At 45.1% G+C, this 57,671-nt stretch carries 47 protein-coding genes, 2 tRNA genes and 1 pseudogene (2 of these 50 cut by a window edge); 23 read left to right on the top strand and 27 right to left on the bottom strand.

Annotated features, from left to right (window positions below):
- Together eno and kdsA are read right to left on the bottom strand one after the other, a co-directional pair.
- Window positions 1–733: the 5' portion of a phosphopyruvate hydratase gene (gene eno, locus M3080_RS04530; protein WP_022473043.1), read on the bottom strand. The gene continues 560 nt to the left of window position 1, outside the view; 733 of the gene's 1,293 nt are visible here — the first part of the coding sequence; its start codon is at window positions 731–733; the stop codon falls past the left edge of the window.
- A gap of 131 nt (window positions 734–864) precedes the next feature.
- The gene (kdsA, locus tag M3080_RS04525) at window positions 865–1,716 is read right to left on the bottom strand and encodes a 3-deoxy-8-phosphooctulonate synthase (RefSeq protein ID WP_249092083.1); all 852 of its coding nucleotides are present in this window, start codon (window positions 1,714–1,716) and stop codon (window positions 865–867) included.
- A 217-nt stretch (window positions 1,717–1,933) separates the two neighbouring features.
- Between kdsA and M3080_RS04520 the strand changes: the two genes are divergently transcribed.
- The gene (locus M3080_RS04520) at window positions 1,934–3,418 is read left to right on the top strand and encodes a DUF1846 domain-containing protein (RefSeq protein WP_249092082.1); all 1,485 of its coding nucleotides are present in this window, start codon (window positions 1,934–1,936) and stop codon (window positions 3,416–3,418) included.
- A 108-nt stretch (window positions 3,419–3,526) separates the two neighbouring features.
- On the opposite strand, the gene M3080_RS04515 is transcribed toward M3080_RS04520, so the two are convergent.
- Window positions 3,527–4,495 carry a cation diffusion facilitator family transporter gene (locus tag M3080_RS04515; RefSeq protein ID WP_249092081.1) on the bottom strand — a complete coding sequence of 323 codons (969 nt, stop codon included), beginning with the start codon at window positions 4,493–4,495 and terminating at the stop codon, window positions 3,527–3,529.
- A gap of 178 nt (window positions 4,496–4,673) precedes the next feature.
- Here M3080_RS04515 and M3080_RS04510 point away from each other — a divergent pair, with 178 nt between their 5' ends.
- The 7 genes from M3080_RS04510 (at window position 4,674) to M3080_RS04480 (ending at window position 10,354) form a co-directional block, all read left to right on the top strand.
- Complete coding sequence (locus tag M3080_RS04510) at window positions 4,674–5,741, top strand: hypothetical protein (protein ID WP_249092080.1); 1,068 nt, start codon at window positions 4,674–4,676, stop codon at window positions 5,739–5,741.
- Window positions 5,738–7,426, top strand: a complete 1,689-nt coding sequence (recJ, locus tag M3080_RS04505) for a single-stranded-DNA-specific exonuclease RecJ (protein WP_249092079.1) — start codon at window positions 5,738–5,740, stop codon at window positions 7,424–7,426. The genes M3080_RS04510 and recJ overlap by 4 nt, the downstream gene beginning before the upstream one ends.
- 69 nt (window positions 7,427–7,495) lie before the next feature.
- On the top strand, window positions 7,496–8,260 hold the full coding sequence (gene tpiA / locus M3080_RS04500; RefSeq protein ID WP_022473049.1) for a triose-phosphate isomerase: 765 nt from the start codon (window positions 7,496–7,498) through the stop codon (window positions 8,258–8,260).
- Window positions 8,261–8,307: 47 nt separating this feature from the next.
- The gene (secG, locus tag M3080_RS04495; protein WP_022473050.1) at window positions 8,308–8,679 is read left to right on the top strand and encodes a preprotein translocase subunit SecG; all 372 of its coding nucleotides are present in this window, start codon (window positions 8,308–8,310) and stop codon (window positions 8,677–8,679) included.
- A 48-nt stretch (window positions 8,680–8,727) separates the two neighbouring features.
- Window positions 8,728–8,812 (top strand) — tRNA-Leu (locus M3080_RS04490).
- A 146-nt stretch (window positions 8,813–8,958) separates the two neighbouring features.
- The gene (locus M3080_RS04485) at window positions 8,959–9,810 is read left to right on the top strand and encodes a DMT family transporter (RefSeq protein WP_249092078.1); all 852 of its coding nucleotides are present in this window, start codon (window positions 8,959–8,961) and stop codon (window positions 9,808–9,810) included.
- Window positions 9,811–9,868: 58 nt separating this feature from the next.
- Window positions 9,869–10,354: a thermonuclease family protein gene (locus M3080_RS04480; RefSeq protein WP_249092077.1), complete on the top strand. Its 486-nt coding sequence runs from the start codon at window positions 9,869–9,871 to the stop codon at window positions 10,352–10,354.
- A gap of 242 nt (window positions 10,355–10,596) precedes the next feature.
- Here M3080_RS04480 and M3080_RS04475 read toward each other — a convergent pair whose 3' ends face one another.
- A complete protein-coding gene (locus tag M3080_RS04475) occupies window positions 10,597–10,824 on the bottom strand; it encodes a hypothetical protein (RefSeq protein WP_249092076.1) in 228 nt (75 codons plus the stop codon).
- Between M3080_RS04475 and M3080_RS04470 the strand changes: the two genes are divergently transcribed.
- Window positions 10,741–12,486, top strand: a complete 1,746-nt coding sequence (locus M3080_RS04470; protein ID WP_346429231.1) for a C69 family dipeptidase — start codon at window positions 10,741–10,743, stop codon at window positions 12,484–12,486. The two genes, M3080_RS04475 and M3080_RS04470, sit on opposite strands and share 84 nt — an antisense overlap.
- 157 nt (window positions 12,487–12,643) lie before the next feature.
- Here M3080_RS04470 and M3080_RS04465 read toward each other — a convergent pair whose 3' ends face one another.
- The 3 genes from M3080_RS04465 to M3080_RS04455 form a co-directional block, all read right to left on the bottom strand.
- Window positions 12,644–13,780: a hypothetical protein gene (locus tag M3080_RS04465; protein ID WP_249092075.1), complete on the bottom strand. Its 1,137-nt coding sequence runs from the start codon at window positions 13,778–13,780 to the stop codon at window positions 12,644–12,646.
- A gap of 267 nt (window positions 13,781–14,047) precedes the next feature.
- Window positions 14,048–14,797 (bottom strand): hypothetical protein, encoded by a 750-nt coding sequence (locus M3080_RS04460; RefSeq protein ID WP_249092074.1) that lies wholly within the window; start codon window positions 14,795–14,797, stop codon window positions 14,048–14,050.
- Window position 14,798: 1 nt separating this feature from the next.
- A complete protein-coding gene (locus M3080_RS04455; RefSeq protein ID WP_249092073.1) occupies window positions 14,799–15,527 on the bottom strand; it encodes a hypothetical protein in 729 nt (242 codons plus the stop codon).
- Between the two features lie 626 nt (window positions 15,528–16,153).
- Here M3080_RS04455 and M3080_RS04450 point away from each other — a divergent pair.
- On the top strand, window positions 16,154–17,740 hold the full coding sequence (locus tag M3080_RS04450) for an Eco57I restriction-modification methylase domain-containing protein (RefSeq protein WP_283162541.1): 1,587 nt from the start codon (window positions 16,154–16,156) through the stop codon (window positions 17,738–17,740).
- A 427-nt stretch (window positions 17,741–18,167) separates the two neighbouring features.
- Here the strand turns inward: M3080_RS04450 and M3080_RS04445 are convergent, their stop codons facing one another.
- The 3 genes from M3080_RS04445 to M3080_RS04435 form a co-directional block, all read right to left on the bottom strand.
- Window positions 18,168–19,064, bottom strand: a complete 897-nt coding sequence (locus tag M3080_RS04445; protein ID WP_249092071.1) for a hypothetical protein — start codon at window positions 19,062–19,064, stop codon at window positions 18,168–18,170.
- Between the two features lie 171 nt (window positions 19,065–19,235).
- Window positions 19,236–21,719, bottom strand: a complete 2,484-nt coding sequence (locus M3080_RS04440; RefSeq protein ID WP_249092070.1) for a DUF262 domain-containing protein — start codon at window positions 21,717–21,719, stop codon at window positions 19,236–19,238.
- A complete protein-coding gene (locus tag M3080_RS04435; RefSeq protein WP_249092069.1) occupies window positions 21,716–23,713 on the bottom strand; it encodes a DUF262 domain-containing protein in 1,998 nt (665 codons plus the stop codon). Before M3080_RS04435 ends, M3080_RS04440 begins: the two co-directional genes overlap by 4 nt.
- 464 nt (window positions 23,714–24,177) lie before the next feature.
- Here M3080_RS04435 and M3080_RS04430 point away from each other — a divergent pair, with 464 nt between their 5' ends.
- Complete coding sequence (locus M3080_RS04430) at window positions 24,178–24,999, top strand: hypothetical protein (RefSeq protein ID WP_249092068.1); 822 nt, start codon at window positions 24,178–24,180, stop codon at window positions 24,997–24,999.
- Window positions 25,000–25,063: 64 nt separating this feature from the next.
- Window positions 25,064–26,044 carry a helix-turn-helix transcriptional regulator gene (locus M3080_RS04425; RefSeq protein ID WP_249092067.1) on the top strand — a complete coding sequence of 327 codons (981 nt, stop codon included), beginning with the start codon at window positions 25,064–25,066 and terminating at the stop codon, window positions 26,042–26,044.
- Between the two features lie 41 nt (window positions 26,045–26,085).
- Here M3080_RS04425 and M3080_RS04420 read toward each other — a convergent pair whose 3' ends face one another.
- Together M3080_RS04420 and M3080_RS04415 are read right to left on the bottom strand one after the other, a co-directional pair.
- Window positions 26,086–27,708 (bottom strand): NERD domain-containing protein, encoded by a 1,623-nt coding sequence (locus tag M3080_RS04420; protein ID WP_249092066.1) that lies wholly within the window; start codon window positions 27,706–27,708, stop codon window positions 26,086–26,088.
- A 49-nt stretch (window positions 27,709–27,757) separates the two neighbouring features.
- Window positions 27,758–29,077: an ATP-binding protein gene (locus tag M3080_RS04415; RefSeq protein WP_249092065.1), complete on the bottom strand. Its 1,320-nt coding sequence runs from the start codon at window positions 29,075–29,077 to the stop codon at window positions 27,758–27,760.
- 448 nt (window positions 29,078–29,525) lie between these two features.
- Here M3080_RS04415 and M3080_RS04410 point away from each other — a divergent pair, with 448 nt between their 5' ends.
- From M3080_RS04410 to M3080_RS04390, 5 genes are all read left to right on the top strand, one after another.
- Window positions 29,526–29,885: a hypothetical protein gene (locus M3080_RS04410; protein ID WP_249092064.1), complete on the top strand. Its 360-nt coding sequence runs from the start codon at window positions 29,526–29,528 to the stop codon at window positions 29,883–29,885.
- 160 nt (window positions 29,886–30,045) lie between these two features.
- Window positions 30,046–31,197 carry a hypothetical protein gene (locus M3080_RS04405; protein WP_249092063.1) on the top strand — a complete coding sequence of 384 codons (1,152 nt, stop codon included), beginning with the start codon at window positions 30,046–30,048 and terminating at the stop codon, window positions 31,195–31,197.
- A gap of 148 nt (window positions 31,198–31,345) precedes the next feature.
- Entirely contained in the window at window positions 31,346–32,518 is a 1,173-nt protein-coding gene (locus tag M3080_RS04400) for a hypothetical protein (protein ID WP_249092062.1), read from the top strand.
- A gap of 3 nt (window positions 32,519–32,521) precedes the next feature.
- Window positions 32,522–33,574: a hypothetical protein gene (locus M3080_RS04395; protein ID WP_249092061.1), complete on the top strand. Its 1,053-nt coding sequence runs from the start codon at window positions 32,522–32,524 to the stop codon at window positions 33,572–33,574.
- On the top strand, window positions 33,571–34,755 hold the full coding sequence (locus M3080_RS04390; RefSeq protein ID WP_249092060.1) for a vWA domain-containing protein: 1,185 nt from the start codon (window positions 33,571–33,573) through the stop codon (window positions 34,753–34,755). Before M3080_RS04395 ends, M3080_RS04390 begins: the two co-directional genes overlap by 4 nt.
- 79 nt (window positions 34,756–34,834) lie before the next feature.
- On the opposite strand, the gene M3080_RS04385 is transcribed toward M3080_RS04390, so the two are convergent.
- Complete coding sequence (locus M3080_RS04385; RefSeq protein WP_249092059.1) at window positions 34,835–35,617, bottom strand: Sir2 family NAD-dependent protein deacetylase; 783 nt, start codon at window positions 35,615–35,617, stop codon at window positions 34,835–34,837.
- A 13-nt stretch (window positions 35,618–35,630) separates the two neighbouring features.
- Window positions 35,631–36,605, bottom strand: coding sequence for a hypothetical protein (locus tag M3080_RS04380; protein ID WP_249092058.1), 975 nt, complete (start codon window positions 36,603–36,605; stop codon window positions 35,631–35,633).
- Between the two features lie 143 nt (window positions 36,606–36,748).
- Between M3080_RS04380 and M3080_RS04375 the strand changes: the two genes are divergently transcribed.
- Complete coding sequence (locus M3080_RS04375) at window positions 36,749–37,525, top strand: ADP-ribosylglycohydrolase family protein (RefSeq protein ID WP_249092057.1); 777 nt, start codon at window positions 36,749–36,751, stop codon at window positions 37,523–37,525.
- Between the two features lie 56 nt (window positions 37,526–37,581).
- Here M3080_RS04375 and M3080_RS04370 read toward each other — a convergent pair whose 3' ends face one another.
- From M3080_RS04370 to M3080_RS04355, 4 genes and pseudogenes are all read right to left on the bottom strand, one after another.
- Complete coding sequence (locus M3080_RS04370; RefSeq protein ID WP_249092056.1) at window positions 37,582–38,382, bottom strand: hypothetical protein; 801 nt, start codon at window positions 38,380–38,382, stop codon at window positions 37,582–37,584.
- A gap of 58 nt (window positions 38,383–38,440) precedes the next feature.
- A pseudogene (locus tag M3080_RS04365) lies at window positions 38,441–39,241 on the bottom strand (ADP-ribosylglycohydrolase family protein); the annotation flags it as partial.
- Between the two features lie 55 nt (window positions 39,242–39,296).
- Window positions 39,297–39,695: a hypothetical protein gene (locus M3080_RS04360; protein ID WP_022473084.1), complete on the bottom strand. Its 399-nt coding sequence runs from the start codon at window positions 39,693–39,695 to the stop codon at window positions 39,297–39,299.
- Between the two features lie 82 nt (window positions 39,696–39,777).
- A complete protein-coding gene (locus tag M3080_RS04355) occupies window positions 39,778–40,533 on the bottom strand; it encodes a GntR family transcriptional regulator (RefSeq protein ID WP_249092054.1) in 756 nt (251 codons plus the stop codon).
- Window positions 40,534–40,647: 114 nt separating this feature from the next.
- On the opposite strand from M3080_RS04355, the gene M3080_RS04350 reads away from it, so the two are divergent.
- The 4 genes from M3080_RS04350 (at window position 40,648) to M3080_RS04335 (ending at window position 45,860) form a co-directional block, all read left to right on the top strand.
- Complete coding sequence (locus M3080_RS04350; RefSeq protein WP_249092053.1) at window positions 40,648–41,910, top strand: M20/M25/M40 family metallo-hydrolase; 1,263 nt, start codon at window positions 40,648–40,650, stop codon at window positions 41,908–41,910.
- A gap of 44 nt (window positions 41,911–41,954) precedes the next feature.
- Entirely contained in the window at window positions 41,955–43,334 is a 1,380-nt protein-coding gene (gene dcuC, locus M3080_RS04345) for a C4-dicarboxylate transporter DcuC (protein ID WP_249092052.1), read from the top strand.
- A 137-nt stretch (window positions 43,335–43,471) separates the two neighbouring features.
- A complete protein-coding gene (locus M3080_RS04340; RefSeq protein WP_249092051.1) occupies window positions 43,472–45,634 on the top strand; it encodes an AAA family ATPase in 2,163 nt (720 codons plus the stop codon).
- A 151-nt stretch (window positions 45,635–45,785) separates the two neighbouring features.
- Window positions 45,786–45,860 (top strand) — tRNA-Glu (locus M3080_RS04335).
- A 44-nt stretch (window positions 45,861–45,904) separates the two neighbouring features.
- On the opposite strand, the gene M3080_RS04330 is transcribed toward M3080_RS04335, so the two are convergent.
- From M3080_RS04330 to M3080_RS04305, 6 genes are all read right to left on the bottom strand, one after another.
- Window positions 45,905–47,101, bottom strand: coding sequence for an RtcB family protein (locus M3080_RS04330; RefSeq protein ID WP_249092050.1), 1,197 nt, complete (start codon window positions 47,099–47,101; stop codon window positions 45,905–45,907).
- Between the two features lie 365 nt (window positions 47,102–47,466).
- Window positions 47,467–48,570 carry a metal-dependent phosphohydrolase gene (locus M3080_RS04325; protein ID WP_249092049.1) on the bottom strand — a complete coding sequence of 368 codons (1,104 nt, stop codon included), beginning with the start codon at window positions 48,568–48,570 and terminating at the stop codon, window positions 47,467–47,469.
- Window positions 48,571–48,676: 106 nt separating this feature from the next.
- Window positions 48,677–49,894, bottom strand: coding sequence for an ABC transporter permease family protein (locus tag M3080_RS04320; protein ID WP_249092048.1), 1,218 nt, complete (start codon window positions 49,892–49,894; stop codon window positions 48,677–48,679).
- Window positions 49,891–50,580, bottom strand: coding sequence for an ABC transporter ATP-binding protein (locus M3080_RS04315; RefSeq protein ID WP_249092047.1), 690 nt, complete (start codon window positions 50,578–50,580; stop codon window positions 49,891–49,893). Before M3080_RS04315 ends, M3080_RS04320 begins: the two co-directional genes overlap by 4 nt.
- Window positions 50,577–51,023, bottom strand: coding sequence for a hypothetical protein (locus tag M3080_RS04310; RefSeq protein WP_249092046.1), 447 nt, complete (start codon window positions 51,021–51,023; stop codon window positions 50,577–50,579). The genes M3080_RS04315 and M3080_RS04310 overlap by 4 nt, the downstream gene beginning before the upstream one ends.
- Before the next feature lie 80 nt (window positions 51,024–51,103).
- Window positions 51,104–52,846 carry an alkaline phosphatase gene (locus M3080_RS04305; RefSeq protein WP_249092045.1) on the bottom strand — a complete coding sequence of 581 codons (1,743 nt, stop codon included), beginning with the start codon at window positions 52,844–52,846 and terminating at the stop codon, window positions 51,104–51,106.
- Between the two features lie 303 nt (window positions 52,847–53,149).
- On the opposite strand from M3080_RS04305, the gene dcuC (M3080_RS04300) reads away from it, so the two are divergent.
- A complete protein-coding gene (gene dcuC / locus M3080_RS04300; RefSeq protein WP_249092044.1) occupies window positions 53,150–54,418 on the top strand; it encodes a C4-dicarboxylate transporter DcuC in 1,269 nt (422 codons plus the stop codon).
- 115 nt (window positions 54,419–54,533) lie between these two features.
- On the opposite strand, the gene M3080_RS04295 is transcribed toward dcuC (M3080_RS04300), so the two are convergent.
- From M3080_RS04295 to prfB, 3 genes are all read right to left on the bottom strand, one after another.
- A complete protein-coding gene (locus M3080_RS04295; protein ID WP_022473098.1) occupies window positions 54,534–55,391 on the bottom strand; it encodes an NUDIX domain-containing protein in 858 nt (285 codons plus the stop codon).
- Between the two features lie 27 nt (window positions 55,392–55,418).
- Entirely contained in the window at window positions 55,419–56,936 is a 1,518-nt protein-coding gene (gene lysS, locus M3080_RS04290) for a lysine--tRNA ligase (protein WP_022473099.1), read from the bottom strand.
- 30 nt (window positions 56,937–56,966) lie between these two features.
- Window positions 56,967–57,671 (bottom strand): peptide chain release factor 2 gene (gene prfB, locus M3080_RS04285; protein WP_249092043.1) (it continues 400 nt past the right edge of the window). Within the gene, window positions 56,967–57,671 belong to an annotated coding region that runs on past the window's edge; the region does not span the whole gene.

Below are 57,671 nucleotides of genomic sequence, written 5' to 3'. Positions count from 1 at the left end.
TGGCGGCGCAGTCCAAACCGATGGCAATATCCTTACCCGGTTCGTAGCCTGCGGCTTTGATGGCTTCAATGATTAATTCGATGGCTTCTTCATGGCTATCGATATTGGGGGCGAAACCGCCTTCATCACCCACAGCGGTGCTCATGCCACGGCCGTTAATGATCTTCTTTAAAGCATGGAACGTTTCCGCACCGTAGCGCACGGCTTCATGAAAGCTCGGAGCACCGATCGGAATAATCATGAATTCTTGTAAATCCAAGTTATTGTTAGCGTGAGCGCCGCCGTTGATCACGTTCATCATCGGCACAGGCATTTGCACAGCACCCATGCCGCCCAAATAGCGGTAAAGGGGCAAGCCGACATAGTTGGCAGCCGCACGGGCGCAAGCCATGGAAACACCCAAAATGGCGTTGGCACCGAAATTGCTCTTATTTTCCGTACCGTCGTCTTCAATCATTTGAGCATCAATGGAAGCTTGCTGCGTCACATCAAACCCGATCAATGCGGGTTGAATCTTGGCATGGATGTTTTCCACAGCCTTCATGACACCCTTGCCGCCGTAACGAGCGTCCTTGTCACGCAATTCAAGCGCTTCACGGATACCGGTGGAGGCGCCGGACGGAACAGCTGCGCGGCCCATCACACCGCTGTCAAGATAGACGTCGCATTCCACCGTGGGGTTGCCGCGGCTATCCAAAATTTCACGAGCGACGATGGCATTGATCGTAGACATATCGGAAGTTCCTCAAAAATAGATTTCGGTGGTCGCGACCCCGCGGCCACCTTGCTTCAAAAATATAACGAAATCGGCTTATGCTGATTCTCGGTCGCTATTGTACCGTACAGGCACAGCAGTCGCGACGGTTAAAGCGTGTTTTCCAACAAGGGCAAACCCTTGACCACACGGTCAATGGCAACCAAACTGCTCAAAAGTTCACGCATACGTGAAAGCGGGACCATATTCGGGCCATCACTCTTGGCGCATTGCGGATCAGGGTGCGTCTCCATGAAAAGGCCAGAAACACCAACAGCGACCGCGGCGCGCGAGAGCACCGGCACGAAAGCGCGGTTGCCGCCTGAACTCTTGCCGTTGCCACCCGGCAGTTGCACCGAATGCGTTGCGTCAAAAACAACCGGCGCGCCTGTTTCGCGCATAATCGCCAAGCTTCGCATGTCGCTCACAAGGTTTCCATAACCAAATGAAGCGCCGCGTTCACAGCACATGAAATTATCTTCATTGACTCCGGCTTCACGAGCGGCCGCGCGGGCCTTTTCAATCACATTGATCATGTCGTGAGGAGCCAAGAACTGGCCTTTTTTAATGTTGACTGGCTTACCCGTTCGAGCACAGGCGCAAATAAAGTCCGTCTGGCGGCATAAAAAGGCCGGAGTTTGTAGGACATCCACGTACTTGGCAACGAGGGGAACCTCCGCCTCGGTATGCACGTCGGTGACCACCGGCACGCCCACTGTCTCACGCACACGCGCCAAGATTTCCAAACCTTTTTCAATACCGGGGCCGCGGAAACTCGAAACCGATGTGCGATTGGCTTTATCGTAACTAGCTTTAAAAATGTAAGGGATGCCAAGGTCGTCGCAAATTGCCTTCATTTCCCGGGCAATTTCCATCACCATTTCTTCGCTTTCGATCACACAGGGACCGGCCATGAGAAAAAACGGTTTATCCAAACCGACATCAAAACCGCAAAGTTTCATTTAAAAATGCCCTTCTTAAAAATTATTTCATCAGAAAGATTTTTCTGTTAATAGCGCGCAAACCCCCGCTTGCCTTATTAAATAAAGCCAAGCGGCCGGCCACTCCTTAGTAACGAAACCTATTTCTTTGCAAAAATATCTTTTAGGCTCTCGTCATTTCTTTCGTTTTGATTATACTGGCAAGCTGTTGATTTTCAGAAAGGAAGGAACACTAAAAATGACGGCGATTGGTTTTGATAATCAAAAGTATCTCACGACGCAATCCGAACAGATTCGTCATCGAATCGCCCAATTCGGAGGCAAGCTCTACCTTGAGTTTGGAGGCAAGCTTTTTGATGATTATCACGCCTCCCGCGTCCTCCCCGGTTTTAAGCCCGACAGCAAGATCCGGATGCTGCAGCAGCTCAAAAATGATGTCGAAATCGTCATCGCCATCAACGCCGCCGATATTGAATCCAATAAAATCCGCGGTGACCTGGGCATCACCTACGATGAAGATGTTTTGCGCTTAATCGATACCTTCCGCGAAATGGGTTTGTATGTGGGTAGCGTCGTGCTGACTCAATACACGGGGCAAAAATCCGCCCAAGCCTTTTTAAAGCGCTTGGAAACATTAGGGGTTCCGCATTATCGCCATTTCCCCATCCCGGGCTATCCTTCCGATGTTGATTTCATCGTCAGTGAAGAAGGACTGGGACAAAACGAATACATTGAAACGACCCGTTCGTTGATCGTTGTGACCGCGCCCGGTCCCGGAAGCGGAAAAATGGCCACTTGCTTGAGCCAGCTCTACCACGATCACAAACACGGAATCGAAGCTGGTTACGCCAAGTTTGAAACCTTCCCGGTTTGGAATCTGCCCTTAAAGCATCCCGTTAACTTGGCCTACGAAGCGGCCACGGCTGACTTAAATGACGTCAACATGATTGACCCCTTCCATTTGGAAGCCTATGGGAAAACGGCCATTAATTACAACCGCGACGTTGAGATTTTCCCGGTTTTAAATGCGATTTTCGAACGCATTCAGGGAGTGTCACCCTATAAGTCCCCGACGGACATGGGTGTCAACATGGCCGGCAACTGCATCGTCGACGATGGTGTCTGCCGCAAGGCTTCCCGCATGGAAATTCTGCGCCGCTACTATGCCGCAGGCGTCAAACACATGAGAGGCGCCTCCAATGAGCAAGAAATCAATCATCTGAAGCTCATCATGAATCAGGCGGAAACAACGCCCGATATTTGCCCGGCGGTTGCCGTCTCGCTTGATAAGGCTGAGCAAACCGGCGCTCCGGCTGCCGCCATGATGCTGCCCGATGGCCGAATCGTTACAGGCAAAACTTCAAGCACACTGGGCTGCGCCTCTGCCATGCTTTTAAATGCTTTGAAGCTCTTGGCCGGTATTGACCATGATGTCGATTTGATTTCTGCCCGCGTGCTTGAACCGATCTGCCAATTAAAGACCGAGTATCTCTTACATAAGAATCCGAGATTGCACATCGATGAAGTTCTTTTGGCTTTGACAATTTCAGCTCTTCGAAATGAAGTGGCCCAAAAAGCAAAAGAACAGCTTTCGAAACTGCGCGGCTCTGAAGTGCACTTCACGGTCATCATCAGTGAAGAAGACGAACGGGTTCTTCAGCGCCTGGGCATTAACGTGAGCTGCGAGCCTCGTTACGAAACCTCTCGCTTGTATCACAAGTAAGCGTCTGCCTTACTTTCATTGACACCCTAAAAAACGATCCCCGGAAGACGTCCAAATCTTTCGGGGATTTTTTTGTTTTGAGACGCTTTGGAATGGTTTGGCTATCTATTAGACTCGTGCCTTGCAATCACAGTCTGAGGTCGTAGCCTCTGTGCTTTCCCACTCGGGCTGCAAGGCCACATGATCAATGTTAAAGCGCTCCTTAACGTGTTTTCGAATCGCTTCCAAGATCAAAGGCCAAGAACGATGAGAGTCAATTTTTAAGTGAGCCGTAATGGCTGAATATCCAGGACTCATTACCCAAACGTGAAGATCGTGCACACTTAAAACGCCGGGAATGGCGGCAATAGCATCACCCACCTCCTCGTACTTCACCCCTTCGGGAACCGCATCCAGCATAACGGGGACCGTCTCTTTCAAAACACCCCAAGCGGCGTGAGCCACTAACACGCAGATCAAAAGCGAAAGAATCGGGTCGACTTCAACAGGGCCGCCGAAATAAATCACCGCGCCGGAAACAATGGCCGCAACCGAACCCAATAAGTCACCCAAAACGTGCACGAGCGCCGCACGGGTATTGACGTTTTTCTTATCTCGAGACAATGACCAGGCGACCGCAACATTGACCAAAAGACCGATAGTGGCAATGAGCATGACGCTGCCGCCCGAAACTTCATGCGGATTGGTTAAGCGGTCAATGGCTTCATAGCAAATCCAACCCAAAACGATAAACATCACTAAAGCATTGACAAAGGCCGCCAACACTTCAATTCGGGCGTGACCGAATGAGTGGTGGCTATCGGCCCCCTCTCGGGCAAGCCAATTGGCGACCAGAGCAAATAGAAGGCTTGCCGCATCGGTAGCCATGTGACCGGCATCACCGATCAAGGCCAAGGAGTTACTTAAAAGGCCTCCCACCAATTCAACTGCAGAAAAACCTAAGGTTAGAAGAACCGCCAACCCTAAAACACTGGCTTTAACCTGACGGGTTGCGTGATCATAGAGACTATCCCCCTGGCCATGGCTAGAGAAGGCTCTGTCTTTTTCTAAATTGTCTGATTGAGTTTTACCGAACATTTTGGCTTCGCTTTCTTATTTATTCGAATATCCGCGCAGTGTACTCTTTCGACCAATCTATGGAGAATTGAAAATCAGTCTCAAAATGTTGAAAAACACACTCACGTATAATGCTCAACGTATTAATTGTGTTGACGATGCTCGAGAGTTTAAAAAAGCTGCTTGAGCCTTTTTTGAGATGAATTCAGCGTACTTTTTGATTCCGGGATTGAGACTTCCGAAAGAAGTACTCAAAGAACCTTCATTGGGAGCCGATTTTTCTTCTCTTTTGCAATTAGGCGAAGGGGCAGAAGAAGTCATTGAACAAGAACTGGTGCATGAGACGGTCTTAGACGGCGCGGCTCACATCGCCTGGCTCTGGCAAGTCATTGCCAAACGAGGCGGAATGCCTGAAACCGCAGCCTTTGAATGGGAAGCCGATGGCGGCCCCGCCATGGGCGCTGAAACCTGGCGTCTGCATACCGTGCACGATGCGATTATCAACGGTCAAACCATTTTGCGATCTCCCAAGGAAGAACTTAGTGCCGAAGAGCGCGACGAGCTTCACGATGAAGTGCTCGCCTGTGTCAGACAATTCGGTTTTCAACTTCAACAGTGGGCTGACCGCTGGTATCTCACCCGCAATCAGGATTGGAATCTGGTTGTTCGCCCTTGGTGCGCGCAAAAGTATCGTCCTTTTTCAACTGACAGTCTAAGTGGTGCTGACGAACAAGCCTTTATCGCATTGGATGAAAAACTTCGCGCCATTTTGAAAAAAAGTAATGTGAACGCCAAACGTCTCGCTCAATGGATGGAAACCATTGACGGTTTTTGGCCCGATGGCGGCTCAAGACGGCATTTACTGAAGCCCTCCACAATACGAGCGGTCATGGCCAATGACTCCTATGTGTGGGGATGGGCTCAAAACGCAGGACTATTGAATTTCAGAACAACCGCGTTAAAAGACAATTGGCCTGAAGCGCCAGAAGGCGACCTTTTAGCCGTCGTTGACGGGCTCTATGAGAGTTATCGGCAAAAAGATTGGAGCACTTGGGCTCAGAAGCTACCCGATGTTATCAAAACGGTCACTCACTTAGCCGATCTTGCCCACGCCAGACGCGCCACCCGACTTGTTTTAGTCGCAAGCGGCGCCCGAGACACTCACACGGTTGTCATTGATAAAAACGCAACCAAAAGTCTTTTTGCTCGATTTAAAAAGAAAAAAACACTCAACTTGGAAAACTTTTTAGGTGAGACCGGACTATGACACGCTTTATCACAAGAGACTATAGCCCGGCCATTGCCCGGCACTTGACCGAAGAAGGTTTCCCGGAGCCCTTGGCACGTGTGCTGGCCGCCCGAGGCATTGAGACAGCGGAGGATTTAAAAGCTGACTGGCGAGCGATGCTTGCGCCGGAAACCCTGATGGGAACGACCGCAGCCGCCCAGCATCTTGCCGATGCCATTGATACCGGCAAACGCATCATGGTGATTGCCGACTACGACTGTGACGGCGCCACCGCTTGTGCGGTCGCCCTAAAAGGGCTTCGCAGCATGGGCGCAAGCGTTGATTATTTGGTTCCTGACCGTTTTGTTTACGGCTATGGCCTGACTCCCGCCATTGTCGATTTGGCAGCACAAAAAGGCGCTCAGCTGATTCTTACCGTCGATAACGGAATGGCGAGCATTGACGGTGTTGCCGAAGCCAAAAAAATGGGGATTGAAGTCATCATCACGGATCACCACTTGCCTGCAGAAACCTTGCCTGCAGCAGCCTGTATCGTCAATCCCAACACGCCGGGATGCAATTTTCCAAGCAAAAATTTGGCTGGCGTTGGCGTCATGTATTACGTTCTGATGGCCCTGCGAGCAGAATTTCGGCGACGAGGAAAATTTGATGCTAAAACGCAACCCCGTCTTGATGCATTGGTTGACCTCGTTGCGTTGGGCACGGTGGCAGATGTTGTAAAACTTGACCGTAATAACCGAATTTTGGTTCAGCAGGGATTAAATCGAGTGAGAATGGGTCACACACACCCGGGGGTTAAAGCTCTATTTGAAATTGCCGGACGCCCAAGCGCTCAAGCAAAAGTGAGGGATTTCGGTTTTGTCATTGCTCCCCGCATCAACGCCGCCGGTCGGCTTGACTTGATGACAGCCGGCATTGAGTGCTTGATGAGCGACTCAGACACCGAGGCACAGCATTACGCCAAGATTCTCGACGATTACAACCGCCAGCGCCGAGAATTGGAATTAGACATGCAGTGGGACGCGGCCATGCTCTTAAATAAGATTGATGTCACGAAACGTCATACTTTAGCTTTGTATGAACCGACGTGGCATCAAGGCATTGTCGGTTTGGTCGCAAGCCGCATAAAAGAAAGCAAACACCGTCCGACCATTGCCTTTGCCAACGCCGCTGACGGTGAAATGAAAGGATCGGGCCGCTCGATTGAAGGTGTTCATTTACGCGACATGCTTGACCTTGTGACCAAAACCGCCCCGGGTATCATTAAAAAGTTCGGGGGACACGCCATGGCCGCGGGGCTGACCATTGACGGCCACCGTTTTGATGACTTTTGTCACGCTTTTGAAACGGTCGTGGCTCAAAATTGCGAAGAAGATGTCTTCGAGCGGCATGTTTTAGTTGATGGCGACCTTGATCCAAGAGATATTAATATTTCTCTGATTGAAGCCATCAATGCGCAAATTTGGGGACAAGGTTTTCTTCCTCCCCTTTTTGCCAATGAATTTAAAGTTCTGCATCAAACGGTGCTCAAGGGCGGGCACCTGAAATTGATGTTGGAATTAAACGGTTCTCGTTTTAACGGGATCTTTTTCAGACGCTCGGCCGAGGTTCCCTCGGTTGCCCGTCTGGCATACCGGCCGGAGATCAATGAATGGATGGGGCAGCGAAGCATTCAGCTTGTGATTGAACAGCTCGAAGGTTAATGCTTGCACCGCCTTGTTTTTTCTTGATTTTCGTCTAAAATTAAGGCCTTTATTTTGGGTGGTGTCGATATGACTCGTAAGCCTTTTGTTGTCGCCAACTGGAAAATGAACGGCAGTCTCAAAGCCAATGATGAATGGCTTTGCGCTGCAATGCCGCAAATGAGCGGTACGCGCTTAAATTGCGATGTCGCGGTTTGCGCCCCCTTTGTTTATATTCCCCAATTGGTGATAGGCTTTGAGCATAGCGCCACGTTAGTGGGTGCGCAAAACTGTGCCCAATACGCTCAGGGCGCCTACACCGGCGAAGTGTCCGCCGCGATGCTTGCCGATGTCGGTTGCGATCTGGTTATTCTCGGCCACTCCGAACGCCGCACGCTTTTCGGTGAAACCGATGAGACGGTTGCTGAAAAGGTCCAAGTCGCATTTGATAACGGTGTTATGCCGATTGTCTGCGTTGGTGAAACGTTGCAAGAGCGCGAAGCCGGCAAGACCATTGAAGTGGTCAGCCGTCAGTTGCGTGCCGTTTTGGATAAAGTCGGCATCATGCCGCTGGTGGCCGGTGCGGTGGCCTACGAACCTGTTTGGGCCATTGGCACTGGAAAGAGTGCCAGCGCAGAAGACGCTCAAGCCGTTCATGAAGCTTTACGTGCTGTTTTGGCAGAAGTTGATCAAGAAGCCGCTCAACGCACACGTATTCTTTATGGCGGTAGTGTCAAGGCAAAAAACGCCCCGGAACTTTTTGCACAACCCGATATTGACGGCGCATTGGTTGGCGGCGCGTCATTAAAAGCTGAAGATTTCTTGGCTATCTGTCACTGTGCAGATAACCTGTAATAGAAAAAAATTTAAAACCATTTTTGAGTTAAAGGAAAATAGTAAAGATGTCCTCCATGTTGGTCTCCATCGCAATCGTGGTGCAAATCATCTCCGCGGTCGCCGTGATCATTTTGGTCTTGTTGCAACACGGTAAAGGCGCCGACCTCGGTGCTGCCTTCGGCAGTGGCGCGAGCGGTTCCATTTTCGGCGCTTCGGGCTCTGCGAACTTCCTGTCTCGCTCAACAGCTGTGGCTGCCACGCTCTTTTTCTTGGCGACCATCGCTTTGACTTTGGGTTCCGGTGCGTTCAAACAAACCGCCGCACCCACCTCCGGAGTCTTGGGATCCGTCGAACAATCGCAATCTGTTGACGCAGATCAAACAAATACGACGCAACCTGCAGCTCCGGCCTCGCAATCTCAACAGATTCCACGCTAAAATACCGAACTCTGATTTGAGGGATTTTCTCTTAAGTTAATAGAGTCTGCGGCCGTGGCGAAATTGGTAGACGCACCATCTTGAGGGGGTGGCGGAGCAATCCATATGAGTTCGACTCTCATCGGCCGCACCAAGTTTCCAACCCGAACTGATTAAATTTCAGTTCGGGTTTTTCGTATCCGCTCGCAAATTTTCTTTAGCTAAAACTCCCTACCCAATTTTTGCCTTTTAGACGCCTTCGCATTTAGGCTTAGGAAAGTTCTTTGTTGGGAATCTCTTATGCCGCAGTATCTGCTTGCAATGACCATCTTCGGCACCATCGGTTTGTTTGTGAAATATATCGATTTGCCCTCTACCGTGATCGCTCTGTCTCGAGGAGCGCTCGGCACCCTCTTTTTGCTGATTGTTTTAAAGCTCTTAAAGCGCAAACTTGATATTGAAACCATCAAAGCCAACTTCAAGCACTTGGTGATTGCGGGCATTGCTTTGGGATTAAATTGGATTTTCCTTTTTGAAGCCTACCGCTTAACCAGCATCGCTACGGCAACGCTTGCCTATTACATGGCCCCCATCATCCTCATTGTTCTCTCCCCGCTTGTACTTCACGAACGAGTGTCTTTAGGGAAATGGCTTTGCGTCATCTGCGCGCTTTTTGGCATGTCGCTGATCTCAGGCGTCTGGGAAGGTTCTGAGAACGTAGCCTTGGGCGGCATCTCCATGGGACTTATTGCCGCGTGTTTTTACGCAGGCGTTGTGATCAACAATAAGTTCTTAAATGGCCTCAATCCTTACGATTCTTCCATCGTGCAGTTGGCCGTGGCCGCCATTGTGCTTTTACCCTACGTGCTTTTAACGGTCGACTTCTCCGCTTTAACGCTTGATGCGCAAACAATTGATCTCACGCTTGCCGTGGGGATTATTCATACGGGCGTGGCCTATTGGCTTTACTTCTCTGCGCTTCCAAAGCTTGAAGCCGCGCGCATCGCCATTTTCTCCTACATTGATCCGGCCGTCGCCATTTTGCTTTCTGTCTTTGTGCTAATGGAACCCATGACGATCGCAGGCATGGCTGGTGCCGTGCTCATTTTAGGCGCGGCGCTTGCCTCAGAATTTGTGGGAAAGGCCAAGTGATTCGCTTTTTGAAATTCCGTACAATGAGCGCATTGCAATTTATCTAATATTCAGACAAATGATCCGAAAAATTATTGTTGGCATTGCTCTTTCAGCTGTGTTTTCCGCTCAAGCCGCGGATTTAACCGGGCGCGTAGTGCAGGTTGCCGATGGCGACACAATTTCTGTGGTTGATAATCGCAATCGCGAATACCGCATCCGCTTTTTAGGCATTGACGCGCCCGAACGCGGCCAGGCCTACGGAAACTATTGCCGAAAGAATCTTGCTGGCAAAATCGCAGGCAAAACCGTTGACATCAACTACGAAAAATTGGATCAATACGGACGCATTACGGGCACCGTGCACTACCAAGGCCGCAATATCAATCTGGAACAAATTCAAGACGGCTGCGCTTGGTTCTACCGCTACTTTGCCCGAGACCTCACGCCTGATTTACGCATTCAATATCACGCAGCCGAAGTTTCCGCCCGCAAAGAGCGCGTCGGTTTATGGCGAGATCCGCATCCTATGAACCCTTACGATTTCAGACGTTCTAAGCGTTAAAGACAAGACTTAAAATTCCGAATTGGGAGATGACTAACTCATCGTCATCTCCCTTTTTTATTGGGGTTTCTCCCTAACAGAAAGAAATTAGTTGCTGACGCATTGTTCTGAATCAATCTTCACATGAAGCTTTAATTTTCAATCTGAAAGTTATCCCTAAAGCCTCCAATATAATGATTGGCGCTCATTTACAGCTCGTTCATCCCGCCTCTGAGATAACGAGTTTTTCAGTTTAATGGGCTTTAAAAAATATTTAATGGTTTCTGTTTTTTATTCCGTTCTGTTTTTAGGAGAAAACACCCAAGCATTGCACGTTCAAACAAGCTGCCGCGGCTGTCGCCGCCTTCATCGCCGTCGGTTCGGCTCAGGCCTGCAGCACGCTCGTCATCGGCAAAAACGTTTCCGCCACGGGCAAAATCATCGTTGCCCATAACGAAGACAACGGCGGCCGTCTTTTCAACATGCACCACTATGTGCCACCTGCCAAGCACAAAAAAGGCGAAATGATTCGCTTTGAAAAGTTTGCTGCTGAAATTCCTCAGGTGGAGGAAACGTTGGGCTTTTACTGGACGCAAACTTTTGTGCCTGATGGCGCCTCTTTTGCCGACGGTTTCTTTAACGACGCGGGCGTCGTTGTAGCCACTAACTGGTGCGGTGAAATCTTTGACGCAGACAGAATGGAAGTCAAAGACGGCGGCATCGGTTACGGTATCCGCCGCTTGGTTGCTGAACGTGCGCACTCCGCTCGTGAAGCTGTTGAAATCGCCACCGCTCTTTTGAAGGAATACGGCTACTTCCATGATGGCCGCACCTACACTTTTGCTGACGCCAACGAAGCATGGCAATTGGCTATCCACCAAGGCAACTCTTGGGCCGCCCGCAAGATCGGCGACGATGAAGTGGTCTACATCCCGAACGTCTTCATGATGGATAAGGTGGACCTCAACGATCACGAAAACTGGAAGATTGAACCGACGCAAGTTGAACGCGCGATCAAAGACGGCCGTCATAAAGCTGACGACAAGATCTTCAATTGGCGCAAGGTTGTCGCCAAGGAAAGCGTGCGTCATGAACGCTGGAACGCCAACCGCAACGTCATCGCTTGGAAGTACCTGACGGGCGTCGAATACAACGACCCGGAAAAATTCCCGTATAGCGCCAAGATTGATCGCAAGTTAAGCGTCAAGGACGCTATGAACTTCCTGCGTCTGCACGAAGACTACATCGGTGAAGATCAAGAGTTCTATCACTCCTTGTCTGAAGGCGTCTGCCGTACGACCTCTCACGATTCGATCGTCTACAACTTAAACGCAGATCCGACGTTAACGGAAGCCTGGCGCACCTATGGCCGCCCCTGCCAGTCTGTCTTTGTGCCGCTCTACCCGCTCGCCGCTCCTGCCAAGGGCACGGCTTTCTTGAGTCCTGAAGAAGCTACGGCTGAACACTTCAAGGGTACGCCCGCCATGTTTGACTACCGCTCTGAATTTACGCCGCACAGCGTCTTTAGCGCCGGCACGAACGCGGTTGACTACCTGCGCGGAGATGAAATCGCAAAGCGCACGTCTTTAATCAATAAGATCGAAGACAAGTACTTGGCTGAACGCGCCGCAATCACGAAGAAGGCTGCTGGGCTCAAGGGTGAGGCTCGCACGAAGTTCCTCCATGACTACAACGAATCGACCTATCAGGCCGTGCTTGAATCGATGCGCGCTGAAAACGCTCGCTTGATGCCCTACAAGGTGCAAATCCTTTCACCTGTGGTTAAGGCCGACAGTGACGACGTTGTTGCCTTCGCGCTTTTGGGCAACAAAGATCACTCTGTCCTTTCTGCCAACATCGAAGCCACTCGCGCCGGTATGAGCGGCAACCAATTGAACTCCACCCGTCAATTCAAGAACTTCGCCCCGGCTAAGAGCATTGAATACAAGGATGTCAACAAAGACGGTATCCAAGACGTGGTCTTCACCTTCTCGATGAAGGATGTCGCCAAGGGTGCTGTTCCCGGCGCCAAGATGGATCTCTGGCTCTACACGCAGGTCAATGGTCACCGTGTGGTGGGCTTTGATGTGGTGCCCGTGGAAACTAAGGAAGTGAAAGCTGCTGTTTCTCGTGACGGCAAGCATTTGCTTTAATGCGTTACGCTTCGGTCATCTTCCAAATGATCGAGGCGACAACTGCTAATAAAGAGGAAAGCGCTCCAAGCAAAAAATTTGCTAGGGGCGCTTTTTATATCGGCCTCTTCTTTTGTCAGACAAGGGCAGTTTTATTCAAAAACTAAGGGGCTCATCATTATTGGAGTTTTTTCAAGATACGTCTACACATCGCGGAACTTCTGTTATGTTTCCCATTCCGGCCATCCAAAGGATAGGCTTGGTTAGTGTGCTTGTAAAATCGTCCACTCATTAAAAGCCAAATAATCTTATCAATCTGATTAGCGGTTACTCCGTTTCTAATTTGTGAAGCAAAATGATTCAGAAACTCATTTACCTTTTCCTCGGGCTTATCCCCAAGCGGAATATTTAATCCTTCCAATACCCTTATGACGTGACGATCGGGTTTGCCGAAATAGTCAAAACCCATATCTTTAAAAAAGTCTTCAGCCAATGCCCGACCATAACCAGGCCATTGGTCAATTTGTTTACATAACACCTCCGCGTTATCTTTAATATTGGAATTGTTAATATCAAGTTCTTTGTCTAATGTTTTCAACCAATTAGCACTTCCGCCTACTCCAATTACATATTTGCATGATTCAACTAAGCATCGAGACAAAATCGGGAACAATCCGATGCCACTTTGGAAGCTATTGCAATTATATTTTTTAGGTTCAAACGGTATTTCATCTGCTTTTTCCCAAAGGGCCTCATTGTAGGATTGGACGTTATTTTTAGCTTGTTTACGGAATTTTTCTAACAGTTCTGTTCCGTCTGTAAGTTGAGCTATTTTTTTGACATTGAATTGATAGAGAATTTGGCCTAAGCCGCTTCTATCTTTACCTAACTCATTCGTTTGCAATAGCTTAAACATGTAGTCCCAATAACCGTATTCATTGGGAACAAGAGGTCGATTTGTTATCCAAGGCAATCGGTCCAGTAACTTTATATCATCGGCAGATAAGAAATCTGTGAAATATGATTTAAACGTATTCCGTTTTTCTCTAGCGTTTGTGCAAGAACCAATAACTCGACTTATAAAGTAGAAATCTGCCCATTGAGAATCTTGCGAGCAAATCCTCCGCATCTGCTTTCTTTCTTCTAAAAAAACTGTTGTGTACAGTTCAATGAGCTCTTTTGGCTCCAATTTCAATTCATTGAGGATTTTGTCCTGTTTCTTAATTTCCTTTATTCTGTTGACCAACTCGTCATTCAATAGTTCGTACAGTCTCTCGGCCTTTTCTTTTGTTAAACCGAATAAAGTAGATGACATCACTACCTCCCAAATTCCAAGACTTTCTCTAAAGAATACAAACGTTTAACCCTCAGGGTTATACCACAAAATTCTCTTTGCCTTTGCTGATTTAAATCACTTGTTCATTGCATCAAGGACATACACTTTAACTGTCTAGGCTCCTATTATGGCAGTCTTTCATATACGGCCACGCTTCGGCACCACTATCACTTTTAAATTTATCTTTAACAACAAAATTCGGATTAAGTTTCTTCTTGAGATGGGAAAACAATTTCCCGGACACCGTTATATCTCAACGATCTTATTACCATACCCATCAACATAATGCTGAACCAATAGCTTCACAGTCCCCTTCAGACTATTTGACAAGCGCAGATAGTCCGGAACAGACCAATACCTCAAATCCAACGCTTCATGAGCGATCCAAGGAATAGACAAATTTTGATCACTTAACCAATGGCAAAAGTGAGCTGTGTCCGTGAGCCAATTTCTAATATGAGTACTTGAGTCAAAATGATTCCAATCGCTGAGCTTTGGATCTTTTAAACAAAAATATCGCCAGTATTCCCTCGCTCCAACAACAAAATCTTCTGAACTGAAACATTGATTCAGATATCGTTGAGGCTGAGACAAAAAAGTGTGCGTCCTATAAAAGAGACTTCCGTAATAAGTTTCGTCCTTCAAAATCGCCCCCATTCCGTTTCTTCCTAGCTCAATACCCGCCTGAATACACCAATCGGTTTCGCTTGTATAAATCGGCGATTGAAGTAATTTTTCAACGATTCTTTTTGCCTTAATGTGATTTTGCTCATTCAATAACACGAGTTTTTGAGTGACTTCCCAAAAGCGTTTTTGATTTTCTGCCGTATCGGGACACGAGGCATTCAAAAGATCTTTTCGCTCTTTTAGTAACTCTTTGATGTGCTCTCGTTCCCCTTCATCTATATCCCTCTTAACAAAAGAACTCGTACCAAAGATTTGCTTTTCAATTTGGCAGACTCTGTCATAACAAGAGTATCTTCTCACTTCAATCATCTTACGATCCCCTTTTCAAGTTCTGGTTAACTATCAACTCAACGTCGGCCTCGGTGCTAAAACGCAAACGTAAGAGATCCGGCACAGACCAAAAGCGATAACGAAGCAACTGATGTAGAGCTGGAGAAAGAGACTTTTGATAGTGGCAAATCCAATCACAGCCACGCACAGTTTCTACAAACCACTTATGAAAAATGTCAGGGTCATAATCCGGCTCATTCCAATGCGCTAGTTGCGGATCTTCAGATAACTTTTCTTCCTCAATCTCTTCTTTAGCAAAGCGCTCATTTTCTGTGTTAAAGGGCTTAAGCGCGATATATTTTTGAGCGGAGGCTAGAATTGGGCGCATCTCATTAAAGTTTGATCCATAGGCCTTTTCATCTGAAAGTTCGATGCCGCCCATATCGCCATCAACGATTAGATAAGCCTTAATCTTCCAACCGCCACATTTGCTACAAATACCGGTATCCGATATAAAACGCACCAAGTCAAGTGCTCTCTTACGATTTAACAACGTCAGGTTCTCAAGCTCTCGATTGATTTCTTTTAAAGCTGACAAGTTTTCTTCTGTATATGGGCAAGATTTATTGAGCAGGCGTTTACGATCAGCAAATAACTCATGCAGTTCAATTGTTTCATTTCGGGTTAATCCCTTCTTAAATTTTCTGACTAAGGCGAAAATTTTTTGCTCAATTTTTTGGACATCTTCGAAGCAATCGTACTTTCGCATGCCTTGGACTCCATGTTTACAATGGGTATTTCAACATAGACTGTTTCAATTTATGAAAGATCTACCAAAGCAATTAAAACATAGACACACGAATTTTTGACCTTTCTGAACCAGTTTGCCAACTGAGATTGCTGGGATCTATTAAATTAAGGGATAGGTGTTCTTAAACGCTGGGACCTGTCCCAATCGCCGATAGATTCCTGATTGAAAAGCATTTATAGCACCAAGAATACAAGCCGCTTGAGCACAGATTTTCAGACGTTTTCATTCCATCGCTTGATCTAAAGAAAGGAAAAAGATTTTTGATAGATAGCGAAGAGACTCTCTATTTGTAAAGCCTGTTGAGACTTTTAAGTGAATTTTTTACAGGACCTTCAGTATGCAATTATTCCCTTTCGGGAGGGGGTAATTCATCCAGAGGATTAACTCGTTTGTTGTTTGACATTTGTAAAAATCGTTGATTGAGAGGAAAAAGTTATAAGAGCGTTGAAAAATCATCTTTATTGATAAAAGATTTCAACGGTGACATTTGGAAGCAAGCTTTTTGACTATGGCTATTTATTTTTAAGTTAGAAGAAAGTATACTTTATCTTAAGCGCAAACTTAAGCTATTTCAAGGTTCAAAAATGCAAGACTCTTTCTGCTCGTATTATACAAACTCCTATGAGATAACATCTTATATGGTAGAAATGCTTGACCTTCATGATAACGATATCATTTTAGAACCCGCAGCTGGAGAGGGTGCCTTCATAGACAGAATATTGACTAAAGACGTAAAAGTACAAATTGACGCCCTTGATATTGATAAGAATGCCATCAATATACTAGAAAAGAAATATAAACATCATAACTCGGTTTGCGTTAGAAATACTGATACTTTATTGGATGAGAAACTCGATTCTTACAGCGTGCCAGAATTATGGTTAAAACAAACGGATACTTTACTAGATAACCAACTTGATTTGTTCGCTCTATCTGGAGGGCATTACTCTAAAATTATCGGTAATCCCCCATACGGTGCATGGCAAGATCATGAGAAAAGAGCGTTACTGAAAAAAAAATATAGAGGTCACTATGTTAAAGAAACATATTCTTTGTTTTTATTAAGATGTGTGTCTCTATTAAGAATGCACGGGAAATTATCATTTATTATCCCTGACACGTTCCTTTTCCTGAATTTACACGCCCGTTTAAGATCTTTCCTGTTAAAATCTACCAAACTTAGTGAAATTCTAATTTTTCCTTCCAAGTTTTTCCCTGGCGTTAACTTTGGATATTCGAATCTCTCGATTATCACTTTAGAAAGGGCTACACAAGACGAAGCTTTGAATAATACTGTAAAAGTTATTAGAGGCTTCAAGTCTCCAAAGGAATTCGAATCATTATTAGAAGACAACAAGAAAAAAAGCAATCATTTAGAGTACTTTTACTTGACTCAGAAAGAAATACTTGAAAACGAACAACAAAAAGTAATATTAGCCAACACTAAAATTCAATCTTTGTTATCTAATGTGCCTCTTAGGCTAGGTGACGTTTCTGATGTTGTGACTGGCTTTTATAGTGGAGACAATAAACGTTTTGTAAAAGTTGCCAATGAAAATATTAAAGGCTCAAAGAATTACATTTTGGTAGATCCAGATAAAGTATCCGATTGTAGATCTATCGAGGGGATTAAGAATGTATCAGAAAGTTACATCCCTTACATTAAGGGTGCCTCTGAGAGACGGTATTACAAAGACCCCTTTGAGTGGTATATAAGATGGGATAAAGGTACGGTTGATTTTTATGCCAAAAATAAAACTACTCGTTTTCAAAATCCTAGCTTTTACTTTAAAACTGGTATTGGTATACCAATGGTTAAGTCGTCAACAATTAAAGCTTTTTTGATGGATGGACATGTTTTTGATCAATCAATTGTCGGTATTTTTCCTAAGAATGAACAGAAGTTATTCTATTTTTTGGCATTAATGAACTCAAGTATTATCAATGAACTAATTCACATTTTAAATCCCACTGCAAATAATTCAGCTAATTATATTAAGTTACTACCTTACATAGAGCCTAACAAGGATCAATTGGAAAAAATTAATGAAAAAGTTATACAACTGCTTGACTATGAGAATACTAATTCTTTTGAGCTTGCAGATGCCAAGCATGAGGAAATTGATGCGATGATAGGTCAAATATACTCAAACAGACTTGGAAATTCATAAGCGGTCAGAGAAATTAAACCAAATTAGCGGACAGCGGCCATTTGAGTTTAAACCACACTTTTTTCTAGATGGCTTGATTAAAAGTCCATAAAAGGCTCAATTTTAGCCAACTAGTGCCAAAGAGTTGGACGGGTCAAGCCCTTGCGACATGACGCGCTACTGATCGTACAATCCGCAGCGCAGAAACTCTAACAAGGCCAGCCTAGGGTCGAGCGATCATTTCCAGAGTAACTTACTTTAGGTTGTTTTTTGATTCTTGAATGTGGCTCAATTTTTGGTTGATTTTTTGGCGCCAAGAGGCATTGTTTAAATCGTCAGAATCTGGCTCACTTTAATGTGGTCGCTAACACACACTTGGACTCTATCCCGTAACCTAATAAACCAATCACGTTTCGCCTCATTTCATCCTTCCATTTGATTTAGTTAACTACCATGTTAAGTACTGTATCAAACTTTCCTTGTTTAGGTAACATCTGAACTCTTCCGAAATATCATCGGACCAATTTACATTATTATCGAGCCAACCTCTAAGATCAAAGCCTGTAAAGTTCTTAATTGCTTCGTAACAATCATTAGCACAATAGACGTCCCAATATGGTGATCTTTTTAACGTTTTTAGATAATTGTTGTTTTTATCTTCAGGTTGTCTCACAAATAAAATCGTTTTTTCATTTTCGCTTAAAGAATTGTAGATACTTGCAACCAACAGCAATCGATTTGTGTTCCCTTTTTCATTCGAGTTAAAGCCACTTTTAAAATCACAGTTATAGTGTATTTTATTTTGTTCAAAGTGCAGATCTAAAGCCAATTTAATACCTCCACTATCCACCATCTTCCATGGAATAGCAAAATATCGCTTCAATTCAACCTTGGTTGCATCATCTAACTTCAAACCATCAATATATTGAGAGGCATTAAGCTTAATTTGCTTTTGTACACTATCAAAATTAGGGGGATTAATTAACTTCAAATCTTTAATAGGAAATTGAAAAGCAAGTTTACAAAACGGTTCCCACAATTCACCTACTCTTCGAGAAAATGCCATGTAGTCATAAGGCCATACTTTATTTCTGTATTCAAGCATCACAACATAGGAAACGTACGTAATCATCAAAATTTCATTAAGTAAACCCAAATTACCCAAAGACTTTACACAGACATCTTGCTTTACTTGCTCTATCCTCTGACTCCTGAAATTTACAAGACACCTGTTAACAATAGCCGCTTTCTGACTTTTATCTTCCGATCTTTTTATAACATTTATTAAATGATCTTGAGCAAAATTTCTAAAAATGCCTAAATATTCTTGTTTACTTTTTGCCATTTATTTTTCCCCTCAAAAAATTTTAATAGTTTAGATTGAACTCTACACTGTACAATGGATTGGTAAAAATCAACAGCTAATAAAAATTCTGCAGTGTAAAAGTCACTTGGTCTACCCATTAAAAAACAAAAAATCGCTTCTCACCTCCTTCGTCAAATTAATATAAATCACTTACGATTTGGCAAAAGTTAATTTATCGAGTTTTTTAAGAATTTCTTCATTTCCCTTATCCAGCTCCTCCGATTCGCCCTGAAGTTTTATACAATAAAACCGTTCTTCATCAGTTGCTTCATCCAGATTCTTCATCTTTCTCTCATAGCTATTGTCATCTTTTTTTCCCATTAGATAAATGGAATTGTTCTCATCCCAATCGAACACTTGCCCTTTATATACGAATAAAACGTGAGCCCCCCACAGATATTTGGTATTGGGAACAATATTGTTACTATCAATTAAAGAAATTTTTTTCTCTTGAATGTTTTCATAGATAAAATGATCACGCTTTGTTGCATCTAAGAATACTCCCCGACTACTTGGGAATATTGACAAATGTCCTCGCCAGTACCTAATCCAAGAATCCGGAATCTTGTCAACAACAAAATCCAACAAAGCCGTTTCCTCAGACAAATCTATCTTATTAAATAAGAGCTTATATACGTACGAGTCTTTACCAATTACTTCTTTTTTCTTGTTTATTTCCTCTTGGTTCTTTTTATCATTAGAAGTCAGTAATTGATGTACTGGACGTGCAATTTTTTTATTTAGTAAGAAATAGCGCCAAGTATTAGCGTAATTATTGAAAACACGATATTTCAAATACGCAACATCCTCAAATTCTTGTTCGCTGAATCGGACAAATAATGCTTTTAGTAGTTGAACAGTTTTTATGTCATTTATGTCATCTCTAAAGGCCCGTTCTTTTATTTTTGTGGGCTTCCCTGAAGCAAAATGATCTTTAACCCATTCGTATTTTTTATCAAAGTCACTCCAATTAACATTATTTTCTTCATCATGAAACAAGAATCGTATTGCTCCATCAAAGAAACCGTATTTTTCTGCTTCTTTAATCTTTACTTCCCAAGTCGCATCCTCCCGAATTTTTCTAGCTTTCTCAATTTCCTCGTTCCAGCGAGCTGTCAAGCGAGCATCCGAATCTGTGTCTGAATTTTTAATAGGCTGTGTCTCCAAACTATAGTAAACATCATGACTCTTTAACTGCTCAAGTAGGTCAATTGTTTTTTTGACCTCCGAAGTACTTCTAATAACTAGATCTCCAGACAAATCTTTTCCAGAAATTAAATTCTTAACAACTCGAATCCAACGTTGGAATGAGACTTCATCCCATTTACCTTCATCAAAATATTTGCATATTGAGAAAAACCAAATTTGTTCAATTAAAGTGATCGTCTTTACTGGTTGAATTAATCCGCTCCCTGATTGCTTACTTGATTTTTGAGAAGAATCTTCAACAGGAGCGTACTCAGGGATAAAATTAGACAACTCTTCGGAATCTAAAAAGCCGTTATATTTAATCCATTTTTCGCAATTTATGACTACATCGTAGTAGTTGTCCATAATTCGCATTAATTTATCAAAAGTCTCTCTCTTAAAAGTCTCGCTACCAAGTAAATATGGCTTCAAACCGGCATAAACAGACGGGAAATAACTACTCAACTGGCCCCCATCTTTAAGTATCGCCTTGAGTTTCAACTCTGCGTTTTCGTCTCTCGGTAACAAAAGTTCATTAGTAAAAAAACGATTCAGGAAAGCAAAATAAATTCCATCAATGTTATAGTTCATGCCTCTTTCTTTTGTATGTTTCCAAAATATATCCGTCCATTCGGTATCCATTTTGATGGCAATACCCTTTTTTGAATCTAGTAAGTCTTCCCATCCCTCTTTTCTTATGGAATTTATTAAATCAGCTTTAAAATTTTCATAACTAGTTAGTTGTTTACCTCGAGCGTTGATTTTTATATATAAATCATCATGCAGCCCATAATCCCCTACTGGGACATAATAAAATTTGATAAGTTTCTCTTCAGTTAGTCTGCGCCAATAATCTTCGAATTTAACACTACTTTCCTTAAATAGCTTTTCGATATTGTCGATCTTTCTCTCTTCACTCTTAACCTTAATTGAATCTCCTCCCGGCAAGGATCCCAACATCCTTAACATACCACTTATCGTTGGATCTTGTAGCCACTTCTTATAGAACCATGTTTGAGTAACAATATATTCAACTATGCTTGAATCATTTCTTTCAGCTAGGAAACCTTTAAAACGGTTTGGGTCACATAATTTTTCACAAAATTCCCTAGAGGAAATACGGGTCTCATAAGAGAAATTTTTTAACGTTTCTCCAACTTCTTTTAGCTTCCCTGCCTTTAAAGCAACATACCAATGTAAAAGCCATAACGTTGTCAACCGCTGTTGTCCATCAATAGGCTTAAATTCACCGTTTTCTACAGAACCAAAAACAAAATCCAACGTCAATTCTTGAGGAGTGTCGAGAGCTGTTTTTAATGAAGCTAAAAAGCGTACTCTCAACGGACTCTGCTCTGGACGGCCTTGCGCGTAATCGCGTTGGATGATCGGCACTTTTATAGAATTTTCATTTAACAATTCCCAAAATGATATTGATTTTGCTGTCATAACAAAAATTCCTTAATTTCTTTAATATCATCACCGATTTCTTCCAAACATTTATTAATATCTTTTAAATAATATTTGGCATCCTCTTTTGTCCAATAATTAATATCTTCCAAAGTATCCGGCTTATCGGAGAAGTATTTCAAGAAGGCTAATTTAGTGCACGGTGGCACAAATTTACGGTCTTGTTTAATAATTTTTACACCACCATCTGACTTAATTTCTTTTTTCCTACCCGTATCATTTTCTAAAATAATCTGACGCTTTATTGGGAAAATGTCGTTTTTGTAACTCTTATTAATAGCAGAGTTTAACAAAGCATAATTCCATAAACGATTCTTATCATCTTCACTCCAATCATCGTTACTTTTTACACTACAAGCTTCCTTTAGTTTTTCAAATTCCGCTGTCGAATCAGATTTTTTCTCATCCTTTTTTAATTCATACTTATCTATAAATTCACGAATTCTTTTCTTGAGGTCTTGTCCTACGTACCATTGGGCGTTCTTCAGCCATGAAATCTGATCTTTCAGTTTTTCTTCTTTATTTTCAGTTAAAGAATTAATATGTTCGACATCCCATTTTTCATGTTTAAACAAATAGAAAGAGAATCTATTCATGGAGCCAAAAAAATTATCGGATGTTGCATTTTGATCAACAATTGTTTGAATATTATGAAAAAGAAGAAGGGGCTTCAGTTCTATTTTATTTTGTGTTGGAGAGTCCTTATCTCTAATTGCAATTAGTTTATCGTGCAGCCTTTTTTTTATTTCTTTTTTAAATAATTCCTTATTCCTTTTAATATCCACAGAACGATCGTTTCCTTCCCAGATTTTTTTTAGAGCACTCAATTGATTTCCTTTTATAGTTAGCCATAAACCAATATAGTGATACAACTCAACATCGTTATACCAATCGCAAAGCATTAAATAGCAAGGTTTAACTTTATTTTCCCAATAACATAGCGGTTTCATGTTTCCCTTTTTATTGGTTCTGTCTTCTTTATTACCTGGTTCGTTTTCTTTATTATCTATTCCGTTTTCTTTATTATTTATTGATTTCTGACTAAATTGATTGTAAAAAAAACGAAATGTCTGGTACTGATCTCCAGGTAAGCGATCACCTTCCCCGTCCTCTTTCTCTGTTTGGTAAATTAAATCAAACAAAAAATCAATACGAGTATCGTTTCTTAAAGGCTCTTTGTCATTAAGAAAATACCAAAATTCCTCGTTGTGCAATGCCAGCTCGATTTCATCCCATTCATTGGCAATTTCGCGACGTTTAACATCAAGATCAGGATAACTGCCATAATTGGCACGATTCAGAAAAAGAGCTTTGATTAGTTCAGAATTGGTTAGTGATATCTTTCCTAAATTCAATCTTGTAAAGACCTCGATAGGATTTTTATCAGCCGTTTCATACCATATGAATTGAACTCGTTTAAGAATGTAGGTTAGAAATAATTCCTTTTGGTTGATGGTTATATGTCTTCCTCGAAACCATCCTTCAACAGCTTTATAAGCTTCGCAAATAAAATGAATATCAATATTGCAGTTGTCCGGTTCCTGATCTAATTTATTTGTTTCAAAAAATTTGTTAGTTTCTTCACGAGTTTCATACTTAATAGAAAACGTCTCTTTCTCCGGTTTAAGAAACTTCAGAATAATGAGTATTGTTGTCAAACGTTGTTGTCCATCAATAACTTCGTAACACACATTATTGTCAATCAAATTCTTTATTTTTTCGAGTGATTGTTCCTTGTGAATTTTTTTTACAAGCTCACTCTCAGCAGATTCATTATGTTTAACTACTAAAGGTTGTAAACAGTAGCAACTATTGTCCTTCCTTGAATCAAAAAACTCTTGTAAGTCAGAAAGTAAATCTTCAACAAGCTGAGCTGACCAACGATATCCCCTTTGGTAGGCAGGAATTAAAAAATTTAGTCCTAATATATCTTCTATGGTTTTTAGTCCAATGGGATTGTTATTAGTATGCATAAACCGCCTCGTTTACAAATTCTGCAATGGCATCCAAATGCTTTTCAGGAATTTTATCAATTAGTACTATGTTATCGTGATTTACCTTGACTCTTCAGTAAAGAGAAAATAATTCAGTAAATGTTTGCCATCTATCAAAAATCTATTCCCTTTCTTTGAATCAAGTGCTGGAATGGATGCATTAGAAGCCCCTGTAGATCAGTCATGAAAAAAGATCATCGGTCAGACGGAATCACTGTTATCACAGAGCCCCTTCAACAGATTCCTCCTCATATATTGCCTCACATCTTTGTCATCTCACCCAAACTAATCTTCCATCCATAATCTCCCATCTACATATGCGCAATCTTGCTAATTGTTATTCCTTACTTTTGGCTTATTTTCAATCTTATTGAAATGAATCTTTCATAAAATGAGGGACTGTTTTTTATCTTAATACCGAAAAAACAATGCAGTAAAAAAAGATGAAAAAATACCCATATTCTCTGATTATCTCCCAAGCGGTTTTTAATATCGGCTCAGATATTCTGAGAACCATTCGCCGCGCGGCTCCCGGCGAATGCTCCTGCCATGAAAAAAGTTTTTTCGCTGACGCGACAAAATACGGCCCCAAACTGACGACCTACACCTTGAAAAAACGCTGGCCGGAAACACCTAAAGACTACAAAAAAATCCGTCTTGGGCGCATTCTTGAATTGAAAAATCACACGACCATCGTTTTTCATAAAGAAAGTACTTGGAAGATCGAGTTTTTGGATTCAAGAGGCAATGTGATTGATCGCTGCAAGCGAAACGATAAGCGAGATGCGATTATTCTAAAAATCAAAACTGTTATTGAAAAAGCCTACCCTCACTATGCGAAAAGCAATTTCGCCGACCGTATTGCCGCTACGCTTATGAGTGGCTTTTCAAATGTTTGGTTGGGATTTGTGGAGATCAGCAAAGAGTATTTAAAACCTTTGTGCTCAAAAAATGAAACGCCAAAGTTTTATTGGGACGGCGGCAGAGAACTCTTTTTCTATGACGATGATCTGCCCTACTACACGCAACAAGACAGCGGACTTTGCTTTATCCGCTCTCGGGCTTATTCCGTCGATATTGAACCCTATTTAAATGAAAGCGAAGGAAATTGGCTTTGGCTGCATCGCCACATTCATGACAAACGTCTGTGCCTTAAGCTTCTGCCTGAATGCAAGTCAGAAATACTTTCTGAATTCGGTGCCTTAGAAATTGTTTTCAAAGCGCCACAAGATGAGTCCGATATTGATCACTGTTGGGTCGGTTAATTTTGAGAAAAAAGAAACCTTCGCGCCCAATTTCAGCTAGCATATTGTCAAAGGAGAAAAAATCATGGCGCGAACAACATCCGGCTTTTCCCAAGCTTTGGTTTACCTTGAAATCATCAAGCGCTTACCGCGACACTGGGTAACTTCAACAGAAATCATGCAAAGCTTGAAATCTGCTGGCATTGAAATTGAAACACTTACTTTGCAGCGCTACCTCAAAGAGCTTGCAGAATCAGACGAAATCCCAGTTGAACGCGACACTCGTTCCCGTCCTTATGGTTATCGATTAGCCTCTTTCAGCAACACCTTTTCTTTCTTGTCTCCATCACCCCAAGAATCTTTGCTGCTGAAATTGATTCAGGAATATTTGAAATATCAATTACCCGGGAAGCTTGCCAAAACTCTGGATCCGTTCTTTAACGCTGCGATGGATAAACTCGACACCCCACTTGGCCACGTCACAAAAGAGCGTCATTGGTTGGATAAGATCGCGGTTGTATCGGACACACTTCCCCGCATTCCGCCTCAGGTGCTACCCAGAATTTTCGATGATGTCACCAATGCTCTTTACGAAGAAAAGAAAATTCAGGTGAAATATCGCAACGCAGAAGGCGAAAAGAAAGAAGCTATTTTGAGTCCCTTGGGCTTAGTACAGCAGGACGGCCGTTTGTATTTGGTTTGTCAATTTGACGGCTACGATAACTATCGTCATCTAGCCCTTCACCGCATTGACTCTGTCAAGCAACTAAAAGACAACGCTCAGGGCGTCTCTGGCTTTAAAGTCAAGGATTACATTAAGAGTCGTCACTTTAATTACACAGGTGATAAGACCAGACTAATCCATCTGATTCTGGACTTTAAAAATCCTCAAACGAAAACCTACTTGGAAGAGTCTCCTTTTAACCGCTCTCAAAAGATCACAGAACCGGAGAAGGGTTTATACCGCTTGGAAGCCGATCTGGTTGACAGCATTTTGCTTGACGGTTGGATCAAGATGTGGGAACAAGAAGCCCAAATCGTTCGAGTGGAAAAACTCAAACTCTAGGAGTTCTCAACATTATGAACTATCGTAGCCGCTTGGATCACTCAGAGACAAGCGGCTAATTTTTGAGCAAAAGCGTCCGTTAAAACGATTTTCAAACTCATGGAAGCCCGAGTCATGCCCAGATAAAGCAAAGACTTGGTTTGGTCGTCTAATTCATCAAAATCCACTTCTGTCAAAATAATGCACGGCGCCTGAAGTCCTTTAAAACGTCTCACCGTATCGTTAAAGATTGTTCCGTCACTAAAGAGCTGACGACCGTTTTTAAACTCATCCAACGGTTGTTTAAGCGAATATTTGTCTAATCCCAGTGTTGGTGAACATAAAATCTCTGACGAATGACGTCCCTTCATCGACAAGATGGCGATTTGATCATCAGAAAAGCCCTCTTTTCGAGCCTCATCAACTGCCCTTCTCGTTTCTTTTAAAAGTTGCGCGGGACCGCTATAGGTGAAAAAAGCAGGAACATCCCCTTGATAGGGACTCGTAGAGACCAGAGGGCTAGAGGTAAGCGCCAGTTCATTGATTACTTGCGTTACCCTCTGCGGTATGCGAGCGGTTTCTGCGGAATTCACTCGGACAGATTCAGTAAATTCAACAGTTTCACCAGTTTTGAAATTGGGATCTGATAAGACGTAGAGTGTTCCATCAGATGATAGAGCCTGCGTTAACGCCACCACCCAATCAGATTTCAAATCTTGAGCATCATCCAACACGATGCAATCAATGGAATAGTTACCATCTTCTAATTTCTGAACAAACGCCTCAGACACGTCATTGAAATACTGGCTTAATTTCAGTGAATCAATATCTGCAGGATCTTCAGCTCGGGTTTTCTCAATCGCCAATTCATGCCATGTACCAATGAATTCAACATGCTGATTAATGGGGTGATCCTGAAGCTTTTGAGCGATGTTGCGGGTCGTATTGATGTACCAGGCACTTCTTTTTTCTTGATGGGCTTTTTGTAAGAGCGACAACGCAAGCTGCGTTTTACCGGCACCGGCCGGTGCATTAACTTCTACAACAGCCAAAGGCGATTCAATTCTAGGAATCCAGGTGGCCAATCCTGAAGATAATTCCCTACACCGGATATCCAGCGTTTCAGAAATGGAGCTCAAACTTTGTTTGACAACACAATGATTTTCTAAAAACTCGACGATTGTATCTTTAGAGACGTCATGATTATGCGGCAATCGGTCGCAGTCCAGAATGATATTGCAGAGTTCATCCATACGATCCGCATCGATGACCCTGGCCGAATCAATACCGATTCCGTATCCATCCAGTTTTCCGGTTGGTAAAACGAGAAACGAGCGAATAGTTAGATTCTTCGCAAAAGCAGCTAAACGATTTCTGACAATTCCTCCCTGCCTATTTAACTGTTTAACAATATCCTTTTGACCTCCGGCTCCATAGTCACGCACCACGTGTCCGGATTCATCCGCTATTAGATTACCCGCTTTAACTTCTAAGACAACAATAACGCCAGTCGGTGTAACCACAACGGTATCCAGTTCAGAACTTTTACCTTCAGCCGCAATATCCACGTTGGCGATTACAGAATATCCCGGTGGCAAATCTTCCAATTTTTTCTTCACCATTAATTCAGCAATCTCACCCTGTCTGGTCTTTTGTTCGTCCATATGAATACCTCTATGTGCCATTAATTCAGACGCTCTTTGTCTTAAAGAGATTATTTCGATCCTCTTGACCTCACCGCTCAGTAAGCAAAAATCCCATATATAAAGGCAAAGTCAAAAGCTGTTCACGACGGCCCACGTTGTAGTCCCCGAGTTTTATGGCCGAATGCACGTGATACTTCTCCGGATGCTTCAAAATAGTGCGCGTGCTTTTCGTATTACCAGAAGTTGCTTTCACTTCCAGCAAAACTGCCGCACCCTTGTAACGCATAACAAAGTCGACCTCTAGCCCTGTATCTTTTTGGAAGTAATACAAAGGCCTTTTCATTTTGATGAAGAAATCCGCCACTAAATTTTCAAAAATCGCCCCTTTATACCCAAAGAGATCACCTTGTAAAATGTCACGCTCCGTACCGTCTTCCAACATCCCGACAAAAAGACCGGTGTCTGACATATAGACTTTGAACTTATCATGACAAGCATTACCCTCAAGTGGCAATTCAGGCAGCGTCAGGTTGTAGCAACGACGAATTAACCCAGTATCTTCCAGCCATTGAAGACTTCCAACATACTGGTTAGAACGCGCAGTCTTTTTAATCAAAGAAAATTGGAATTTCTTGTTGTCTCGAGCAAGTTGCTTCGGAATTGATTCAAAACACTCACGAATTCGTGATTTATCCGCACCTTGTGCATATTTGACCATATCGTCCTCAAAGGAGCGAATCAAAAGTTTTTGCTCTTCACGAACGAAGGCGACATTTTTTTCTTTAATGAACTGATCAACAATATGAGGCATTCCGCCCACAACAACATATTGCAGCAATAAGTCTCTCATCCGTTGGTGCAACGCTTCAGGAACGGGCCTTTCCTCTTCCAGACACTGCTTTAGAAGAACTATCAAAGAATCCTCAATCCCATTGGCCCAAAGGAATTCCTCAAAATCCAACGGAAACATATCAATAATGGTTTCATAGCCCACCGGCACAGAATAGTCTTCCGAACGATAGCCGCTAATACCCAATAACGAACCCGTTGCTAAAACGTCAAAACGACCATCCAGCTTGAAAAATTTCAGAGCCGCACGAGCTCTGGGGCACTCTTGAATTTCATCTAAGACAATGACTGTCTCGTGAGGTATAAAGCGAACGTTTGCACCGACAAACGCACTCATCATTAAAACGACATCGTCAACTTTAAGCGATCCTTCAAAAATCGTTCTGTAATCCGGATTTTCGAAGAAATTCAAGTACACAACGTGTTTGTAGTGTTGTTGAGCAAATCGCAACACAGAAAATGTTTTTCCGCATTGCCTGCAGCCTTTCAAAATCAACGGATTCCGATTTTCCGTATTGAGCCAATTCAAGAGTGTTTTTTCAATTTTTCGCTTAAGCATAGATTTCGTCGCTCTAATTACATTTTTTAGTCACTTTAACACGAAAAATTACGTTTTCCTAGCGACTTTTTCCAAAAATCTTACATTTTCCCAGCGAGTTTTTCGGGATATCTAACATTTTCCTAGCGAGTTTTTAAAAATAAAGACCGATATTCAAGATTGAGAACATCATTTTTTGGACATTAAACCTTCATAAAATGAAGCTATAAGCATTATCCTGATCTCAGAATAAAGATAGAAACTCAACTAGGAGTCAATCATGCGTAGGGTTGTTGGTGATTACATCGTTGATCTTTTTGGCAAAGAAGAATCCAACAAAGAATTTCTCATTGAGCAATCAAAGATCAGAAGCTATTGAGACAATAAATGCTTCATAAAATGAAGCTATTGTGAGTATTCTTTCAATAGAGAAAAAATTAACGAATGCCCTCATAAGGAGCAGAAAAACATGATGAACTTCATCGCCATCGATATTGAGAACTTTAAAGTGGATCTCTACGACGAAGAAGAGTTTATTGCCGCTTATGAAGCGGAGGCGCTTGACCCCGAAGACTACAAAAGTAATAAGGATCGAATCACGGAACTGGTTGAAGATAATTACTGTGACATCGCTTGGTCCCGGCAAGACGCGGTCGATAAAATTATCGAAGAAATCGAATTACTTTCCATTGAAGAAGGTGGAGACGATGAAACTCTCGTTGGTTTAGCCAAAATGCTGATTACCATCGCTCAAGCCAGTTGGTGGGATGAGTTTATTGAACGAAACAATCCGTTCGGGCTCCCTAGTCGCAGTTGTCTTGAACTTTAATCTCAAGAGTTCAAAAAACTCAAAAATAATTCAACCTAACTTTAGCCCATCATTGCGCCGGATATCTGACCAATCAGGTATCCGGCCAGTTTTTAATTCTCAATACCTCATAAATTGAAACGCCTGTCGATACCCTTTTCTCATTCATAGGAGACCGTTTATGAGTTCAAAAGATCTGTCGAGCCAGGCATTTTCATTCAAATACCAAGAATTCTTCAAACCGGGTTTTATTTGGTACAGAGACGAAGCTGTCGCTTTCGTCAAAGAACACTATACGGTTCAGTTGCTACTTCCCGCTGAACTTTTGCGTCGATATCCCCACTATTCCGCCTCTTACAACGGCTTTATTGAAATACCCGCCGGCTTTGTTTGGTTTGCCCCTAAATTTGTTGCGGAAATCGTTCGGGCTTGGGGGCATAGATTCTTTGGCGCGCCGTTTGAGCAAAGCGCTTTTGAAAAAGTTCAACAAAGTCTACGAACACTTTTTGGTTTTCATACCGGATACCCGGATCTGCACAAAAAAATGCATAACGCGACAACATCACAAGAAAAAATCCAACCGGCCCAACAACCGCTTCTGGATTCTTTCAGAGAAATAGCGCTTTCAACTAAAGGACTTTTTCCCAACCTCTACGAGTTGATCCCCTTGTGGTCCAACCATGTCACACCGATCAAAAATGCAGAAAAGAAACGCTCCGCAAATTTAAGGGTTCTTTACAAACCCAAAAAACTTATTTCTGTTCAAACCAGTCTCGATTTGGTATTAAGTGAAGGGCTCGTTGAGTGCGCCGCTCCCTCCACGCTTTTAGGTTTTTGCGTTAGAAAACTCAGTTTAACGGGTGAAATTTTGGACTACTGGTTCATCGCCCCCTACAAACTCGGATACGACTCTTTCACAAGCCAAGCCACCCATTACCAGGTGGACTGCGAAATGAGTCAGAAACTGTCTAATCGTGAAGAGGGTCAAGTCAAAGCCCGAGAAGTTGATCAAAAACTTGATGAAATCGCTTGGAGTAAAGATCCGACACTTAATTTTGAAGAGTTAGAAAAAATCGCCATGGTCATGACTTCGATGGAAACACCTAACCAAAGCCTGCAATACAAACGACATGTTCTCTATGATCTTCTTGTCGATGAAAAACCTTTAAGGGAAATTCTTGACAAAATTGAATCCTCCGGCAACTCTCCCTATTCTAAAAACATCAATCCCAAGCTTTTTTCGGAGGCCTGCGCTGCCCGAGCCGTAGAACTAAACAACGCCAATACCGAGTTGCCCTTGAGCCCATTTTTCGCCCTTAGACCCAACGCATAAAACATCATTTTCCCCGATACACCAATACATCATAATTTGATGTATCGGTTTGTATTCTTTCATCATCAAAGGGACTCTGTCGAACAATAAATTTCCCCATTTTGTTCGTCAGACCCATAACTTGACCCAATCCCCAAGGCTGACAATGATGAACGGAAAACAACCTTCGATCTCACACATGCTTTCCGAGGAAAGCCTCCTTACGCATGAAGGCTTTATTCGATTCAATGGATTTCCCGTTGCTTTTGTGAAAAGCAACCTTTCGGTGCTGCTGCTTTTACCCTTTGAAGAGCTGAGTCGCCGTCCATACTACTCGGCAACTTTTAACGGTTTTATTGAATTGCATTATTCAATAAGCAGACTCTGTCCCCGTTTCACCCTGGCTCTCATCGCCGAGTGGGCAAGCCGCCACTTTGGACTATCAACGGATCCCAAGCGTTCAGACTATGTTAAAAAAGCTCTCCAACGGCTCTACGGCTGGCATCACGGTAAATCGGATTTAGCTTCTGCTCTTTCCAATCCCGATGATCCGACACACGACTTTCCACTAGCCGATAAACTCTCTGCTGCCGAAGCAGATGTGCTCGATAGTTTTCAAAAAAGCCACTACCCAATTTATATCGTGAGCGGTCTTTGGTCAAACCACATTCGATCACCAAAAACCACCTATCTTCCCACTCGTGAAGCTCGACGTTTGGTCCCGATCGATAACGGTTATGTCCCGGTTATCACAAACACGGATCTTTTAGTCAAAGTCAAGGTCGATGATCAACATCGTGAAAATCTGTTGGGCTTGTGTGTTCGCAAAGTTGAGAGTGATGGTGAAATCAAAAAAGTATGGTTTTTGCCTAAACGGCTTTGGAAATGGTTCATGTATGAACCGGAACAAAAGCAATTTTTGACAGCCAAAGAGATGGAAAAACTTCTTCCGGCGAGTTCTTCATCCAATCTTTGTACCGGAATGTTGGACGATACATTAAACACTTTAGCCTGGTCACAAGATCCCGGATTAACGAACAAAGAACTTGAAGATGTTTGCATGCTGCTCTTGGAAATCGACCACCCGGACGAAAAACCTTTAGTGGTGAACTCGCCTCTTTTCCAACTCTTTCTCGAGAACAAAGACCTTGCGGAGGTACTTCAAGCGATTGAATCCTCCACCCAGGGCAAACACTCTGCTTTTGAGGTTGATCCCGTTGTCTTTGCCGCAGCCTGCGCCTTAAAAGCAAGGGAATTTCAAGGGGAATCCTCTGAGGGCGGCATTCAATACTGTCCCATGCCCGATGTCAACGCACTGAAAACGTTTTATCAAAAGGTTTAAAAAATGAAATTCTCGGATTTAAAGAAAAGCATTCTGGCTCAATTTGAAGTGGCGGGCGGCAACCGCATCGTCCCCTTTATCGAGGGCAAGCCCGGTGGTGGGAAATCGGCTTGTGCACGAGAAATTGTCAATGAATTGAAGAAAAAATATCACATCGCCGATGAGCAAATCGTGGAATTCAATCCCTCGCTTCGCGACCCGGTTGATGTCTTGGGGGTGCCGTTTAAGCATGAATCAGGCACACACAATGTGTGGCTGCCGCCCGAAGAGTTTTATAACTTGCGTCAAGGGGTTGGTCCCTGCGCTTTAATCATTGAGGAGCTAACCGATGCTCCCATGTCCATGCAAAACCCAATGTGCCGCATCATTTTGGATCGATGGGCCGGATCGGTAAAACTTAGCGACCAGCTTTTCATCATTGCAACCGGTAATCGCGTTGAAGATAAGTCCGGAGCCAATCGCATGAGTACAAAACTAGGCAACCGTCTGCGTTGTTTGCCTTTTGATGAAAATCTTGACGATTGGATCACATGGGCCAAAGCTCACAACATTTGCGACGTGCTGATTAAATTTTTGCAATTTCAGCCCAAGATGCTTTCTGATTTTGATCCCACCCGAAAAACCAATCCGACTCCCAGAGCGTGGGAGGCTGTGAGTCTGGTTCCATCTTTCACCGGACGAGACGGTGAAAAGCTTTTTCATGCCTTGGTCGCGGGCGACGTCGGTGAAGGAGCCGCGGCCGCTTACTGCGCTTTCCGGAAGATGTACCTGAACCTGCCGGACTTTTCAGAACTTTTAGCCCGCCCCGAACAATATTTGGTTCCGGAAGATTTAAGTATCCGCTGGGCAACCGTCATGAAACTCGTTGACCTCGTTGCGTCCGAGAATTGCAAACAGGAGACGGCCAACGCCGCACTGACTTTTATCAGTCGCGTGCCACCCGATATGCAGGCCATGGCTGTTCGGGAACTTTACAAAGGCGAATCCAAAAAGCGTTTAATCGCAAGTCCCGTTTTTAAAAAATTAGCATCAAGGCTGACTAAGGTGATTGGATGAGTGAAACCATTAACAAACTTCTTCAGGCTAAAACTCGCCTGTCACTGCGAGAACCCTTTTTCAGCAGTATTCTCTTTCGCTTTCCCATGGAAGCAACTGACACGGTGCCTTATGCTGCCGTGACACCTCGTGGGAGAATTCTTTATAACCCCGAAGCAATTGAGAAGCTTTCGGTGGAAGAGATCGTTTTTTTACTTTGCCATGAAGTGCTGCATATAGCGTTTTCTCACAGTCTCAGACGCGGCGAGCGTGAGCATTATCTTTTTAATATTGCGAGCGACGCCGTCATTAACGAAATGCTCATTGAACTGGAAATCGGGAAATTTATTGATAGCGGGATACGACTGAAGGGCGCTCAATCCAGAACCGCAGAAGATATTTATGACGAAATCTACGAAAAGATTCCGGCGGCCAAACTACTTTGCGACATCATTTATTCAGGTGACCAAAACGCAGGCGGGCTCAAAAATGATCCCCTTGCCGAAGCCAGAAAAATCTACGGTGAATCGGTGGAAGACGCTGAGTTACGGGACATTGAAAATTGCGTAAAAATGGCCATTGCGGAAGCAATCACCAAACAGAAAATGATGGAGACTCGTATGGGCTCCGCAATGGGTCATCTCATCACCCTTTTAGAGGAATACGTGTTGGTTGAAAAGCTCCCCTGGTACGAACTGTTGGGACGCTTCATGACCAAATTTGTTTCACAAAACGAAACATGGCGCCGCCCTAATAAACGTTTCTCAGATGTCTATCTGCCTTCTGTCAACAAAGAAGCGCAAATGGGCTCATTGGTTATAGGTATTGACACATCAGGGTCCATTTCGGATGAAATGCTGGCTGCTTTTGGCAAACACCTTTTTGACGTTATTGAAGAGTGCAAACCCGAAGAGATTTTTGTCTTGTGGTGCGATTACAAAATACAAAAAATAGAACAGCATCAATGGGAGGATGTGCCTTTTAAATTGTCCGCTCCGGGACGCGGCGGCACCAATATGTGTGAGATTGTCAACTGGGTGAATAAAAACACTCCCGAGGCTGATGCATGCGTCATCTTCACTGACGGCTATACACCTTACCCGCAAGCCGATGAAGAAAGTGTTCCCACACTTTGGGTGATCACCTCAAAAAATGCCGCCATCCCTGAACATATCAATCGAGTTCACTTTGAAATGGACTAATCCCAATGCAAACAGGCTAGCCGATCCGGTGTTAGCCTGTTTTAATGCTGAACTTGAATTCTAGGGCACGTAACCAAAATTAAATATTTTCAATTAGTTGTCCCACCTCTTTCAAAACCATCGGAACAATTCCTGTCGCCTTGCCCAATCTGATGTAATTGAAAGGACCATAGCCTTCGTCCATCATCGAGCAATTAAATTGCATCTCCCGAGGGGCTTCCTTATTTAAGAGCATACGAATAGGGGCGCCGGCTGAGGCCGCAATCGTGACAAAATCCGCGGCCGGATAAACCGTTCCTGAGGTACCGATTGCGATGAAAATATCCACTTCTTTTAAGTACGACATGATCCAATCCAAACCATGCGGCGTTTCTCCAAAGAGAACGACATCGGGTCTGACGGCTGAAAATTGAGCGCGGCATTTAGGACAGATATTTCCTATTTTGTAGAAACCTTTTCTCGGAAAAACCGTACCGCATTTCTGGCAGAGACTGCGATTTAAGGACCCATGCAAATGAAAAACAGCTGTATCTCCCGCTTCCTCGCAAAGAGAGTCGATGTTTTGCGTGACATGCACAATGTCGGCCTGTAAACGATACTTCTTTATAAACTGAGCAATGGCTTTGTGAGCAGCGTTTGGTTCACAAGCGTCAAAATCACGAATTCGCTGATTGGCCGCTTCATAGACTCTTTCAGGCAACGACCGCATATAACCTCTTGAAAGACTGGCGCTGTCGTTTTTAGGATCACTGCCTTCTCCACGGTAGGTCGGGATTCCGCTTTCTACTGATAGGCCGGCACCCGAGAGAATAAAAATACTTGGACGCTCTCCACGCCACTTTTTAATCATTGTCGACAACATACAAAGACTCCCATTATTTATGCAATTTCCAACTGACCATGCGTTGAAATTCAGGCCACGGATCAGTGAGATTCTGTCGATTCAAAAGCTGATGCATAGCACTGCGAGCGTACATATCCCGCCGAACATCAAACGAAAGTTCATAGCGGCTCCATTGAAAATCTTTCATATCATCTGCATCGGGAGATACAGCACAAATCTTCACCTCGGGATAATGAGAAGCAATGAGCTGCATCATCCGCAAAAGGGCCTGCTTTTTCCAAGTGAAGCTCTTTACACGAAAAGTACTTGGATAGTCCGGGTAGTGCCACTTTTCTTTTGTGCCCGTAAAAAATCCGGCTAATCGAATAATTTGATAGATCTCCTCGACATCGGCCCGTTTAGGAATGGATAACTCATAGAAGTCCCGATCATTGTCTCGCCAGGGTTTGTCAAATCCCATCGATGTGTAGAGCTGATTCAAAAGGCTATCCAGTTGCAGTGCAAAGCGAGAGGTTTTGACCCGTTCATAAAATTCATGCCAGCCGGTGCCGTAGCAGTCTATTTTCCGGTAGTCCCACTGATGAAAATCACTGTCGGTTCGGGATTGGTAGTCGAAAAGCATTTGAAAGTAGACCACTGCAATTGCACAGGCAATATCTTTGACTGATCCCGATAACTCGGTACGTGTTTCTGGCTGGCAATCCACTCCATTTAGAAGATCCAGTGCCTGATGAGCATTGTGATTACCCAACTGATCAAGTATTTGCGACTCACCCATGCGGCTTGCGGCTGCCATCGCGCTCATAATTTCGTGTTCTGACGCTACGGCTCTGTACAGATAAGCGCCAACCGCCTGGGCAAACATAAAATTATCTTGGCTAACCCGCTTTCTCATTTCCTCTAAAAGAACGAAATAGGTGTTACTTAAAACAGCCCTATAAGCCTTCCCTTGGAGAAAGTCATCCGGACTAAAAGCGGTCTTGAATGTTTTATTTCCAGTTTTCATGTCTTCTCTCTCTACTTTTCTGACAGGTTGAGTATGACTTTTAGGACTTCACTTTATGCAACATTCGATTTTGCTGAGCACTTCAAAAACTGATAGATGACTCGTTAAAGTGGCGGTATCTGAAAACCTAACGGAGAAATAGCATGTTGGGAGCCATTGTCGGCGACATTGTTGGTTCGCCCTATGAATACAACAACCTCAAAAGAAAGGATTTCGAATTTTTCAGCCCAAATGGTTTCGTCACCGATGATTCAGTTTTAACGCTTGCCGTCAGCCATGCGTTATGTCAGCAAAGCACAAACCTTCAAAAGGCCGCCGAGAAGTCATTGATGGAAATCGCCTGGCGATACGCTGACAAAGATTACGGCGGAGGTTTTCGTCGTTGGATGCAGCAGGAAAGTCCAGCCCCCTACAATAGTTTTGGCAATGGGGCTGCTATGCGTGTCAGTCCTTGTTCACTTGCCGCAAAAACACTCGAAGAATCAAAAGTGATGAGTTACGCGGTGACCTCTGTCACTCACAACCATCCGGAAGGACTCAAAGGCGCTGAAGCAGCCGCTGTCGCAGGCTTTTTAGCCAAAAATGGTCTTACTAAAAAAGCCATCGAACAATACATCAACGAACACTATTATCCGATGGATTTTTCCTTGGACGACATCCGTCCTCAATACCAATACGAAGTCAGCTGCCAGGGCACCGTTCCCGTGGCTCTTAAAGCTTTCTTTGAATCGGTGTCTTTCGAGGACGCCATTCGAAATGCGGTCAGTATCGGAGGCGACAGCGACACGATCGCGGCAATTACCGGCGGTGTCGCGGGCATTTATTATGGAATTGATGATTGGATCGCTAAGAGAGCCGAAGAATATTTGGATCCGTACCAAAGGCAACTTTTGAAGAACTTTGAAAAACTGTTTTGCTAAAAATGACGTCAGGGGCAAATTTCTGCCCCTAACGATTGCTTCAATAACAGATGGAACTACTGCTCTGGCTTAACTTCTGACGTTTCTTTTTCGTTTTCATCTACCCTATCTTCCATCTCTCCATCTAAATCATCTTCATCATCCAAATCATCTTCATCGCCCAAATCGTCTTCATCATCGAACTCTTCATCTTCATGATCTTCGAGCCAATCATAGGCGGATAAAGAGACCCGGAAAAGACGTCCGATAAAGTCCAAATCTTTAGGTTCATAAGGACCTGTCTTGATTAATTGCAGCATTTCTTCGATTTGCCAAACATCTTTGTCGCTGTCGAGAAGTTGATCGATGACAAAAAACGGCAAACCGGTTGCAACTTTAAGACATTGACGTTTTTCCCCTGCGGACAAATCTTTAACATCAATCCGATAGTCCGCCTCCAATTTATCAGCCTCTTCCCCCGGCGGCATCATCCAAATAAGAACACCGCGTTTACCCAACATGTACGGACACTCGCAACCGAAGGCATTCTCCATCAGATCCAACACAATAATTTTGTGCTGCTGCAACACATCGCCCAAGTCGTCGTCAACACAAGAGGCATCTGCGCGGTAAATTAAGTCGTCTTGCCAATAGGTCATTCTTTCAACAACCGCCTTGACCGCTCGCGGATTCGCACCGCACACCAGGATATGGAGCGGACGGACATAACCATCGTGATCCGTTTGAAGATAATTCGTAATGATTTCAGCGGCCGTATCCACATCATCTTCGTTGGCTTGCGGTTCGCCAATCCGACTGATCGGATTAGCGACAAAATAAGGCAACTTGTAGCGTTGATCCACTAATTTTCTGCGCATGGCGTTCTCCTTTTCGATGAGAAAATTATGATCGACCATGCTTCATTTTATGAATGTTTTAAATGACCGTATACATTTCTTCGAACTGTCTGAGAACGCCTGACAAATAAGGATCTAGATACGTTTGCGTTTTCTGAGCGATGGCGTCTGGAATACCATAGTAAAGACCGGCAATACTGCCTGCCATCGCGGCCAACGTATCGGTATCGCCTCCTAAGCTAATCGCCGTGCGGATAGTGTCTTCAAAAGAATCCGACTCCAAAAAGGCTTTTATGGCAAAAGGAACCGTCCGAGGGCAGGTATTGCCGAATTGATAGTGAGGGCGGATTTCATCAATCAAAAAGTCCATCGGATAATAATGATCTTGGACGTATCGTCCAATTTCCGCTTTAGACCGTTTTTCTTTTGCCAAGAAGGCTGCAACCGCGATGGCTTCAGCTCCCTTTAAGCCTTCGGGGTGATTATGGGTCACGGCGGTTACCGCATAGGAAAACTTTTTAACTTCTTCCAAACTTCTGGCAACCATCGCACAGGGACTCACCCGCATAGCCGAGCCGTTTCCCAAACTGCCATAAGGCTCACTGACATCAGCTAGCATCCAGACTAAAAATTTGGAGCCATAGCCCGCTCTTGGGTATCTAAGAGCAAAAGCTTTAAGTTGGGCAGCCGCCTGCAAAGACAACCGGTTGTAGTCCCCACGACAGTCAAGAAAAGCCTGACAAATAGCCAACGTTAAAATCGTGTCGTCAGAAATATGACAATCCGGTGCAAAAAACGAAAACTCTTTCGATTGAAGACTCGCTAATTCGAAACGAGAGCCCACCACATCACCGACGATGGCTCCAAGCACAAGACTTCCTCCTACTCTTTTTCTGAGAAACTAGCAGGATAAGTTTCAGTTTAAGATGTGAAAGCTACATAAAAATCGGTTCAACGAAAAAGTGGATCATGGCGGCCAAGTAAGCCTCATCCAGGTATTCAGCTCCTTTGATGCTACCCATGGCTTTGCTTGAAGAAACAATTCCGCCTCTGTATACCGTCCCGTTCTTGAAGCTCAGCACCACTCTTGAAGAGGATTTGATGGTTCCCTTATAAGCTTTCCCATCATCAATTAATCCCAGCTGCCTTGAAGACGAAACAATCGTTCCTTGATAGATTTTTCCGTTCTTAATGGTGCATAACGCTTTAGACGACGAGGTAATAGTTCCCTCGTAGAGTTTGTCGCCATCGATATGGCAAAGCATGCGGCTCGAAGAAACCATACCATCGTAAAGCGCCCCATTTTTAAAAACCAAACTTCTCATTTGCGGCATGTTGTGCTCCTTATTCTGTATTTTCCTATCCTGTTATTAAGCTTAATACCGTCAAGCCTTTTTGAACGGAAATTTTTTGCCATTAACTGAGATCGAAAAATACCTTTGTCACATCCACTCGGCCACGGTTAATTCGATACTCAACCGGCTCATAACCGAAGGTCAAAGACAGTCTTTCAGTACATAAGGCTTCAAAATGCTCCGGGACATGTAACTTTGCCGCCCTTTCCTGGTCCAAACATTCATAATGCACGGCGCATTTCTGACTGAGAATAACCACATTAAATTCCCTATCAAAAAACTCGTAGAAAGATTCACCGGTTCGGAAATGCGTTAAAAAGTAGTCCAAGGTGAATTTGCTGAATTTTTCTTTAACTAAAAAACTTTCATCAATGGATACGATCTCCTCGGTCCCCGTTTTTATGCTGATCCAGTGCCGAACAATATGAATAACTTCTTGTCCTTTTGACAAATGCAGGGCTGAAAGAATTTTCTCATCAACATCGCTCGTGACTTCAAATGTCACCAAGCGACCACGACTTCCCCTATTTTGTCCATCTAAATTTCTAAAAATTTGAAAAGCATTCCAATAACCTTGATCGCGATAAGTCCTTACAAATGTTCCGGCCCCTTCACGCCTGAGCAAAATTCCATCATTGACAAGTGTCTCAACCGCTCGTCTCAATGTTCCAATGGACACTCCCACCTGTTGCGCCAAAACGGGCTCAATCGGAATTTTTTCTCCGGGCTTCCATTCCCCGGATTGAATAGTTTTTAACAAAATTTGTCGAACTTGTTGGTAAAGCGGCTGACGGTTAACGCGAGAGAGGGTTTGCATAACGATCCTCGTTAAATTCATATATATGATTAATGATAGACCTTTTGTATTGCCTTGCGCTATTGGTGGAAACTAGACTGATGCCACACAACAAAATCCTAAGGGGGAGCTGTCGTGCAAACGGGGATTCCACAACTAGACCAAGAGACTTACTTATCAGTTAAAACTCTCAAAGACTCAGCCAAAGTGACACGGGCTCTTCAGATCGCGTTTGACGAAGCCGAGCTCGGAATGAAGGAGCAGGTTGAGTTATGTGGAATCCCCGCGCCGACTTTTCAAGAAGCGCTGCGCGCCGAAGAGATTGTCCGCCGAATGAAGGCTTACGGACTATCAGACGTCACAACCGATGACATCGGCAACGTTATCGGCTTTCGTCCCGGGAAAGGCAATGGACCGGTTCTTGCCATCGGCGCACACATGGATACCGTTTTCCCGGCCACCACGGACGTGACAGTCAGACAAGAAGGAAACCGCTACTTCGCGCCCGGAATCGGTGACAATTGCTCAGGACTTCGAGCACTTTTGCAAATCATCCGCTCTTTGAATGAAGCGGATATACACACCGAAGGGGATATTTATTTCGTCGCCACCGTTGGAGAAGAAGGCTTAGGCGATATTCGGGGCTCGAAATACTTTGTTGCCACTCACAAAATTGACGGCTTTATCGCTATTGATAACACCGAAATTGGGCGCATATTGAAGGGTGCCGTTGGTTCTCACCGCTACCGTATCACCATCGAAGGTCCCGGCGGTCATTCCTACGCCAACTTCGGTGAGGTCGCCAGTGCCATTCACGCCATGTGCATTGCCGGCAACATGATCGCTCATATCAAAACACCCATCAATCCGAAAACAACTTTCACGATCGGCACAATTCAAGGCGGCACCAGTGTCAACTCCATCGCCCCTTCCTGCTCTGTGGAAATCGACATGAGAAGTGTCAACAATGAAGCACTCCTTCAGGTCGAGTCTGAAATTTTGGCCTGTTTTGATAAAGCGGTCGCCGAAGAAAATGCCCTTTGGTCTATCACAGATCCTGCTAAACAGGTTCATTGGAAAAAAGAAAATGTTGGTAATCGTCCAGCCGGCATGCGCCCCGATGACTGCCCCGTATTGCAAGTGGCCCGTTCTTCTTTGAAAGCTTTAGGACAAGAACTGACAAACTACGGCGTCTCTTCAACCGATGCCAACGCTCCGGTCAGCATGGGCATTCCGGCTACCTGTCTCTCATCGGGCGGCATACAACACAAATGCCACACGATCCACGAATACTTCGACAAAGTGGATATTCATTTGGGGCCCCAACTACTTATCCTGACAGCCTTGGGACTTGTCGGTTGCGAGGGATTTAAACCCCTTTTGCCTAAGCGGGAATAATCGTAAGGAGTGAAGCACCACCATTAATGCTTTCGGAGACAACCATGACTGGTGTTTTTATCGTACTCATTTCGGTCGCGGTCATCTGCTGGTTGATCGTCAAAAAATTCTATCCAGCATGGTCTTTGTTCGTGGTGGGCATCGTGACGATCGCCATCGTGGCGGCGATCTCCGGAGATCCGGTGGCAACCGGTAAAAAAGTCACCGGCTTTATCGGTTTCGACATTCTGGGAATTTTCGGAGGCCTTTTGCAATCCCGCGCCGGCGGCCTTGGCATGAACATCATGATCATTGGCGGCTTCGGCTACTACATGAATAAGATCGGAGCCACGAGCGCACTGGTTCATGTTTGCACTCGCCCCATGTCTCTCATCAATTCCCCCTATATCATCATGGTGTTGGGCTACGTTGTCGGTCAATGCTTAAATGTGGTGCTGGGATCAGCCGTGGGTTTGGCCATTTTAATGATGGTCACGGTCTACCCGCTTATGCTAAGCGCCGGTGTCAGCCGCCAAGCCGCCTGTGCTTCCGTTGTGATGACCGGTGGTTTCGGCATCAGTCCTCTTGGTGCCAACAACTTGGTAGCCAGTAAATTGACCGGCATTCACGTAATGAACATTTTCGTGGATTACCAACTTGTCATCGCACCGGTTACTTTGATTATTGTCTGTATCGTGCACTACTTTGTGCAGCAGTATCTGGATAAGAAAGATTTAGCGAGCGGCCGTATTACACAAGCTGACTTCATTGCCAAAGATTTGTCCGATGCAGATAAAAGTGAAAAAGCTCCAGGCTTTTACGCAATTTTCCCATTGGTGCCATTGGTTTTTCTGTTTATTTTTTCTCCGCTGGTCTACAAAGGCATCAAGCTTGACATCATCAATGCCGTCATGGCTTCAATGGTTATCACTTTTGTCATTGACTGCGCCGTTCGCCAGGATATCAAAACATCTTTTGCCTACATTAAAACCTTCTTCGAAGGCATGGGAAAGATCTTTTCCTCAACCGTCGTTTTGATTGTCTGCGCCGAAACATTTGCGGCCGGTTTAACACGCTCAGGTGGTATCCAGACGTTAATTGAAGCGGCCAGTAACTTAGGCAGCGGCTACCTCATCGTCTATACGATCATGTTCTTGATCGTTGGCCTGTGCACTTTTGTGATGGGTTCCGGTAACGCCGCGTTCTTTAGTTTTGCGCCGATGATCCCCGGCATTTGTCAAACAGTGGGCGGCAACGCTCAGTGGATGCTCACCGGTATGCAATTGTCTTCCGGCTGCATCCGCTCCATGAGCCCCATCGCCGGCTGTGTTATTGCCGCCGCGGGTCTTGCGGACATTTCTCCGTTTGAAATTGTTCGCCGCTCGGCCCTTCCAATGCTGACCGCTTTTGTGGTTATTTACATCATGTCTTGCACCTTGGTCTGATCCAACCGAAGTTTCCTTTCAAGCAAGGCTTTTCCGCCCGATTTTTCGGGCGGCTTTTTTTGCAGCAAACCTTTTTGTATACATCATTAAATGATGTTTAAGTCCATACACTTCCTTTCAAGAAAAAGAGGAAGAATATGTTTAAGTGCAATCTCAACGCCAGCCATCAAACGTTTGACGAAACCGTGTTTCGTCTCTACCAGTTCTTTTTCCTGTCTATTCTTCTGTATCGTGACCTTTGGAAAAATGTCACCTGCGGCTACAACGATAAAGTTGAATACAACTTTGAACAAGTGAAGTGGAGCAAAATCCTGGGGTTGCCTGAACTTGAACAATTAACACCGGATGAAATCAAAAAGACGAAAAAAGTAGCGGACAATCAGGCCAAGATTTATTCGCTTTTAATGAAAAAATACCAAGCGTTTGAAGAAAACCCTCCCCTTGTCCCTGACAATCTAAAAGCCAATGTCGAGCTTTTGGCAAAAACGTTTGGCTTAAATGAGGCCGAAAAAAGTATTTTGATTTTTCTTGCGGTCATTAAACTCAATCAATTCAACTGTCTCGATCTATTCAATATCTTAAAAAACAAGAAAGCTGACCTTATTACCTATCGAGAACTCATCAGCGACTTTTTATCTACCATCTGCGATTGCGGTTACGAAACACTCTATAAAGCCTTATCTAAGAGCGGCGCTCTCATGCAAAATCGTCTGGTTCGCATCGATGAGGATCCCCGAGATTTTGAGTACTACCTCATCCTTGATCCGGATTTGGCCGCTAAACTGGTCTACCCTCATCAAAAATTGCATGATCTGCTGGCGATGTCACTGGTCAAGGGAAAAGAAAGTCAACTCACGCTCGAAGACTTTTCGTACCTCTCGCCCAATCTGCCGCTTTTAGTGCAATATTTGCGCAAGGCTCGAGAGACTCAAAAAAGCGGAATCAATATCCTTCTTTACGGTCCGCCGGGAACCGGAAAAAGTGAACTGAGTCGGGCCATCGCTCAAGACATTGGTGCTGACCTTTTTGAAGTGCCTGTCGTTGATGAGGAGGGAGACGCCGTTAACGACCGCATGAGTTGCTTAATGTTCAATCTTTCTCAACTCAAAAACAACCCCTCGGCGATTTTGGTTTTTGACGAGGCGCAGGATTTATTTAAAAACTTCGGAGCCACCCCCTTCTTGGCCACCCTATCGGCCAAAGGTAATGAAAAACAAAATAAGGGCTTGACCAATAAAGTCTTGGAAAACAATCAAACGCCCGTTATCTGGATTACCAATTCCATCCAGGCGATGGATCCGGCCTATATTCGCCGTTTTGATTTTTGCCTTGAAGTCCCGGTGCCACCTGAAAAGCAACGTCAAAAAATCATTGAAAACAAAGCAGGCGCCTTCCTGTTACCTGCTGGAATTCATTGCATTGCTCAAAGAAACGACATTGCTCCGGCCGTGATTGACCGCACGGCCAAGGTAATCTCGACTATCTCGACTTCAAAAGAGGAAATGCAAAAGCATTTCTTCACACACTTAAATGCCAGTCTTATCTCCATGGGTATTCGCCCCGTGCAATTGAGTAGCCGACCGGATGACGAGGAGCTGTATGATCCCGCACTGAGTACAGCGGACTATGACTTAGCACAAGTGGCTCAGGGGATTTCGGAGTCACTCAGTGCCCGTCTTTGCCTTTACGGCGTTCCCGGTACTGGGAAAACGGCTTGGGCACACTACCTCGGACGTGTTCTTGGCAAGCGAGTGATCGTGAAGCGCTGCAGCGATCTTTTGGATTGTTTTGTGGGTATGACCGAGAAGAAAATTGCCGCTGCGTTTGAAGAAGCTAAAACAGAAAATGCCATTCTGGTCATGGACGAAGCTGACAGTTTTTTGCAAAAACGCTCCGGAGCAAACTATAGCTGGGAAATCACTCAAGTCAATGAAATGCTCACGCAAATTGAAAACTTTGAAGGCATTTTTGTGGCAACCACCAATGCCTTGGATGCCATGGATGACGCCTGCTTGCGTCGCTTTGATTTAAAGGTGAAGTTTGATTATCTGGATGCAAAGAAATCCAAAATTCTTTTTAAACGGTACTGTGAAAAGATTTGCCCAGACAGCTTTATTGACGACCGTATTTTAGAAGCGGTGGACAATTTGCGTTCTTTGACGCCCGGTGATTTTGCAACGCTTATGCACCAGTCTCGGTTTAATCCCCTTAGAACGCCTGAGGCGTTACTGAAGGGACTTGAGAAAGAATGCGAAACAAAAGAGGGGCATCATCATAAGCGTCCGATTGGATTCAACTAACACATTCTTTTTCAGTTATATAAAAGAATATGAGCTTGTCGCATCCAACGAATCTATCATTAATTTTTTGTCAGTTCGTGTCTTGAAGCTAAGTTTTTTTCTCTAAAAAGTCGTAGAATGGAGGCCTCTCGTCAAGAGAAGTAGTGCCGTTATCTCCATCGTCTAACGGTTAGGACGTGACCCTCTCAAGGTCAAAATACGAGTTCAAATCTCGTTGGAGATACCATAAACTCAAGTGTTGGGGAAGCCGTTAGCTTCCCCTTGTTGTTTCTAGCCTTTAATACAGAGTATTTGTTTGAGCTCATGGAGCGTTTTCGTTAAATCTGATTGGTTCGCCATGACGGCATCAATCGATTTGTACGCTTTCGGAATCTCATCCAAAACGCCGGCATCTTTTCGACACACCACACCTTTTGTCTGGGCTTTCAAATCATTAACCGAAAATCGTTTTTTAGCTTCAGTTCGACTCATCTTACGGCCGGCACCGTGCGAAGAGCTACAAAATGACTCTTCGTTACCCAGGCCTTCCACAATATAACTGCGAGCGCCCATGCTGCCAGGAATAATTCCTTTTTCGCCAAGCCCTGCACGAATCGCGCCTTTTCGTGTCACCCAAATCGTCTCGCCAAAATGTTCTTCTTTTGCAACATAGTTATGGTGGCAATTGACAATTTCACCCTCTAGTTCTGTACTAGGTTTTAACACACGCAAAGCCTCTAGAACATCTTCAAGAATGATCTGGCGATTAGCCATCGCATAGTCCTGGGCCCAATGCGCCGCTTTCATATACAAATCGAAATCCTCCGTGCCCTCTTTTAAAGAAGCTAAATAGATATCCGGAAGCTCTTCTCCGTTTTCTTTAGCCAATGTCTTTGCACGCGCGATAAAAAACGATGCCATGATATTGCCGATGCCGCGCGAGCCCGTGTGCAGCATAATCCACAAACGGTCTTCATTGTCTACCGTCAGTTCAATAAAATGGTTGCCACCACCCAATGTTCCAAGCTGCGCATGCCACTCTGATTTAACCATCGGATCAAGCATCGTGGGTTCATGGGCCAAGATTTCTTTTAGAGGTTCTTCAAAAGGCTCACAAGATTTCCATCGAGTGTTTTCTTTTGACCGCTGCGCAAAACCGACAGGGACTCTGGAGAGAATTTCTTGCATCAAATGCTGAAGCTTACGTTCATTGAACGTATGTTTCGTGAGATTCGTGCGCACAGCCAACATCCCACAACCAATGTCAACGCCCACAGCGGCTGGAATCACCGCTCCTTTTGTCGCAATAACGCTGCCAATTGTCGCTCCCATCCCGGCGTGTACGTCAGGCATCGCAGCCACATGATGGAAAACAAAGGGAAGCCTGGTAACATTTTTCAATTGATCGATGGACTTCAGATCAATGTCGCGGGTCCAAATTTTCACAGGCACTGAAGAATTTTCCGTTAGCGTCTGGGCAATCGGCATTTTCCTATCCTTAATTTCGTTACAGTACTGAAAAAATACAGTTCAGTGCTTCAGTTAACGATACACGTAAGACAAGGTTTTCATGATTTTCCCATACTTCATAAAATGATGAATGATGGGTTATTTTGTTTTTAATAAAAATTTTGAACCACTAGTCATTATGAGAAAAAAGAAAAAAATGTTAATCAAAGGCATCACGCCTAAACCCAGAAATCCGATTGCTCGTGTTCTTTGTACTGATACTCGCTTTAAGACCAGAACGTTTAAAAACAAAAAGAAAACAATCGAGAAATTTGATTGGAAAAAAGAAGATTTTTGACAATGAAGCCCGGATTTTTCATATTCCGGGCTTTGATTTCGAGTAATTAGAGCTTAATAACTCGAGCAACATCAGCTGCAAAAGCCTTGCGACCTTGAGAACTCAAAATTCCATACAAGCGCATGGCTGTCAAATTCGCCAAAACGTAGTTTCTAAAAGCATTGAACTGTGTTTCATCCGTGATCCCGTACTGCTCTTTAGCCAAGTCTTTGAGCGCTTGAACAGACCATTGGCAAGCAGATGAAGAAATGACCCAATCGTGATCGGCCAAGTGCACCACATAGCCTTCCATGCGGCGCGGCAGCGGAAGAGTCTTCTGATCGGCAGCCAGCAATCCGCTCTTTACAGGATCCACTCCTGCGATAATACTTGCGGCCTTAAGCCAGCCAACCACCAAAGCTTCGCCTTGTTTAGAAGAAGGATGCTCATGAGCGCAAGCTTGGGCCACGACCAGGCTTGGTTTAATACCGCGCTTGATGGACTCAGCCACGCTCAGTACGTGATGTTCACCGGTGCCTGCCAATGTTTGTTCAACCCGACAAGCATGATTTTTTTCCCATTGGAAGACCCAAGGTTTGTGCAGATCATGCAAAATTTCGCCGCCAACTGCATCGTCCCAGTCCAAATCGAGATTGTTGATATGGCGATAATTTTCATAAAGTGCCTGAGCGGAGACCACATTTAAAGCAGTATGAGTGGCTAATCCTCCCGGATAGGCATGATGGGAACCATAACCAGAACCCGGAGCGCTCCAAAAAGGCTGAGGTGACTGTTTTTTATTTTGAATGCGAGGGAAAATGGCTTTGGCGTCGGAGGCAATTAATTTTTCTTTTTTCAAAGAAGACAAAATGCCTGCTTCATTACCTTCTGCAATACTCGGCGCCGGGTTCTCAAGAATACTCAAAATAGAAGAACGCAAAGAAGAATTGTTAATCTTTTTTGCTACACTCACAATCGTGTCATACGCTGACTGAACCACTTCGCTATTTTTTGCCATGTCTACATCTGACATGGAAAACACTTCTTTGACACTACGACAGTTTTTGGGGCCGGCTGCAACCGCAGCCATAGGCGTCATAGCAGCAGCCGCAACGGAAACGCCAATCAATGCGCTGCCGTGAAGAAAATTTCGACGAGACAAGGTGTTCATAATGTCCTCTGCTCTTTAAAGTAACAAGGTTGCCTTGGATGGCAACCTTATTGTGCAAAGCCAGAATGACTTAGCCGTATCAATTCAATGAATTTGAAGTGACAAATCACCTCAATTGTGAACGCCCGATTTTGATAGCCGGGAAAAGTGCGAAAACCGCCCCTAATCCCAACGTCAGCATTCCCACTTTTACTTCATCCAAGCCGACAGACGGCGTCATGGCGATTCCGGTGTCTTGCCCGATCACAATAGCTGCGATCTGAGCCAACCCATAACCACCTACCATGCCGATGATGACACCAGAAGCCACCACGGACATAATCAAAAGCCAAACAACCTGCATGACATAGCTTCTGGGCGCCCCCATTGTTCTTAATTGCAAAAATTGAGGTTTTCTTAACTCACCGAGAATAAAACCGGTGATGAGGACCGCCAGAAGGGAGATCATGACCGAACTGGCGGCAAACCACTCAAAAGCTACCATCGCGGAATCCAGCGTGGCATAAAGTTCTACTAACACCTCTCCGGTGAATATCGCCATTAAATTAACGGACTGACCCCGTGCATCTTGAGCGGAGGCTGACGATAAAAGCTGTCGGATTTTATAGGCATCCGAAATCGAAACCGGCTTGACAGCAATGGCTGAAAAACCCGGAAGTTTTTCGAATTGTCCCTGAGTGAGCCAGGACTCAAGTTTTGGCTCTTGAAGACCGCCATACTTTTCATGCATTGCCCAGATGGCTTCAATCGGCACTAAAACCGCCCGATCCCAAGGGGTCCCCGTTTCCGGTAAAAGGCCAACTACTTTAAAACCGCTATCGTGTTTGTGACCAACACCGGCAATTCGCCCATGGTGAGGGAAAACCGTCTGACCGATTTCCAAACCGCTATGCACCCCCGCCACAGCTTCATGCCGCGTCGCAAATACACGCCCTTGCTTAAGTTGTCGGCTTTCTCCCAAAGTGATAAAAGAGCGAGTCGTTCCCACCAAAGGGCTATCGTCCACACGGTCACCGAAAGCCAAAGGCGCACTCCACTTCACACCCTTATAACCGTTTAGCAGCGTCAGTGCAGAAGCCGGCGTCAAGGACACCATTTCATCCCTTAAATAGACCGTTGACAGTAGCAAGGAGGTCCTGCTTCCTTTAGCTCCCACCAAGATATCAAACTGTTCGGCTGCTTTCGCACTTGATGATTTAATCATCCGTTCTGTTTGACCGATGGCCGTTGCGATGGCTAACGCCAAGGCCAATATAAAAGCGAGTGAACACAGGATTTTGAAGGACTGACGGCACTCGTTTTTCAAAAAGAGCAATACTCTCATAGTCCGGGCCCCCGAATGGTTCCGTTTTCAATGGTCAACACTCGATTAAAACGCTTAAGCATCTGTGAGTCATGCGTTACAACGAGTAACGTTGCTTTTAAATCAAAGGCGGCGTTAATCAATGCCTCCATCACACGAAAAGCATTGCTGTAGTCCAAACTCGCTGTGGGCTCATCGGCCAATATTACTTTGGGCGAACTGATTAAAACACGAACCAATGCCGTGCGCTGCATTTCACCCCGGGAAAGAAGAGAGGCTTGCGTTTCAGCGGGCACTCCATACTGACGCAAAAGTTTTTCGGCCCTATCACGGTCGGCTCCCGTTATTTTTCCTCTGAAAGTAAGCGGCAACAGCGCGTTATCCAAGGCACTTAAACCACCGAACAGGCGAAAATCCTGAAAAAGAAATCCGCAATTTCTGCCTCTCCAGTCATCGCGACGGGCTTCTGAACAGTGACTCAGCAACTCATTACCCCAAGAAACAGTCCCCTGTTGAGGCGTCACAATGCCGCTGATGAGTTTTAAAAATGTCGATTTACCGCTGCCGGAAGTGCCCCTTATGCCCAAAACTTCACCGCTGGCGATTTCCAAATGCTCAATATCTAAAATCGTTCTGATCGATACGCCGTCTTTTACGTGATACTTAAGCCCTTTAACTCGGAGATCAAAAGGCCTTACGTTGCTCATTTCATAACCTCAAAGGTCGCGTCCACCAATCGAACCAAACTCACGAATCCCGTTTCCTGATCGGTTTTGGATCCCAGTTCCAACTTACCGATCACCACAATCGGTCGATTTGGTTGGACAAATTCTTGCTTGGCACTTAAATACACCACAATGATGTTGTCGGGCCAATCTTGGTCACTGTTACAGAACGGGCAGAGGCTCACCGGTTCACGCGTCATGACTAAAAAATCCGCCTCGGGTTTTAACGGCGGAGCCATAAAACCTTGAACAGACACCGTTTTGTTCGCCAAAGATTTCAATTTCGAGCTAAATTGCAGGCCCAAAATCGGATTACCCTCGTACATCTCCTCAAATCCGATTGAAGCGGTCGCGTCGGCTAAAGCCAATGTCGGCATAGAAGTTAGCGCAAACAGACATGCCGTCAGAAAACAGCGTCGTTTCATGAATACTCCTTTATTGAAAAGACGCCGCCGATTTCCCCCGAAACCGCCGGCGCACTTTTTCAATCACAACCTTGGGATCATTAACGGCCCAATGCAAGTGCCTCGGCCATCACACGGAAAATTTCCGTTGAATTCATGAAACCACGGATTTGATCGGCGTTAGGACCTCGGGCGGTAACAACCAAATCATCAACCGTGTGAACACCTTGGCTTTCGCTGCGCGGCAGGTTGCCTTCAACAAAGTGAGCGCTGGGAACGTCCTTGTATCGTGCGTCAGCCACATACTGTCCCTTTTCGTTTTGAACGGCCGGGTTAAAGGTTGCATCCGGGAAAGAGCGGTACGTTTCATAGTAATCGGGATGAGCGCCGAAGAAGACGGCTAAACGCTTACTAGGATTGAAGTCATCCGGGAAACCGTCCTTATCCTTATCCTCGTAGTTGGGATAACCAGCATTGGCGTAGACGCCAACCTTTTCGCGCCAATCATTGCCGGGCTTATTGTCATCAACCGTACCAGCCACGGAAATGGAGTGGGTATGGTCACCGGTGACGATCAAAAGGGTGTCGGGATGCTCATCGCAATACTTTTGAGCGGCTTCAACGACCTTGTCGAAAGCGATTGTGTCACCGACAGAGCGAGCCCAATCCAAGGGATGTGAATATTTGTCAACGAGACCAGCTTCGAGCATGAGGAAGAAACCGTCCTTGTTCTTTTCGAGCACTTTAACCGCGGCGTGGAAGGAATCGGTCAAATCCGGTTGATTGGGGAACTTCTTCACCGTGTTACCCTTCCATTGATGACGATCCACCCAACCGTCCATATTGCCGGTATGGAAAAGGCCGAGGAGCTTATCGCTGGCTCCAGCTTTTTCAACCAAGGCTGTACGGTCAGTAACAAGTGTGTAGCCTGCCTGCGTGAATTTTTCAATATAGTTGATATCATCTTTGCGCTTGGAACCCGCCGTCGATTTAGGCAGGAAATAGGCCGAGCCGCCACCCAAGATCACTTCAGGTTTAACGTTATAGAACATACCGACAATATCAGCCTTATCGGAACGTTTGCGGGTATGAGCAACAACAGAGGCGGGCGTTGCGTCTTCAATTTCAGCGTCGCTCACAACACCGACGGCCATCTTCGTCTTGCGGCGAATCAATTCGGCGATTGTTTCTTGTTTCGGATCGTCTTGACTTGCCTTGGTGCGGTCGGCATAAACACCCAAAGCGTTGACGCTTGACTTGTGGCCTGTCATGTAAGCGGAAGCCGTATTCGCACTATCGGCGGCGATTGTGTCAACCGAGCTCGTGCCAAGTAGGGCCATATGCGGCATATTGTCCATGGCTAGCGGAGCGTTATACATACCGTTTGTCACCCCTTTAGAAAGGATGCGGGCAGCCGTGCGATGGCCCACGGACAAACCATCGGCCAACAGCAAAATCACATTTTTAGCCTTAGGCTTGTCGCCTGTTGTGTACACATCCCAATTCACAGTTTTGGAGCTGTTGGGAGTCTTAACTGTCACGGTATACTGACCAGGATTTTTAATTTCCACGCCACGCACAATCAAAGCTGAGGCTTCAACCCCCTCCTCTTTTTCCATCCAAACTTCTTTTCCGGAAAGCGTTTGATTGAAGTTCTTGCCATTGATTTCAACGGTGACTTTATCGCGGGCTGTCACGTCATCTAGTTCAACCTTAAAATCAAAACGCGCGTTTGTCATAAAACGCGCGTGATCAACCGGGTAGATTTCGATGGCTTGTGCGTTCATGGCACACATACCTGCCAGAGCGCAAGCCACAGAGGCAACAATCTTTTTGGATTTCATCGTTAAGTCCCTTTAGAAAAATCTCACTGTAGTGAGTGGTTTGATGAATTGCCCCCAGTATAGGAAGGCTCTGTGAGCGTTCGATGACAACGATTTCTCAAAACTATGAATTTTTCTGCTCTTCAAGCCTGTTTATTCATTCTGATGTCACAGAAGAATTACTTTTTTGAGATTTGTTCAGATAGATAACATTTCATAACGCAAATCAAAGCAACGGAAATTCTCAGGGAAAGCCTGAGGGCAAGTAATGTGAGCTTTCTATAAAATTGCGCGCGGATAAAAACAATCCTCAGGAGATAAACAATGACTTTATTGAACTGGGTTGCGGTTATTGTCGTGATTTTGACAATCGCCGCCCTGATCAAGCGTTATGAAACGCGCTTGGTCCTCTTTACAGCCGGCTTGATTCTTTGCTGCGTATCCTTGCAGCCGATGACCGCTTTCAATGCGTTCGCAAAATCCATGACCAACGGCGGTTTGATCATGGCTATTTGCGCCTCGATGGGCTTTGCCTATGTGTCGTCCTACACTCGTTGCGACCAACACTTGGTGCACTTGCTCTCCAAGCCGATTCGTGGATTGGGCATTTTCTTGGTTCCGATCTGCACATTCGTGACGATGGTTATTAACATCGCCATTCCGTCGGCTTCCGGTTGCGCCGCCGCCGTGGGTTCCACGTTAATCCCTGTGATGCTTCGCGCCGGTATCCGTCCCGCCATGGCTGCCGCCTCTGTGATGATGGGAACGGCCGGTGGTGTGTTCTCTCCGGGTTCTGCCCACAACGCCTACATTGCCAAGATCTCCAATATGGAAATCATGGATTTGATCGCGTTACACACCCCGTATAGCCTCGTGCTCTGGGTTGTCGGTATTGTCGGTATCTTTGTGATGGCTATTATCTTCAAAGATAAAGGCGAAGCTACTGACAACATCCAAGTGAACATTGAACACAAGCAAGAAGAAATCGTTCGCCCGAACGTCATTTTCGCTTTGGTTCCGTTGCTCCCGATCGTCATTTTGGTCTTGGGTAACACGGTTGTTCCGCAAATCAAGATGGGCGTGGCTCAGGCCATGGTCTTGGGCGCCATCTTCTGCTTGCTCATCACCCGCGCCAATCCGCAAGATTTCTCCAAGACGTTCTTTAACGGCTTGGGTAAGGGCTACGGCAACATCTTGGGTATCATCATCGCCGCCGGTGTGTTCGCAGCCGGTTTGCGCGCTGCCGGTTTGATCGACACGTTCATTGCCTTGTTGCGTGAATCCAATGACATCGCCCGTTGGGGTGGTTCCTTGGGTCCGTGGTTCTTGGGCACGATTACCGGTTCCGGTGACGCCGCCACGTTCGCCTTCAACGAAGCCGTTACGCCGCATGCCGCCTCTTTCGGCATGGATATCCCGCATTTGGGTTCCTTGGCCTTCTTGTCCGGCACCTTGGGTCGTACGTCTTCTCCGATCGCCGGTGCCATGATGGTTGTGGCCGGTATCGCTATGGCTAACCCGATTGAAGTCGCCAAACGCACGATCGTTCCGTGCTTTATCGGCGTCATCATCTTGGCTATGATCATCGTCTAGTTCATAACCAAACTACGGTTGATTAAGGGGCAGTTCGCTGCCCCTTTTCTTTAGATACAAAAAAATCGCTCTCGGAATGCAACTCCTTGAGCGATTTTTTTGGCTAATCCTTCAATCAGATGATGACTTGACCTTTATAGTGCAGCCATTTTTCTTCGATACGCTGCCCCATGTGCGTCATGGTGGTCTCCGCAATACCGATACCTGCTGCGTACATCACCTTTTCTTGTTCAGCCATACGCAGGGCTTCCTGACAGTCAAAAGCGGCAAATTCCGACACTTCTCCGTCACGGTTTTCGAATCTCACACCTTCTTTAAGACGGCCCTCGTAATTTCGAACCACTTCTCTTAAGTAACCTTCCGGTACCGGCATTTCCTGCACAAAGCGGGCCGATTCAACAACCGTGAGATCATCGGCGCTTAATCCCGCTTCCTCAAAAAGCTCACGGTAAAGCGCATGTTCGGGTTCTTCGCTTGCCTTAACGAGGCCCGCAGCCAAACTGTCCCAAAGGCCACCGCCGATCACTTTGCCCGGACGGCGGCGAGCCAATACCGTACGACCCTCTTTATCGTAGGCCGTAAGGCGGATAGACGTTGTCATCAACCCCAACTTTCTGCAAAGAAGGCGAGGCGCTTGGCAAAACACGCCGTCGTAAACCGTTGCGCGAACATCGACGAGTTCACCGACATCTTCAGGCAGCTCACCCAATTCAGCCAAAATTCTGGCCGCTTTTTGCATGGCCGCCGTGCGTGCCGTAACCGATGAGCAATTTTCATCGGTCAAATAGAGGCTATCCATCAAACGAAAGTCACTTGTTGCTCCGGCAAGCTTCATCGCAAGCGTTTTTTTCACGCAACCGATAATTTCCTTACCGGCACGGAAACGCACATAGTCCGACGGAACAGGCTGCGTTACCCTCGCCTTCAATACCTCATAGGTCGCATAAACCGATTGGGCTGTGACTTCACTCATTTTCAAGCCTCCTATTTTTGCTCACTCTTAGGCTTCAGGACGCATATGCGGGAAGAGCAACACGTCACGGATACTGGCAGCATCCGTCAAAAGCATCACAAAGCGGTCAATACCGATACCGCAGCCGCCAGTCGGGGGAAGACCGAATTCCAACGCGCGGATGTAGTCGGCGTCGTAATACATGGCTTCATCATCGCCGTGAGCCTTAGCATCGGCCTGAGCCTTAAAGCGGGCGGCTTGGTCTTCCGGGTCATTCAATTCAGAGAAGCCGTTAGCGGTTTCACGACCAGCGATATAAAGCTCAAAGCGTTCCGTGAGTTCAGGATTGGTATCCGATGCACGAGCCAAGGGCGAAATTTCGACCGGGTAGTCAACGATAAAGGTCGGATCGATGAGCTTGGATTCAGCCACGGCTTCAAACAAAGCCATTTCCAGGGCTCCGCGGCCCACGTAATCGGGTTGCGGTTCGCCCAAACGCTTCAATTCACTGCGCAGGAATGCTTCATCGTCAATCTTGTCATCGGTGTATTGGGGAGCATACTTTTGAATTGCCTGACGCGGGGTCAAGCGATCAAAGGGCTTGCCCAAATCAATATCGTGGCCTTGATAGTGAACCATCGTCGAACCATTAACTTCCTGAGCGACATGACGCAAGATCGATTCCGTGAAATCCATCTGATCCTTGTACGTCCAATACGTCGCATAGAATTCCATCATCGTGAATTCAGGATTGTGACGAATGGACAAACCTTCGTTGCGGAAGTTGCGGTTTAATTCAAAGACGCGTTCAAAGCCGCCGACCACGAGACGCTTCAAATAAAGTTCCGGCGCAATACGCAAGTACATGTCCATATCGAGCGCGTTGTGGTGCGTGATGAAAGGCTTGGCATTGGCGCCGCCCGGAATCGGGTGCAACATCGGCGTTTCCACTTCCATGAAGCGGTTAGCCAACATATAGTTGCGGATGCAGGCAATGATCTTGCTACGCTTGATAAAGCGAGCGCGGCTATCTTCATTCATGATGAGATCAAGATAGCGCTGACGGTAGCAAATTTCCTGGTCAGACAAACCACGGAACTTTTCAGCTAGCGGACGAACGGCTTTGCTCATCAAACGAACCTTATGGACTCGAACAGAGAGTTCACCGCGCTTAGTCTTAAAGACCGTGCCTTCAGCAGCCACGATATCACCGATATCCATGGTCTTGAATTCGTCATAGGCTTCTTGGCCTACTTCAGAGGGCGAAAGGAAGTACTGCATCGTGCCCGTGCAATCACGAACCGTGGCGAAAGCGGCCTTACCCATCACACGCTTGAGCATCATACGGCCGGAAACCGCCACTTGATGGGCTTCGGCTTCGAGTTCCTCGGCGCTCTTTTCGCCGTAAGCCGCACGGATATCACCGAACAAATCCTTTCTGACAAAGTCATTGGGATAAGCGTGCCCCGTTTCACGCCACTTGGCGACCTTAGCGCGGCGCTCTGCGATGATATGGTTTTCATCTTCGGCCGCAACAGCGGCTTCCTGAACCTTGTTTTCTGCCATTTTTTTGTCCTTTTTACTTTCGCGCCTAGCTTAGACGCCTTGCTTGAGGCTAGCCTCAATAAATTGATCAAGATCGCCGTCCAACACAGCCTGCGTGTTGCCGGTTTCCACATTAGTTCTTAAATCCTTCACTCGTGACTGATCGAGCACATAAGAGCGAATCTGGTGTCCCCAGGCGATATCGCTCTTGGCATCTTCGGTCTGCTGCTGCACCTCACGACGCTTGCGCATTTCCGCTTCATAGAGCTTTGCCTTCAATTGACTCATGGCCTGCTCTTTGTTGCGGTGTTGGCTTCGGTCATTTTGACACACCGTCACAATGCCTGTCGGGATATGCGTGATGCGAACAGCCGATTCGGTCTTTTGAATATGCTGACCGCCGGCGCCGGAGGCGCGGAAAACGTCCACGCGCAAATCGGCCGGATTGATTTCCACTTCAAAACTATCGTCGATTTCAGGATAAACGTAGACGCTCGCAAAAGAGGTATGACGACGAGCATTGGCATCGAAGGGGCTTTTTCTCACCAAACGGTGCACGCCCGTTTCCGTGCGAAGCATCCCGTAAGCGTAATCACCCTGAATATAAATCGTGCAGCCCTTGATACCGGCCACTTCACCTTCGGTTTCTTCCTGCAATTCAACCGTAAAGCCTTTTCGCTCACCGTAGTGCAGGTACATGCGCTCGAGCATGCTCGCCCAATCTTGAGCTTCGGTGCCGCCGGCGCCCGCCTGAAT

This window comes from Parasutterella secunda (assembly GCF_023336895.1).
Lineage (GTDB): Bacteria > Pseudomonadota > Gammaproteobacteria > Burkholderiales > Burkholderiaceae_F > Aphodousia > Aphodousia faecalis.
The sequence above is the reverse complement of the archived record's forward strand: the minus strand, read 5'-3'. Positions and strand labels throughout refer to the sequence as shown.

What these genes read in the sequence shown, in the direction of transcription:
- M3080_RS04510 (WP_249092080.1), top strand. Translation starts at nt 4,674, where the DNA reads ATGAATTCAGCGTACTTTTTGATTCCGGGATTGAGACTTCCGAAAGAA.
- M3080_RS04395 (WP_249092061.1), top strand. Translation starts at nt 32,522, where the DNA reads ATGAAATTCTCGGATTTAAAGAAAAGCATTCTGGCTCAATTTGAAGTG.
- M3080_RS04405 (WP_249092063.1), top strand. Translation starts at nt 30,046, where the DNA reads ATGAGTTCAAAAGATCTGTCGAGCCAGGCATTTTCATTCAAATACCAA.
- M3080_RS04305 (WP_249092045.1), bottom strand. Translation starts at nt 52,846, where the DNA reads ATGAAATCCAAAAAGATTGTTGCCTCTGTGGCTTGCGCTCTGGCAGGT.
- M3080_RS04515 (WP_249092081.1), bottom strand. Translation starts at nt 4,495, where the DNA reads ATGTTCGGTAAAACTCAATCAGACAATTTAGAAAAAGACAGAGCCTTC.
- dcuC (WP_249092044.1), top strand. Translation starts at nt 53,150, where the DNA reads ATGACTTTATTGAACTGGGTTGCGGTTATTGTCGTGATTTTGACAATC.
- M3080_RS04410 (WP_249092064.1), top strand. Translation starts at nt 29,526, where the DNA reads ATGATGAACTTCATCGCCATCGATATTGAGAACTTTAAAGTGGATCTC.
- M3080_RS04360 (WP_022473084.1), bottom strand. Translation starts at nt 39,695, where the DNA reads ATGCCGCAAATGAGAAGTTTGGTTTTTAAAAATGGGGCGCTTTACGAT.
- M3080_RS04485 (WP_249092078.1), top strand. Translation starts at nt 8,959, where the DNA reads ATGCCGCAGTATCTGCTTGCAATGACCATCTTCGGCACCATCGGTTTG.
- M3080_RS04460 (WP_249092074.1), bottom strand. Translation starts at nt 14,797, where the DNA reads ATGATTGAAGTGAGAAGATACTCTTGTTATGACAGAGTCTGCCAAATT.
- M3080_RS04400 (WP_249092062.1), top strand. Translation starts at nt 31,346, where the DNA reads ATGAACGGAAAACAACCTTCGATCTCACACATGCTTTCCGAGGAAAGC.
- M3080_RS04455 (WP_249092073.1), bottom strand. Translation starts at nt 15,527, where the DNA reads ATGCGAAAGTACGATTGCTTCGAAGATGTCCAAAAAATTGAGCAAAAA.
- M3080_RS04480 (WP_249092077.1), top strand. Translation starts at nt 9,869, where the DNA reads ATGATCCGAAAAATTATTGTTGGCATTGCTCTTTCAGCTGTGTTTTCC.
- M3080_RS04315 (WP_249092047.1), bottom strand. Translation starts at nt 50,580, where the DNA reads ATGAGCAACGTAAGGCCTTTTGATCTCCGAGTTAAAGGGCTTAAGTAT.
- M3080_RS04295 (WP_022473098.1), bottom strand. Translation starts at nt 55,391, where the DNA reads ATGAGTGAAGTCACAGCCCAATCGGTTTATGCGACCTATGAGGTATTG.
- M3080_RS04415 (WP_249092065.1), bottom strand. Translation starts at nt 29,077, where the DNA reads ATGCTTAAGCGAAAAATTGAAAAAACACTCTTGAATTGGCTCAATACG.
- M3080_RS04465 (WP_249092075.1), bottom strand. Translation starts at nt 13,780, where the DNA reads ATGTCATCTACTTTATTCGGTTTAACAAAAGAAAAGGCCGAGAGACTG.
- kdsA (WP_249092083.1), bottom strand. Translation starts at nt 1,716, where the DNA reads ATGAAACTTTGCGGTTTTGATGTCGGTTTGGATAAACCGTTTTTTCTC.
- M3080_RS04375 (WP_249092057.1), top strand. Translation starts at nt 36,749, where the DNA reads ATGTTGGGAGCCATTGTCGGCGACATTGTTGGTTCGCCCTATGAATAC.
- M3080_RS04310 (WP_249092046.1), bottom strand. Translation starts at nt 51,023, where the DNA reads ATGAAACGACGCTGTTTTCTGACGGCATGTCTGTTTGCGCTAACTTCT.
- M3080_RS04450 (WP_283162541.1), top strand. Translation starts at nt 16,154, where the DNA reads ATGCAAGACTCTTTCTGCTCGTATTATACAAACTCCTATGAGATAACA.
- M3080_RS04445 (WP_249092071.1), bottom strand. Translation starts at nt 19,064, where the DNA reads ATGGCAAAAAGTAAACAAGAATATTTAGGCATTTTTAGAAATTTTGCT.
- recJ (WP_249092079.1), top strand. Translation starts at nt 5,738, where the DNA reads ATGACACGCTTTATCACAAGAGACTATAGCCCGGCCATTGCCCGGCAC.
- M3080_RS04325 (WP_249092049.1), bottom strand. Translation starts at nt 48,570, where the DNA reads ATGAACACCTTGTCTCGTCGAAATTTTCTTCACGGCAGCGCATTGATT.
- secG (WP_022473050.1), top strand. Translation starts at nt 8,308, where the DNA reads ATGTCCTCCATGTTGGTCTCCATCGCAATCGTGGTGCAAATCATCTCC.
- tpiA (WP_022473049.1), top strand. Translation starts at nt 7,496, where the DNA reads ATGACTCGTAAGCCTTTTGTTGTCGCCAACTGGAAAATGAACGGCAGT.
- M3080_RS04370 (WP_249092056.1), bottom strand. Translation starts at nt 38,382, where the DNA reads ATGCGCAGAAAATTAGTGGATCAACGCTACAAGTTGCCTTATTTTGTC.
- lysS (WP_022473099.1), bottom strand. Translation starts at nt 56,936, where the DNA reads ATGGCAGAAAACAAGGTTCAGGAAGCCGCTGTTGCGGCCGAAGATGAA.
- M3080_RS04520 (WP_249092082.1), top strand. Translation starts at nt 1,934, where the DNA reads ATGACGGCGATTGGTTTTGATAATCAAAAGTATCTCACGACGCAATCC.
- M3080_RS04330 (WP_249092050.1), bottom strand. Translation starts at nt 47,101, where the DNA reads ATGCCGATTGCCCAGACGCTAACGGAAAATTCTTCAGTGCCTGTGAAA.
- dcuC (WP_249092052.1), top strand. Translation starts at nt 41,955, where the DNA reads ATGACTGGTGTTTTTATCGTACTCATTTCGGTCGCGGTCATCTGCTGG.
- M3080_RS04390 (WP_249092060.1), top strand. Translation starts at nt 33,571, where the DNA reads ATGAGTGAAACCATTAACAAACTTCTTCAGGCTAAAACTCGCCTGTCA.
- M3080_RS04340 (WP_249092051.1), top strand. Translation starts at nt 43,472, where the DNA reads ATGTTTAAGTGCAATCTCAACGCCAGCCATCAAACGTTTGACGAAACC.
- M3080_RS04355 (WP_249092054.1), bottom strand. Translation starts at nt 40,533, where the DNA reads ATGCAAACCCTCTCTCGCGTTAACCGTCAGCCGCTTTACCAACAAGTT.
- M3080_RS04440 (WP_249092070.1), bottom strand. Translation starts at nt 21,719, where the DNA reads ATGACAGCAAAATCAATATCATTTTGGGAATTGTTAAATGAAAATTCT.
- M3080_RS04420 (WP_249092066.1), bottom strand. Translation starts at nt 27,708, where the DNA reads ATGGCACATAGAGGTATTCATATGGACGAACAAAAGACCAGACAGGGT.
- M3080_RS04425 (WP_249092067.1), top strand. Translation starts at nt 25,064, where the DNA reads ATGGCGCGAACAACATCCGGCTTTTCCCAAGCTTTGGTTTACCTTGAA.
- M3080_RS04380 (WP_249092058.1), bottom strand. Translation starts at nt 36,605, where the DNA reads ATGAAAACTGGAAATAAAACATTCAAGACCGCTTTTAGTCCGGATGAC.
- M3080_RS04385 (WP_249092059.1), bottom strand. Translation starts at nt 35,617, where the DNA reads ATGTTGTCGACAATGATTAAAAAGTGGCGTGGAGAGCGTCCAAGTATT.
- M3080_RS04435 (WP_249092069.1), bottom strand. Translation starts at nt 23,713, where the DNA reads ATGCATACTAATAACAATCCCATTGGACTAAAAACCATAGAAGATATA.
- M3080_RS04430 (WP_249092068.1), top strand. Translation starts at nt 24,178, where the DNA reads ATGAAAAAATACCCATATTCTCTGATTATCTCCCAAGCGGTTTTTAAT.
- M3080_RS04320 (WP_249092048.1), bottom strand. Translation starts at nt 49,894, where the DNA reads ATGAGAGTATTGCTCTTTTTGAAAAACGAGTGCCGTCAGTCCTTCAAA.